Here is a 54,515-nt window from a genome sequence, read left to right on the forward strand (position 1 = left end):
TGGGCTTTGACCCCGAAAACCCGCCCAACGATCAGGCGGGCTTCTTTGCCAAGGCACGCAACACGGTGCCCTATGCCAGTATCGAAAGCGTCGACCTGGGCCATGCCCCCACCTATTGGCAGCGCGACCGGTTCCCCGACAGTTTCCATGATCGCATGTATGTCTGCCATGACGGCATCCGCACCGACCGCTTACAGCCCGACCCAGGCGCCTCGATCGCGCTTGGGCGGCTCGATCGCCCGCTGACGCGGGATGACGAGGTGATCACCTATATCGCCCGCAACATGGAGCGCGCCCGCGGATTTCATATCATGATGCGCGCCCTGCCCAAGATCCTGAAGGAGCGCCCCAAGGCCCGCATCCTGATGATCGGCGGCAATGAGACCTCCTATGGCGCCGAAAGCACCCACCCCGGCGGCCTGCGCGGCGAGATGGAAGCGGAACTGGGAGATCAGGTCGACTGGAGCCGGGTGCATTTCCTGGGCCGCATCCCCTATGACTCCCTCTGCGACATCATCCGCCTCAGCCGCTGCCACATCTATCTGACCATGCCCTTCGTGCTCAGCTGGTCCTTGCTGGAGGCGATGTCGATGCAGGCCACGGTGGTGGCTGCCGATGTGGCGCCGGTGCGCGAGGCGGTGACCCATGGGGAAACCGGCATGCTGGTGGATTTCTTCAACCCCGAGGCCCTGGCCGATCAGGTGGTGGATGTGCTGGCCAACCCGGACGCCTATGCCCATCTTGGCCCCAATGCCCGCGCCCATGTGGTGGAGACTTACGATTTCCTGACCCGCTGCCTGCCGGAACATATCGCGCAGATCAACGCGCTGGTGCCCGAGGAGAAGCGGATCACGCTCTGACCCCTGCCCCGCTTCGGATCCCCCAAATGTTTCGCGCGCGAAACATTTGGGCCCGGTGATGCCATAAGGCTGCAGCAGCAAGAGTGACTCGAAAATCGGTGATTTAGAACCTGTTTCAGGAGTCGCGGGCGCGTTTCTTGACCCAGCCCAAGAACGCTGCATCGGCCTGGCGCAGACGCGGGCTGCCCGAACGCGCCCACATGGCGCGCCAATCGGCCTCCAGCGCGTAGACATCGGCGCCGGGCATCAGATCGCGCGCCGCATCCAGGGTTTCCGGCTTCAGGCTGGGTGCCATGCCGCCCACACCGCTCACCACCGCGTGTTTCTGGGAAAACCGGATCAGATCGCCCGGCAGTTCCTCCATGGCGTAATCGGGCAAGGGCTGCGCCGCGATCATGTCGCGCACCATCTTGCGAAAGACCCGGCGCGGGCTGGCAGAGCCGGATTTCTTCAGCAAGGTCTCGACCGAGATCTGCCAACTGGCCTGGCGGCCGCAGTGTTTGCGCGCGAGTTCATAGATCCGCCGCTCCAGCGGTTTCCTCAGCCGGAAGTAATCGCGGGAGAGGGTCAGCACCGATTTCGACAGGACCGCCCGATAAAGCCAGTCGCTGAGGGTGACGGCGACGCTGACCATACGCCCGCCGCGCGCCTTCCTCACGATCTCCCAGCGTTCGATCAGACCAAAGCCCGAGGTGACCTCCTGGCCGCCGGTCATGATATTGGTGGTGATGCGGGTGCCCGCCAGCCGTTCAAAGGCCTCGCGCAGGCGGCGGTAGGCATCGCCCGAGGTCTCGCGGTTGGTGGCCACCAGAAGATCATGCGCCTTCAGATGCAGGGTACGGCTGACCTGGCGCCCGGCATTCAAGGCCGCCATCAACTGGCTGATGCAGAAGATCAGGATGTCCTTGTCGTGGATCGTCGCCAGCCCCTTGACGCTGGGGGTCACGGTGATCTCGGTGCCATTGTGTTCGTAAGACAGGATGCGCCGGTCGGGCCGGGTGCCGAGCGAGAACAGCGGATGTTCCATCGAGGCCAGATCGTTCTTGGGGATCGCATCGAAAATATCGCAAAGGAAAAAATCCCCCTGCCCTTCGGGCGGATATGTACCCGCTGTCAGACCGCCCCCGGTCAGCCCTGTCGCCATTGCTCTTCTGCCTGTCCCTGATCCCCCGGTATTGGAAAAGGCGTCTTTACCGCGCCTGTCCGGGGTGACTCGTTTTCGTGGTTTTGATTACGCCCACCCTAAAGTTATCCACAAGCGCAGGCAACGGGGTTCCGGAATCACTTCTTCGGGGGATTGGAGTCATTTCATCGGGGTTTCAGAGTCACTGTAGATCAAAAATCCACCTCGATCGCCCATGAAAAAAGGGCTTTGCGCCAAAGAGCAATTTCCCTTAACTATAATATAACTCATAAATAACAGGGCAGAAAAGTTTTCCCCGCTCCAATGCCCCCTGTTTTTGCAGTGGCAACTGCTGGATTTGCTTAGAAAAATCAAAAGAGATGCGCATATTTCTTCCATGTGCGCTGTTTTTTGATATCCTGTCAAAAAGGCAGCACATCACTCCGTGGTACCAAGAACGACGGTCGGGATCGCTGCCAAAGGACAGCAAAGCGGGCAGCCTCCCATGGCACGAGATATCCACAGAAAAGACGCAAGGGGCAAAGAGGCGGGACGAAGCGCCGATCTGCCCCCCTATTTCAACATCGATCCCGATGCGGCCCTGGCGGACCTTGATGCGCCCACCAGCACCCAAGGCTTTGCAAGCATCGCCGAAGGCTGCGCCCGGGGCCGGGCCGATCTGGCAAGCCGGGGATTGGATGAAGAGGGGCGCAAAAGCTTGCGCCTGTTTTCCACCTGGGAGATCACCCGCTACCTGATCCCCGTCGCCCAGGCCCATTTCCGCCGGGTGCTGAAGGCCAATCCGGATCTGCCCCAGGGGCGCTCGGAAACCGAAGGCGGCGCCAAGTGGTTCACGCTGGACGAGGTGCTGCGCCTGCGGGCTCATTTCGCGGCGCAAGGATCCAAGGCCAAGGATTATATCCCCTACCGCCCCAAGGGGCTGCCCGCCAAGATGGTTGCGGTGGCCAACTTCAAGGGCGGCGTGGGCAAGACCTCCACCGCGGCGCATCTGGCCATGTCGGCGGCGCTGGATGGCTACAAGGTGCTGGTCATTGACCTTGATAGCCAGGGGTCGATGACCTCGATCTTCGGGGGCCGGGTCGAGGATGAATGGCAGACCGCCTTTCCGCTCCTGGCGCGCCACTACGGTGAGCACCTGCGTCATGAGAACCAGCGTCGTCTGGATCGCGGCGATGCACCCCAGCCGCTGGACGACAGCCTGACGGCGGCGATGGAGATGACGGCAGCGGATGTGATCCAAAGCACCCACTGGCCCAATATCGATCTCATCGGCGCCCAGCTGAACCTCTACTGGGCCGAGTTCCAGATCCCGGTCTGGCGCATGGCGGCGCGGAGCTGGAAGCTCTGGGATGCGCTCACCGACCGGCTGGAAGCCGACGGCGTGCTGGACCAGTATGACGTGATCTTCATCGATACCCCGCCGGCGCTTGGCTACCTGACCATCAACGGGCTGTCGGCCGCCGATATCCTCTTGGTGCCCATGGGGGCGTCTTTTCTGGAGTTCGACTCGACCGGGCGCTTCTTCGACATGCTGCATTCCACATTCGCCAGCATCGAGGAGGGCGAGAACCTTGCCGCCCGCGCCCTGGGCCGGCCCGAGATGGGCTTTGAATGGGATGCGGTGCGCGCGGTGATCACCCGCTTTGACAGCGCCCAGCAGGGCGAGTTGGCGGCGCTGATGCAGGCCTATATGGGCCCGGTGCTCTCCCCGCATAAACAGGATTTCACCGCCCTGATCGGTCAGGCCGGTGAGCAGGTCTCGGGCATCTACGAGGCCGATTACCGCGACTTCAACCGCGAGACCTATGCGCGCGGGCGCGAGACCTTCGATGAAACCTATGCGGCCTTCAAACGGCTGCTGATCGGCTGCTGGCGCCGCGCCGAGGTGCAGATGCAGAGCGCGGCGGAATAAGCCGCGGTCAAGGATGATGGCGCAGGGTATGCGGCCAAAGGAGACAGGCAGAAGGAGATGGGCAGATGGCCAAACGCAAACGATTGATGCCGGCACAGACCACCTATCTGTCCGGCGCGCCGGAAGGCAAATCCGCCCTCGGCGGGCCGATGTCCGTGGGCGCCGCCCCCATTGCGCAGGTGGCGTCTGAGGCAGCCTCGACCGCCGCCCTGCGCGAGCTGTCCGATGTGCTGGAGAATGCCCGCGCCAAGGGGCTGATGATCGAAGAGGTGCCGCTCTCGGCCATCGACGAGACCCACCTGGTGCGCGACCGGATCGAACAGGATGCCGAGGAAATGGATGCCCTGGTCGAATCCCTGCGGGCCCGTGGCCAGCAGACCCCGATCGAACTGGTGCCATTGGAAACCCGCGCGGGCGGGCGCAGCCACGGGCTGATCTCGGGCTGGCGCCGCCTTGGCGCACTGAAGCGGCTCTATGCCGAAACATCAGACCCGAAGTTCGCCACGGTGAAGGCTCTGATCATCCGTCCCGACACGGCGCAGGATGCCTATATCGCCATGGTCGAAGAGAATGAGATCCGGGTGAACCTGTCCCATTACGAACGCGCGCGTATTGCGGTGCGGGCGATGAAGGAAGAGGTGTTTCCGACTCTGAAAAAGGCGCTTCAGAGTCTCTTTGCCAATGTACCGCGCGCCAAGCGCTCCAAGATCCGCAGCTTTGTCACCCTGGTGGAGGAGCTGGATGCGGTGCTGTTCTTCCCCACGGCCATCAGCGAAAAGCTGGGCCTCGCCCTGGTGCGGGCCATGGCCGAGGACGAAGGCTTTGCAGACCGCCTGCGCGCCGCCCTGCAAGCCGCAGCGCGCCCGACCCCGGCCGAGGAGATCGAGATCCTGAACCGGGCGCTGGCTGAAGAAAAAGATGCGTCTCTAACCCAACCTGTAGAGCCGCAAGATTCGGGTGCTCCTGCTCCGTCTCGCCCCAGTACTCCTCCCGGCATCCGCACCCCGGGTGCCGCGGCGGGAGAGCGGATTTCCGTGCAGGCGGCGGCCGGGGTACGGCTGGGGTTCTCGCCGGATCAGAACCGGATCGAATTGACCGGAGACGCGGTTGATGCGGAGCTGGTGGCAGCCCTGCGGGACTGGCTGAAGCACCGCTGACCGCTCTCTTCCTTTTCGAAGATTTCAGACCCTAAAGGTATCTTTAGGGTCTTTTTCTTTGCGGGGCTCAGACACTGAAATGTTTCGCGCGCGAAACATTTGCCCCCTCCACGCTTGGTCCAGAACAGATCAAAATGTTTCGCATGCGAAACATTTGAGGCGGCGTTCAGGCGCCGTAATAGTCCCGATACCATGCCACGAAACGGGCAACGCCAGTCTTCACATCCACCTGCGGCGCATATCCTGTGAGGGCCCTCAGCAGCGCGGTATCGGCCCAGGTGGCGGGCACATCACCGGCCTGCATTTCGCGCAGGATCTTCTGGGCCGGGCGGTCCAGCGCCGCTTCCAGGGCAGCGATATACTCCATCAGCGGCGTCGGCTGGCTGGCGCCGACATTGACCACACGGAAGGGGGCCACGGGGCTGAGGCTGTCGCAGTCCCCCACCGGGGTATCCCCCGGCACCGCATCGATCAGCCCGGTGATGCCGGTGACCAGATCGTCGATATAGGTGAAATCGCGGCTCATGCGGCCGTGGTTGTAAACCTCGATCGGTTCCTCCGCGAGCATCGCCTTGGTGAATTTGAACAGCGCCATGTCGGGGCGACCCCAGGGACCATAGACGGTGAAAAACCGGAACATGGTGACCGGCAGGCGGTAAAGATGCGCATAGGAATGGCCCATCGCCTCGCCCGCCTTCTTGGTGGCGGCATAGAAGGACATCGGCGTGTCGGTCTTCTGCCGCTCGTCAAAGGGCATCTCGGTATTGGCGCCATAGACCGAGGAGGTGGAGGCCATCAAGAGATGCGCGGGCGGATGGGCGCGGGCGGCCTCCAACAGCTCGAAGGTGCCGATCAGATTGGCCTCAAGGTAGTCGCGCGGCGCATCGATGGAATGGCGCACCCCGGCCTGGGCGGCCAGGTGAATGACCGCATCGGGGCGGTGGCGGGCAAAGAGATCCATCAGGCGGCCGGGATCCTCGAGCTTGCCGATCACCGGGGTGAATTGGGCGTGTTCCGCCAGCATGGCGTGGCGGCGCTCCTTCAGGGTGACATCGTAATAGGGCGAGAGGCAATCGAGCCCCACGACCCGCCAGCCGACCTTCAGCAGACGGTCCGCAAGGTGATAGCCGATGAAGCCGGCCGATCCGGTGACAAGAGCAGTGCGCATGATGCGCTTGGTGGCTGCTTCCGGCGGGACTGTCAAACCCTATCCGGTGTCGTTGCGTGGGCTCGGTGGAGGCAAAGCATTTGACATGAGGTCTCATTTGTGAGTTCTGCGGCCCGACACTCAAAGGACAGCCAGAGGCGGGGAGCAGATCTTCGTGAGCCCAAAGACCGATCCGATTCAGTCCCAGCGTCGCCTGGTGGCCGTGGTGGTGACCTATAATCGCCTGGACAAGCTGAAGGATACCATCGCCCGCCTGCTGGACAGCCCGGACGCGGAACTGTCGGCCGTGGTGGTCGTGGACAATGCCTCCACCGATGGCACCGGCGACTGGCTGGCCACGCAGGGTGATCCGCGCCTCGACATCCTGGCGAGCACCACCAACCGTGGCGGTGCCGGGGGCTTTGAGATGGGCATGCGCCGCGCGATGGAGGCGCATGCGCCCGACTGGCTGGTGGTGATGGATGATGATGGTCGCCCGGCCCCCGGTGCCCTGGCTGCGTTCCACGCCCTGCCCGCCCATGCAGACCCCACGCGCGCCTGGGACGGCGTGGCCGCGGCGGTCTATTTCCCCGGCGGTGGCATCTGCGAGATGAACCGCCCCTCGCGCAATCCCTTCTGGCACGGGCGCGAATTCCTGCGCACCCTGTTCGGCGGCGGGCGCTCGGGCTTTCACGTGCAGCCTTGCGATTACGAAGGCGAGGGGATGCAGATCGATGTGACCTCCTTCGTGGGGTTTTTCATCTCGGCCGATGCGGTGCGGCGCATCGGCTATCCCGACCCCGATCTCTTCATCTATGGGGATGACGGGCTTTATACCCTGGGGCTGAGCAAAGCGGGCGGGCGCATCGGCTTTGAACCCGGCGTGCGCTTTGAACATGACCTGAGCACCTTTCAGCCCAAGGCGGGCGAGGAGCAGGCGCAACGGGGCAGGTTCATCCCCCTGTGGAAGGTCTATTATTATCACCGCAACCTGTTGTTGCTGTACCGGATGGCGGCAGGCCCCTGGTTTTGGCCCGCGATGCTGGTGATCCTGCCCAAGTGGCTGTCAAAGGTGCGGGTGCACAAGGGGGAGCAGCGCGCCTTCTTGCGGCTGATGACACGGGCGATCCGCGACGGGCTGCGCCGCCAGACCCATGTGCCCCACGCGGATGTGCTGGCGCTTGCAGAAAAGGCACGCAGCACCGCGGATTAGGCACACCTTTGATCAGCGGTTCAGGATGTCGCGGTGATAGCGCCCCATCAGCACCAATCCCATCGCCAGAAGAGCAAGGCTGACAAGTATCACATAGGTGCCATTCACATAAGAGGCGGTATAGGTCGGATAAAATCCGGTGCGCATCAGCCCGGTAATATGCATCAAGGGGTTATACCAGAGAAGCTCCTGACCCAGCGGCGGCAGATCCTCATAAAGAAAGAAAATGCCCGAGGCCAGGAACAGCGGCCGGGTCAGAATTGACCAGGTTACGCTCCAAAGCGGGTATAGCCCCATCAGGGCGCAGTTCAGCGTGCCCACGCCCAGTCCTAGCAGCATCGCCTGCGCAACGGCTTCGATGACGGGTGGCATGTCCAGGACCGTGCGGCTGTCGATCACCACCAGCACGCCGGTCAGCAAAAGCATCATCACGAAGATGGTGGTCAGGCTGTTCAGGATAAAGCGGGCGATAATGGCATCCAGCCAGGTCACGGCAGGGTATTTCAGTAGCGGTTTGGAGAAGTTCAAGGCCCGGGCGCAGGCATTGGACACCAATTGATAAAGGTCAAAGGGCAGATAGCCGGTGGCGTAGAACAGCAGGAAGCTCGTTCCAAGAGAGGGGGTGCGGATGATCAGAGAAAATCCGAGGCTGAGGAACAGGATCGCAGCCATAGGCTCCAGCACGGCCCAGATATAGCCGCCGGGGGTGCGTCCGTATTGGGTTGACATCTCGCGTAGCATCAAGGCGACCACTGTGCGCAGGCTGGCAAGCCGCCGCCGAGTCTGGGCGGCTTTTGCCGGAGTTTGAGCCGCTGGCAGGGCGCCAGCAGCGCGAGACTGCGATGACCTTGACGGGGCTGCGGAAGGGGGACTGGCCATATGGGGCTGCTGTGAATGGGTGTTGTGATTGAGGGCTTTGCAAGCGATACTATGGCTCATAGAACAAGCAATTACAAATGGCTCTGGAGTCTCTTCTCGGGCTTTTCGATCGGGCACATATGACACAGGATCATCCGGCCATGGGTTTGAAATCTTCGGGCAAGAAAACGGGCGGAGCAGGCAGGAAATCGGCTGCACAGGGTGGAGCCGATACCGACAGCAATGTCAAAAAGCTTCCTCAGCAGCCCTCCCATGTGCAGGCGGCGGCCGATCAGGACGATGAACCGGCGGCTGCGCAGCAGAAAAACGGCGGCGGGGGAGGCCGTAAGAAACTCAAGAAACTGCGCCAGAAGGTCAAGGTCACCGAGGCGGCCCTGGAGGATGCGAAACGGCAGGCTGCGGAAGCCCCGGCCTATCCGGTTGCCCGGCCCGCGCAGATGCGACGGCGCCACTGGGGACTTGTCGTCAGTTTTCTTCTCCTGGTGCTGGCGCCGCTGGCGGCGGTGGTCTTCTATCTCTTCACCATCGCCGAGGACCAGTATATCTCCACCGCCGGTTTCACCGTGCGCAGCCAGGAAAGTTCGGGCGCCACGGATATCCTGGGCGGCCTGGCCAATTTCGCGGGCAGCACCACCGCCTCGGATGGCGACATCCTCTATGAATTCATCCAGAGCCAGGAAATGGTGGAGGCGGTGGATCGTGCCGTACCGTTGCGGCCTCATTACAGTCAGTCTTGGCCCCGGGACTGGGTGTTCTCGCTCTGGCCCGATGCCACCCTGGAAGAGATGATCTGGTACTGGCACCGCATTGTCGGCATTTCCTATGACAGCGGCTCGGGGCTGACCGAGGTGCAGGTGGTGGCTTTCGATGCCGATACCGCTCAGACGATTACCCGTGCCATCGTCGAAGAAAGCCAGACCCGCATCAATGCGCTCAATGAACAGGCGCGCGAGGATGCCATGCGTTATGCCCGCGAGGATCTGGACGAGGCGCTGGAGCGGCTGAAGGGCGCGCGCGAGGCGCTGACCCAGTTTCGCACCCGTACCCGCATCGTCGATCCCGAGGCCGATATCCAGGGCCGCATGGGGGTGATGAACAACCTCCAGCAGCAACTGGCCGAGGCGCTGATCGAATATGATCTGCTGCGCGGCACCGTGGGCGACAGCGATCCGCGTCTGAAAAAGGCGCAGCAGCATATCGACGTGATCCGCGAGCGTATCGACATCGAGCGGCAGACCTTTACCTCCAGCAATACCGATACCGGTGCGGTGGGCGAGGATTACCCCTCGCTGATCGCCGAATTCGAACGGCTCACGGTGGACCTGCAATATGCCGAGGAAACCTACCGCGCCGCATTGACCGCACTGGAGGCGGCGCGCGACGAGGCCACCCGGCAAAGCCGCTATCTGGCCACCTATATCAAACCCACCCGGGCCCAGGAATCCGAATATCCGGGCCGCTACATGTTGTCGGGATTGGCCGGGCTGTTCCTGCTCCTGACCTGGTCGATCCTGGCGCTGATCTACTATTCGATCCGGGACCGCAGCTAAGGCGGGCGAGGGGCTGATGTTATGATCCGGTTCGAGAATCTGACCAAGAGCTTCTGGCTGCGGGGCGAGCGCAAGATTGTCATCAACAATCTCAACCTCACCCTGCCGACGGGCAAGTCCCTGGCGCTTCTGGGGCGCAACGGGGCCGGAAAAACAACGTTGTTGGAGATTATCGCGGGCACCCTGCGCCCCGATCACGGGCGGGTCATCTCGGATGGGACCATCTCCTGGCCGGTGGGGCTGGGGGCCTCGTTTCACCGGGAGCTGACAGGGGCGGAGAATGTCCGTTTCATCGCCCGCATCTACGGCGTGGATACGGAGGATCTGGTGGCTTTCGTCGAAGATTTTGCCGAACTGGGGAAATTCTATCACATGCCGATGCGCAGCTATTCCTCGGGAATGAAATCACGGCTGACCTTCGGGGCCTCCATGGGCATTCGCTTTGACACCTATCTGGTGGATGAGGTCACGGCAGTGGGCGACAAGGCCTTCAAGCGCAAGAGCCGCGAGCTCTTTGCCGACCGAATGCAGCATTCCAGCGCCATCATGGTGAATCATTCGATGGGGCAGGTGCGCAAGTTCTGCAATGCGGGCATCGTTCTGGAGCGGGGGACGATGCAGTATTTCGACGATCTGGAGGAGGCGATCGCCGTGCATGAGGCGATGCTGGCCTGAGGCCGGAGGGCGAAGGGGGGGGCTTAATCTGTGCGATATGCGCCCACCTGCCGGTCTTTGCCTGTTTTCGTGCTGCAACAGGGGCATGTGATGCGGGAATCTGCACTGTCACAGGCAAGATGAATTGTACTTTTGAGCCGCGCTCCAGTAAGGAGCCTGAAGTGGGAAAAGGTGCAGGTCCGGAGGAGTTTCGACGATGGCTGAAAAGGCGCAAGCAGCAGGGTTTACCACCCTGCAGTCCCTGATGTGGCCGGAGTTTGGTATCTGTACCGAGCGGGAGCTTTATCTGCGCACACAGGGGCCGGTTGCGGTTTCCGACAGCCATCGCGAATTGCGTTTCGCCACCGGTGGAGAGGCGTGTTTCTCCACCTGGTTCAACCTTTTCAACCTTGAAAAATGGCAGCGCGAATGTGGCCTGTCTTCCCTGTCCCTGTGCCTTGAGGGCAGCGGAGAGTTCGAGCTTTCGGTATTCCAGGCCCCGGCCAGCCGATCCTGGGACCGGGTGTCGAGCGACATCGTGAATTTCCCCAAGACCGGCGCGGACAAGGGACATTTGCGGGTGGACCTGTCGCACCTGCTGGCGGAAGAGCATGCCGAAGGCGTGCTTTATTTCGAGCTGAAGGCGATGGGGGCGGGGGTCTTGACGGGGGCCAGCTGGCAGACGGCTGATGCCCCCAAACGCCAGCCAAAGCTGGCGCTGGCGGTGACCACCTTCCGCCGCGAAGCCGAAGTGGCCCGCACGGTGACCCGCTTTTCCGCCTTTCGGGCGAGGTCCTGGATGAAGGACCACGTGCAGATGATCGTCACGGATAATGGGCAAACGGTCGATCTGGAGCCGCCCGAGGGCGTCAGCATCATTCCCAATGAAAACCTGGGCGGGGCAGGGGGGTTCACCCGTGGCCTGCTGGAGGCGCGCGCGCAGGGCGCCTCTCACTGCCTGTTCATGGATGACGATGCTTCGATCCACATGGAAAGCCTGGAGCGGACCTGGATGCTCTTGGCCTATGCCACGGACCCCAAGACCGCCATTGCCGGGGCGATGATCAGCGAACAGCACCGCTGGGCGATCTGGGAAAACGGCGCCCTGTTCCATACCCGCTGCCAGCCCCTGCATATGGGCACCGATCTGCGCGATATGGGTGCGATGATCGGGATGGAGAACAAGGCCACCCGGCCCGTGCCCGACACCTTCTATGGTGGCTGGTGGTATTTTGCCTTCCCGGTGGAGGAGGCCAAGCACCTGGCCTTTCCCTTCTTTGTGCGCGGCGACGATGTCAGCTTCTCGCTGGCCAATGATTTCAATATCCTCACCCTCAACGGGGTGGTCTCCTTCCAGGAAAGCTTTACCGAGAAGGAAAGCCCGCAGACCTGGTACCTGGACCTGCGCAGCCATATGGCGCATCACATGAGCCTGCCCGCGCTGGACGTGGGCGCCAAGGGGGTGCTGAAGATCGCCATCTGGTTCTTCCTGCGCAACCTGCCACGGATGCATTACGACACCCTGGCCGCGATCAACCTGGCGATGGAAGACGTGATGCGGGGGCCGCAGTTCTTCGATCAACACGCCAATATGGCGACCCGCCGCGCCGATCTGAAGGCGCTGACCCGGGACGAGGCCTGGCAGGAGTTGACCCGGGCAGCCGAAGAGGCCCTGCCTCCGGTGCGGTATCACCCGCCGGGTCGCTGGACACGCCTGGCGATGAAACTGACGCTGAACGGGCTGTTGATCCCCGGTTTTGCCCGTCTGGGGCGCAAGATCACCTTGGAGGCGCCGAGCCGCGGTCATATCGGTTATGTCTGGGGGGCGTCGGAAATCACCGTGCTCAATGCGGATCGGGACAAGTTCTACACGGTGCGCCACTCCAAGGGGGCGGCCTGGCGCCAGACCCGCCGTCTGATCCGCAATGCGCGCGCCTTCCTCAAGGCCTATGATGCACTGGCGGCGGACTACCGCAACAGCTATGACGGGATCACCAGTGAGGACTATTGGCAGGCCAAGCTGGGCCTGAAGACCAACGCAGATATTCAGCAGGACGCCGCCGAGTGAAAGCGATCAAACGACTGTTACGCCGCCCCTCTCCCCAGGTGGAGCAGGAGCTCGAGAAGACCCCGGATCCAGTTCAGCAGGAGACCCCGCAGACAGGTGCGCAGATGGGCGCACATGCGGGCCGGGCACCGCTTAAGGTCATCCTGTTCATCGGCCATCACAAGGTGGGATCGACTTCGCTGCAGGACTACCTGTCGCGCAATGCAACGGCCCTGTCCCGTGTCGGCATCCTGTATCCTTATGTGGATTTCGAAGGCATGGCGCATTTTGCGGCCATGGCCAATGGCCAGCTGCAGCCCGAAGGGTCCCTGCCGATCAATGTGCGCGAGCCGCATAATGCACTGGCCTTCCGGATGTTGGCGGACCACCGGTCCGGGTCGGTTCCAGCCTATCACAAACGCCTGCCTGCCCTGGGGCAGATGGCCCATGCGATCAAGCAGCAGGTCCGGTTCTGCGACCCTCATACGGTGATCCTGGCGGCTGAAGTCTTTGCCAATTTCAATGCCGCCTCTCCGACATTGATCGAACGGCTGGCGGGATATTTCCCGGACGCCGAATTCACCGTGGTGGCCACCCTGCGCCGGATCGATGAATATCTGGCCTCCTGGCATGGTCAGCGGTTGAAATTCGGCCATCAGCTGGAGCCGCTGCGCACGACCGGGATCGATGGCTATCTCAAGGGCATTCACTTTGATTATCGCCTGATGGTTGAGGGCTGGATGAAGGTGCTGCCGCAGTCGCAGGTGATCCTGCGGGACTATGCCGATGTGCGCAAGAATGGCGGCTCGGTGAATGATTTCATCACCCAGACCGGGCTGCAGATGCCCGCTGGTCTGGCGCCGGAGCGGCGCGAGAACGATTCCATCCACCGCGGGATCTACGAGATCGCCCGCCGCGCCAATGCCGCGCTGCCAGCGCGTGAGGCAGGACAGCTGCGCAACAGCCTGCGCCAGATGAGCGCCCGTCTGGACCTGCCGTCCAGCCATGATATCGAACTGTTCGGAGCGGACAATCGGGCGCGCCTGCTGGAACAGTTTCAGCCGATCGACAGCTGGCTGGGCGAGGTGGTGGGCCGCTCCGGTTTCTTTGCGGACCTTGCACAGATCAGCGCGACCGACGCCCGCGCCGAGATGGAGATCTACCGGGAGGCTGTGGAGCGGATCTGCAGCATTGCCGGCTGGTGGGAAACCCCGGCCGAAATCGATTTTATGAAGACGTTGCAAGCGGATGCCGCGTCTGCCGAGACATAGAAAAAGGGTGCTTGATGATTAAGGAACTGATTGTTCATCTGGGGGACACCAAGACCGGGTCGACCTCCATCCAGCGGGCGCTGGTGCAAAAGGCCTATGATATTCCGGGCGCCTCAATCTGCTACCCGACCGGCAACCACCATATCGCCATGGCCAAGACCCTGACCCGCAAGCATCGTCTGCCTGAGCGCGGCAAGCGTTTTACACGGGTCTATACAGACTTGAAGCAGAGTAAAGCGGATTACGGGATCGTCTCGGCCGAGCATTTCCAATTCGTGGACCCGGAGGTCTTTGCCGGGGCGATTGCCGAATTCTGGCCCGGAATCGAGTCGCGGATGCGCCTGGTCGCCTATGTGCGCCCGCATCCCGACAAGCTGCTGTCCTCCTTTTCCGAGCGGGTGAAACTGGGCAATGCCATGGGGTCTTTTGAAACCTATCTGGACAAGATGTCAGAGAGCGGTGGGATCGATTACCTGCCCCGGTTCCAGAAATGGCGCGATGTCTTTGGCGACCGTTTCACCCTGCGCCCCTTCGTGCGCAAGGAGTTGCACAAGGAGGACGCGGTGGCTGATTTCTTCCGCTTCGTGCTGGGCCATGAGGATTTCACCGTCTCCGATGACATCTCGGCCAATACCTCTTTGACGGTGCCGCAGCTGGCGCTGCTGCGCGAGGTGCACAGCGTCTTCCGGGCGCGGCAGAAGCAGCGCGGACGCAAGATGACGCCGCGGCTGACCGAGGCGCGCAGCGCCCTGGGGCGCACCACCAGCGAGCGCATCCGCGAGGCCGGGTTGGACAAGAGCGGTCAGAAATTCAAGATCCCCGCCCGCTTCGCCGAGCGGATCCAGGAGCGCTATCGCGCCGATGCCGAGGCGCTGGATCGGGAGTTCTTCTCGGGCAGCCCGATGATCGAGGCGCTGGATGCGATCGACTCCAAGACCACCACAGAGCGGCAGAGCCTGAAGGCGGGGGATCATTTCTCTGCCGATGTGGTGAGCAGCGTTCAGATCTTCTCCAGCATCCTGTCGGATATGCTGCTGGAGAAACCCGAGACCTTCAAGAAACTGGCGGGCAAGACGCGCATCATGCTGGCGAGCAACCAGAAATAACGGTCCGGCAGGCCAGTACACAGGATTGAGGAACAGGTATTATGAAACTTCTTATGGTAGGCGCAGGTCTTTCGGGCGCGGTGATCGGGCGGCATCTGGCCGAGGCGGGCCATGACATCACCGTGGTGGATGCGCGCGATCACATCGGCGGCAACTGCCATACGGAGCGCGACGAAGACACCGGCGTCATGGTGCATGTCTACGGGCCGCATATCTTCCACACCGACGATGCCGAGGTCTGGGACTATGTGAATAATTTCGAGACCTTCCTGCCCTACAAGAACCGGGTGAAGACCACCTCACTCGACCCAAAAGGCCAGCGCGGCGTCTTCTCGCTGCCGGTGAACCTGCACACCATCAACCAGTTCTTTGGCAAGACCCTGCGCCCCGACGAGGCGCGCACCTTCATCACCGAGGAACAAGCCGATACCTCGATCGAGGATCCGCAGACCTTTGAAGAGCAGGCGATGCGGTTCGTCGGCAAGGATCTTTATGAGGCCTTCTTCAAGGGCTACACGATCAAGCAATGGGGGGTGCAGCCCTCTGAACTGCCTGCCTCGATCCTGAAACGCCTGCCGGTGCGCTTCAACTACGACGACAACTACTTCTTTCACCAGTTCCAGGGCATGCCGGAGAATGGCTACACGTCGATGATCGAGAAGATCCTGGATCATCCCGGCATCACCGTGAAACTGTCGACCACCTTCAGCCGCGAGATGGGGCATGCGTTCGACCACGTCTTCTATTCCGGCCCGCTGGATGGCTATTTCGATTTCGAGCTGGGCCGTCTGGGCTACCGTACCCTGGATTTCGAACGCTTTACCTATGAAGGCGATTACCAGGGCTGCGCGGTGATGAACTACGGCGAGGAAGAGGTGCCTTATACCCGCATCACCGAACACAAGCATTTCTCCCCCTGGGAAGAACACGAGGGCTCGGTGCTGTACCGCGAATTCTCGCGCAGCGCCGAGCCGGAAGACATCCCCTATTACCCGATCCGCCAGGTGAAGGAAAAAGCGCTGCTGGCCGATTACGTGAAACTGGCCGAACAGACATCGGGCGTCACCTTCGTGGGCCGTCTCGGCACCTATCGTTATCTCGACATGGATGTGACCATCCGCGAGGCGCTGGACACCGCGCGCGGCTTTGCGGCGACCGTGGACAAGGGTGAGGCGGCACCGGCGTTTTTCGTGGCGCCGCTGTAACTGTGTGCGCTTGAAGAGGGGCGTTGAAAGAAAGGCTTGTTGTGGGGGCGCCCTCCTGCAAGAGCAATAAAGAGAACAGAAGGCGCGATACGTATGTCCAAGAAAAACGTTGCTAGAAAGTCCCGTTATGCCGTTGTCGTTCTGGGGATGCACCGTTCCGGAACCTCTGCACTCACCGGGACGCTGGCGCGGCTGGGATGTGATCTGCCAAATGAGATCATGTCGCCCAATGAGTTCAACCCCAAGGGCTTTTATGAATCCATGAAGGCCTACCATCTGAACGATGCGATCCTGGCCTCGGGTGGCTCCAGTTGGGACGACTGGCGGGGTTTCAATCCCGACTGGTATGATTCTCCGCGCCTGGAGGAATTCCTGGAGCGGGGCGCCGAGATACTGCAGGAGGAATATGGCACATCGCGTTTCTTCGTGCTGAAGGATCCGCGGATCTGTCGACTGATGCCCTTCTGGACGCAGCTTTTCGCGGCTCAGAAGCTTAAGCCCGTCTATGTGCTGACCCACCGCAACCCGATCGAGGTGGCCCGTTCGCTGGAGGCCCGTGAGGGTTGGCCGCTGGCGGCGGGTCTGCTGCTGTGGCTGCGCCATGTGCTGGAGGCCGAGGCCGGATCGCGCGGCGCGCGGCGCTGTTTCACCAGCTATGACCGGTTGCTGGATAATTGGAGCGGAGTGGCGCAGGCAATCAGTGCGCGCACGAAGATCAGATTTCCACGCTTTTCCGACAGTTCCAGCGCTGAGATCGGAGCGTTTCTGAGCAGCAATCTGCGTCACAGGGTGGAGAAGGTCGAAGCGGTATCTGAGAATCCTGTGGTGTCGGACTGGGTGCGGGTCACATTCGGGATCATGGAACGCTGGGCTGAGGCAGGGGAAACCGAAGCCGATTATGCGCAGTTGGATGAGATCCGCGCTGCCTTCGACAGCGCTGCGCCAGTCTTCAGCCCGCTGTTTCACGCCCTGCGCAGCCATGGTGACCGCAATGCGGCGGCCTTGGAGACGATGGCGGCCGAGCGCGAGGTAGAGCTGCGCAATGCGGCGGAGAAATACGAGAAACTGCGCAGTGAGACCCTGCAGGCGCAGGCCGAAATGCAGGCCGAAATAGAGAACCGCGGGGCGCGGCTGGAGCAGGTTGAGCAGGAGACAGGACGGTTGCGCGGCGACTTGGCGGCGCGCCAGAAGGCTTTTGATGCCCTGCAGGGGCAAAAGGCCGAAACTGAGCGGGCCAATGCGCAGCTGACCGCTCAGCTTGAAGAAAGCGCGGCGCGCCTAGAGGCGCTGGAGCGGAAGCTGAAGGAGACCGAGGAGGAGCGCTGGCAAATTCGCAGCGCTCTGGAGCAGCGCGGCCAGGAGGTCGAGGACATGGCGCGCCAGAACGCCCAAGCCGAATTCCGCGCAAAGACGCTTGCAGACCAACTGGAGAGCCTGAGCCAGGAACAGGCCGGGTTGAAAGACGAACGGGACAGCCTGCTGAGCGAACAGGCTAGGTTGGTGGCCGAACGCGATCAGAGCCGGAAAAGCGCCCGTCTGATGCGAAGCAAGCTGCAGGAAGACTTCGAAACCCGGCTGAAGGAGACCCTGGTGACGCAGCGCCAGAAGGCCGACGAGCACAGTGCCGGTCTCAGCCGGGACATTCACGATCTTGAGACAGCTCTGGAGATGTCTCGCCGGGAGGCCGAGAACAGGGCGGAAGAGATGCGGCGCCTGAGTGCGGACCGGGACCTTGGCATCGCCGAGCGCGAGGCCCAGGCCGAGATCCTGTATCAGCAGCAGCAGCGGATCGCAGAGCTGGAACATCTGGCCGAGGCCTATGTGAACAGCACCTCCTGGAAGATCACGGCGCCGCTGCGGCGGATTGTCAAGACCCTGCGGGGCCACTCCTGAGTGTGTAACCCCGCTCAGTCGGGGCGATGGAAGGTTGCTGCGCATGTGGCAAATGGCCCGGGCGCATCGGGTTGCAGAAAGCACGGACATGAAAACGAAATCCTATATTGAAACGCTTTTTTCTGCAGACTGGTATCTTGCGCAAAACCCGGATGCAGAGGCGTTTCCTGGTGGGGCGCTGGCGCATTACACGCTCTTTGGCTGGCGTGAGGGGCGCAGCCCGCATCCGCTGTTCGATGTGGCCTGGTATCTTGCGCAGAACCCCGAGGTCGCTGCCGGGGACATGGAACCCTGCGATCACTATATGAATCATGGCTGGCGGGCCATGCGCAGCCCGCATCCGCTGTTCAACCCGGCCTGGTACCTCTTGCAAAATCCCTCTGTCATGGCCGAAGATGTTGACCCCTGGTGGCACTATCTGCAGACCGGTTGGCGCGAAGGTCGCAGCCCGCATCCCTTGTTTGATACGGAGTGGTATCTGGCGGTTAATGGGGATGTGGCTCAGGCCGGACTGGAACCGTTCGGGCATTACTTGCAGGCAGGCTGGCGCATGGGGCGCAGCCCACATCCGCTGTTCGATGCGGCATGGTACCGGGTGCAATACGATGTGCCGCAGGAGGTGGATTGCTGGCAGGACTACCTGCAGAGCGGCTGGCAGATGGGGCGCAGCCCGCATCCCCGTTTTGATGCGGAGTGGTATCAGAGCTGTTATCTGGATCCGGTGGCCCTGCCGATTGAACCGCTGGGCCATTATTTGCAGGCAGGCTGGCGCGAGGGGCTGCTGCCCCATGAAGGGTATATCCCGATGGGATCCGATACTGCGCAAGGCAATCGGTCGCCGCTTTATCAGGACGTGACCCGCGGTACGTTGTGGAAACGCGTTCATACGGCCTTGCGTGCGGACGGGCGGCGCGGGCGGATCCTGCTGGTCACTCATGATACCCAATTGGGCGGCGCCCAGACCGTGCTGCGGCTCTTCGCCGACTGGCTGATGTCTTCGACCCGCTTCTCGGTCGGGATCGTGGCGATCGACGGCGGCCATTTCCGTCCGGACTTCGAGCGGATCGCCCCGGTGTTTGTGTTGTCGGACCATGCCGAGGAAGACCGCGCCGCCGCCCTAGCCGACTGGGCGGGCGAGGACGTGCAGGCGGTCTTCGTCAATTCCATCGTCAGCGGCGCCTTTTACAAGTATTGGTCTGCCGAAACCCCCAGCGCCGCCTTCATCCACGAATTGCCGCAGATCCTGGAGCGCTACTCCGAAGAGGTCGATCTGGTGCGGGCGCACTCGGATCACGTGATCTGTGGCGGACCCGGCGTCTTTGCCGCGCTCAAGGGGGAATATGGGTTCGATGAAACCCGGCTGACCTCGGCCCACAGCTATGTCGAGGCGCTGCCCAGAAATGACAGCGAGGCGGACCGGCTGGCCCGCCGCCGCGCCGCCCGCGCCGCCCTTGGCGTACCGCAGGAGCGGATCCTGGTGATGGGCTGCGGCGTGCTGCACTGGCGTAAATCGCCCGACAAGTTCATCGAGACCGCCAAAGCGGTCCTGGAGGCCGGGCTCGATGCGGAATTCGTCTGGCTTGGCGGCGGCCCGGACGAAGAGGACTGTATCCGCCAGGCCGAGGCGGCCGGGCTCGCGGAGCGGGTGCGTTTTACCGGCTATGAGCCGGATGTGGCGGGCAAGCTGGCGGGCGCCGATATCTTCCTGCTCAGCTCGCAGGAGGATCCCTTCCCGCTGGTGGCGCTTTACGCGGCCCAGGCCGGCGTACCGCTGGTCTGTTTCCAGGAGGCCGGCGGGATTGCCGATTTCGTGCAGAGTGGCAGCGGCGTGGCGGTGCCCTTCATGGATATCCCCGCCATGGCCGAGGCGGTGCTGCGATATGGCCGCGATGAAGACCTGCGCGCCCGGGACGGGCAGGCGGGCCGCGACCAGGTGGCCCGCAAACACACGATCGAGGCGGTGGGGCCGCTCTTGCTGCATCACCTGCGCCAGGTCGCCGGGTTGAAACCCGAGGTCAGCGTGGTGCTGCCCAACTACAATTACGAAGACTACCTGCCGCAGCGGCTGGACAGCATTACCGCGCAGAGCTTCCAGGACTTCGAGTTGATCCTGCTGGACGATGCTTCTTCTGATGGCTCGCCGCAGCTGCTGAAGGCTTTTGCCGAGACCCGTGCCGGGACCAGGACCGCGCTCAGCACCGAAAACTCCGGCTCTCCTTTTGCGCAATGGCTGCGCGGCATGGAGATGGCCGAGGCTGAGATCGTCTGGCTGGCCGAGGCGGACGACTGGTGCGAAGACAATCTGCTGACCACCCTGCTGCCGATGTTCGACGACCGCAATCTGCGCCTGGCCTCCTGCATGTCGGTGCCGGTGCAATCGGATGGCACGGTGATCGGCGATTATCCCTCGCTTTATCTCGACCGGATCAACCCGGGCCGCTGGGATCGCGATTTTGTCGCCACCGACCACGAGGAGGCGAACGAGGGGCTGGGGATTGCCAATACCATCCCCAATGCCAGCGCGGTGCTGATGCGCAAGTTCGACCCCGACCCGGAGTTCGTCGAAGCGGTGACCGGCATGCGCCTGTGCGGCGACTGGTTCTTTTACATCCGCGCCATGAAGGGCGGTCTGGTCGGATTTTCCGCAGCACCGCTCAATTATCACCGTCGCCACGAGAATACGGTGACCCACAAGCTGGAAGGCTCGCTGCGTTATTTCAACGAACTGGCCGAGGTGCGGACTTATGTGGGGCGCACCTACCGGCAGTCGCCGCAGGCACAGGCGCAGATCCAGCAGTTTCTGGAGCAGGATATCGCCCGTTTCAATGTGCCCGATCCGCAGGCGTTGCCGCAGCTGCCTGCGCCGCAGAAAGCGCTGCCGACATTGGCGGTGATCGCGTCGGATCTCAGCCCCGGTGGCGGTCAGATGTTTGCCATCTCCCTGGCCAACGACTGGCATCGTCGCGGTGGGCGCGTGGTGTTGATCAATGCCCATTATCTGCCGACGCATCCTGCGGTGCTGTCGAAGCTGAATCCTGAGGTGGCGCTTTATAATGCCCGGGAAGAAGGGTTCGATCTGGCGCCAATCGTGATGCGCTATGGCGTGGATATAATCCATTCCAGCATGTGGTGGGCTGATGCGTTGGTGGACAATTATCGCAATGCTTTGCCCGCTGATATCCCTTGGGTGGTCTCCACGCATGGTTGCTATGAGACGCTGTTGCAGCGGCCTGGTATCGATCGGAGCTTTCCGGGCCGGATGCCGCGGATGATCGAGAGGGTCAGTGCCTGGGTCTATACGGCAGAGAAAAACCTGGCCGTATACGATGTCTATGGTCGGCCTGCGCGGCTGTCGCGCATCCCCAACGGCATGCCGCAGGAGCCGATACGCCAGCAGCTGGACCGCGCCGCCCTGGGGCTGCGTCCCGAGGCGCTGGTGATGTGTCTGGCCTCGCGTGCGATCCCCTCCAAGGGGTGGATGGAGGCGGTGGAGCTGACCCGGGTGCTGAACGCGGAGGGCCATGCTGTGGATTTGATGCTGATCGGAGAAGGACCAAGCGCCGACGAGATCCGCGAATTGGCGCCGGAGCATGTGCATCTCATGGGACAGGTCTCGAACCTGCAGGATTATCTGGCGATTGCCGATGTGGGGCTGTTGCCGAGTTATTTCGTTGGCGAAAGCCTGCCTTTGGTGCTGATCGAGATGCTGGCCAAGGGGCTGCCGCTGGTCGCCAGTACCATCGGAGAGATCGCCAGTATCGTCGGCAGTGGAGAGGACGCCGCTGGCGTTCTGGTGCCGCTGAAGGACGAGGGGCTCGACATGGAGGCGCTGGTCGCAGCGCTCAACCGGCTTCTGGACCCGGTCGAGCGTGCGCGCCTGTCACGGAATGCCCAGAAGCGGTTCGATGCGGAATTCCGCATCGAGCGCATGGTGGATAGATATGCTGAACTCTATCATTTGTTGCTGGCCAATCATGTGTCTGCAAGTACAGGTATCGATTAGGCGCATGAGCCATTCATTCCGTCAAACCAGTGGTGCAGGATGAATGGTTTCCGAGCCCTGGTAGAGAAACTATGCAAGCCCCAACCCGATATGAACATGGGCCAGCTTTTCCCCGGACTCCCATTGTCTGGGCAGGTGAATAGTGAAATACAGATCGGAAGTTCCCTCAGGTTCCGAGACCAATGAGAAAGGGCGGGCAAAATCAATCATGCTGATCTTGACAACCAATACTTTCGAGGCGGGGTCCATGCCCTTACCTTTGCCATCATGGCCGGGCTTGCATGTCCTAATCGTTCTGCCAGGATCAGATTGCGGGCGACATGATTTTGACAGTCTCGGCGGGGACTTGGTCATTGTAGAGTGGCTCCAGGAGCCTGAGAATGCGACGGCGTTGCTCTGTGACGTCGTGGGATGGCTGAAAGGGCGGCTGGATGAGGATGAAGGCCCTCTTCTTTATGTTGATCGGCCTCTCGGCAAAACCGGCGATCCGAACGATCCGGTTCAGGTGCCTTCCGGCGCTGTAGATGCAAAATTCGGTCCGGACGGGAGCCTCACCCAGCTTGCTTTAGGAGAGCTGATTGCGGCGAGCCCCCTCTTACCTGACGTCTTTCAAAAACTGAATGGTCGCGCTGTCAGCGATACGCAGTTGACCAAAGTATTAAAGGAAATATTTCGTTGGGAAGACGCATGACAGATCTCGACTTTATTTGGCAAAAATACGCATCCAAAATACCCGACTTGCTGAAAATCCGACCTGATTTTCGTTTCGATCCGCGCCACTACAAACATCAGACCAGCGCGCACATTGAAGATCCGGCGGAGTTGCGGCAACATTTCGATGCCCATGGCAGTGCTGAGGGGCATGTGCCTACGCTTTATGAACAGATTGTCTCACAATGTCACACGATTGATGATGTCTTGCTGGATCTGACGATCGATCCCGCGCTGGTTGGAGCGATGGAGGCGGGGCAGCCTGAGGTGCACCAACTGGTATTCGAATTGCTCCACCTGGGCGCACCGGTCGATTCAGCCGTTTCGGATTTCTCGGGTGATATTTATCTACGCATGAATGCGGATCTCTTGGATGCCGGAATCGATCCGCTGGTTCATTACCTGTGCCACGGGGCATCTGAAGGGCGGCGTATTCTGCGGGATCTCCGCAAAGGCCAGTATAGCGGTCAGATTCCCTACCGGCCTGAGCTGCCGACTTGTCTGATTGTCGTGCATGAATGTTCTCGCACCGGAGCGCCAATCGTTGGGCGTGACTTGGCGCGCGAGGCGGCGAAGACGCATAATGTCATCGTTGCGGCCCTGCGCGATGGGCCGCTGTTGGAGGAGTTCAGGGAGACAAGTTGTCAGGTGTTGGTCTCCGCCGCGCCCTTCCAGGAATTCGATTTCTTTTCTGGCGAGGTTCTGAAAAAGATAGACTTTGCCATTATTAACTCTGTTGAAACGTGGAGTTACGTCCCTTTTCTTATAAGCAGAGATATGCCTTTTGCAGCCTATATTCACGAGTATACTGAGTATACATTCCCGGCTTATAAATCGATATTCTCAGCCTTGTTGACCGATCTTGTCGTTTTCTCGTCGGATCATGTCCGCGAAAGTTGGCGAGGACGGCTGAAGGATATCTGTTTCGATGTCGAACGGGACAGTACCATTATTCCGCAGCGTCCTCTGGCTGTCGGTGGAGCGAGTGGCGATCAGATCCGTGAGGCGCGTAGTCGGCTGTCGGATCTGATCGGGCGCGATCTCTCAGCGGTGCGTCTTGTGTGTGGAGCAGGTCATCTGCAGTGGCGCAAAGGGACTGATATTTTTGCCATGGCGTCACAGATCTGCCGGCAACGCGACCCTGAAACCGTTTATATCTGGATTGGGGATGGCCTCAATCGAGAGGATACCCATTTCGGAACCTGGATGAATCTTCATCTGGAGCGAATCGGCGCGGGCCAGCCCGATAGTAACCTTTTCGTTTTACCTGCGGGACCGGCTTATCGGGATATACTCATGGCATCCGATGCGATGTTTGTCTCATCCCGGCTGGACCCTTTGCCGAACGTCGTGTTCGATGCTCTCGATCATGGGTGCAGAATTGTGTTCTTCGAAGGCGCATCCGGCTTCGGAGATGACAGGTATCTGGCGCGCGACGAAATCTCATGCGTTGAATATGGCAATCCCGCTGCCGCTGTCGAAGAACTCCTCAGCTTGCCCCGCAAGCAGCCGGGGAAGAAGGATGCAACGGTTCAGGACGCAACGCCGGAACTGTTTGCCAAGATCAAGTCCGCACTGGAAGAGCGGCTTGCGCAGCAACGCTATTTTGTGCGCGGGGCGTCGCAAATCGACGTTCCGGTGATGTTTGCTGGGGAAGCTGAGGGATCGCCGTTGCGCATTCGTGAGCGAGAGAAAATGTTGCGCTACGGGCGTCGGCTTGTCTGGCGCGATCTTGATGAGGTTGAGCGCGAGATCGCGGCCTCCGACAACTGGATGCACAGCCGGATGCGGCTTGCACCCTATGCTACTGCGAAACCCGCCGCACTGCCCTCCTTTGCCCTGCATGTCCATGCTTACTACACGGACGATCTGGCCGATGACCTGCGGGAGTTCGCGATCTACCAGCAGGCCAGCCGTATCGTGGTGACCACCGATACCGTGGCTAAGGGGGACGAGATCCGCAAAATCATGGCGGCTGAAGGGCTGCTCCCGGAGATCGTGCTGGTGTCCAATACCGGGCGCGACATCCTGCCCTTTATGAATCTGTTCCAGCCGGACGGGGGGGCGGGCCAGGAGGAGTTCTGGTGCCACCTGCATCAGAAAAAATCGGTCAATACCACTGATGCCGGGGATGTCTGGCGGCGGTTCTTGATGCGGATTTTGCTGGGCGATCCGCAGCGCATTTCCAGCGCAGTGACCACCCTAGCACAGGATGGTGTTGGTCTTGTGGCGCCGTTTGACCCTTATTTCATTCCTTGGAACGAGAGCCGTCACCTGTTGCCGAAATTCGCCGACCGGTTGCCGGGGCCGATGCCGGAAAATCCTCTCTTGTTCCCCGTGGGCAATATGTTCTGGGTGCGCCGTCAGGTGGTGGAAGCGATGAATGACATGTTCGGCCCTGACTATCCCTGGCCGAACGAGCCGATTGCGAACGACGGGACGGAGTTTCACCTGATCGAGCGTCTCTGGCCTGCGATGGCCACGCATTTGGGGCTGGATTCGGTCTTTGTGCATAAGCTGGATGAACAAAGAGTGTGACCCAGAAAATGGAAATCATATTTCATATCGGAATGGGTAAGACGGGAACGTCTTCGATCCAGACCGCTCTGAACGCGAATATCGACAGTTTGCGGGAGCAGGGTGTCGATTATCTGGGAATGTGGTTCGATTCGATCGATCCGGCGTTGCGTGACGATGATCTTCAGCGCAAATTCTTCTTATCTTCTATGGATCGTCTGGATGCCGTAGCCGACCGGTTTCTGACAGCTCTACAACAAAAGCAGGCCGATAGCGGCATATCGCGTTTCTTATTGTCAAACGAAGCTTTGCTGCAGCAGCATTCCGCCTTTGAGCCGTTCATTATGTACTTGAGACGCCGGGCCACTGTTCGGCTGATTGTATATGCTCGGGATCCGAGAGACTGGCTACCATCGGCATATAACCAATGGTTCGTTTATCATAAAACATCCGATGGTCCGATCCCTCCTTACGCTGAAGGAGGACGCAGCTTGCTGCAGATGTATGCGGATCTGAATGCGTGGCTCCGCGCGTGCAACGACATCACAACGGTTCGGCCGTTTTCAAAATCTATGGATGTGGTGGCGGATTTTGCATCGGTGCTCGGCGTCGAAATGGAAATTCCTCAAGCGCGCAGTCTGGAGCGGGTCGAAAGCAGCGAAAGCCTGCTGCGTGCAGTCTACAACGCTCGACTGTCGGGAGTGGCGCTGCCGGACAGGTTCAATCACGCCTTTCGGCACCTTGAGTTCGCGCGGTCTCCAAGTATTGCAGCGTTGGTGCGTGACAGTTTCACCTACACTCAAACCGATGAGATCGTGGCTGATCATGCCTCTTTGTTTGAAGAGATTAAGGCGCATATTGGCATCGATCTGCTCAGGGGGCCTGCGCCTAAACAGAAAACAGTTGACCAAGAAGAGATGCGCGAACGTGCTCTGGAGCATGTTCTGCATATCGTCATGCAGCAGGCGGATCGCATCACTCATCTGGAAGAGATTGTCGGACGGTTGCAGGCCGAGAGGGATCAGGAGTGAATGTGGTGACGAGGATAGCTTTTGCCTGGGAGCGGCAAACCGGGCCGCGCTGTAAATCGGGTTGCTGGCGGGGCTATATTGAGCTCCACGACCCCTATTCAGGCCTTTGAAGCAGGGACGACTGGAAGCAGAAAAATGGCAAAAAAGAAGAAATCGGTTACCTCTTCCCCGTCCCGTACCGCGCTTGTCGTGCTGGGGGCGCATTGTTCCGGCACCTCGGCGCTGGCGGGCGTGCTGACCCGGATGGGGGCCGATCTGCCGCAAGAGCCGATGCATGCCGCCGCGCTCAACGATGCGCTGCTCGCCTCTGCCGGATCCTCCTGGGATGATTGGCACGAGATCGATGAGGATTGGTACAACTCGCCGCTGGAACAGGAATATGCCCTTCAGGCGCAGAAGATGTTGACGCAGGACTTCGGAACCTCGCGCCTTTTCGTTCTCAGGGATTCCCGTATCTGTCGTCTGCTGCCCTTCTGGAACGCGGTTATGGCGCAAAGCGGCATTGAACCTCATTTCGTCTGGACCCATCGTAATCCTGTCAAGGTTGCAGCCGCGTTGACCCGTCGCAACGGGTGGCCCGAGAGCCATGGGCTGTTGCTTTGGTTGCGGCATGTTCTTGATGCCGAAGCAGGCAGCCGTGGGTGCAAGCGCTCCTTTGTGTCCTGTGACGGGCTGTTGGCGAATTGGCCGAAGGCGGTCGAGCGCATCGGCAGCGATCTGGAGCTTTTCTGGCCGATAAGACCCGGCACTGCCGCGCCCGGGATAGAAGAGTTCCTTTCGGAAACACGTCGGAATTTCCACGCAGCTGATATGGAAGAACTCTCGCAAGGCATTGTTTCGGGTTGGGTCGGTGAGACCCACGGAATTCTAGAGCGTTGGGTGTGTGAAGGAGAAACACAAAGCGATTATAAAAGGCTAGATATTATTCGAGCTACGCTTCGAGAAATGGATGCTCTACTGAGTTTGCTCATGCAAGAAACGCAGCGCGAGAGCGATCGGGTGCAACGGCTGACGTCTGAAGTCGAACAGTCGCAAGTAAAAATCGCCGAACTCGACGCCGCGGCGCGTACGGCACAGCAAGAAGCGGCATCGCATGCGTTCAATCATGCCACTGAACAGAAAATTCGGGCCAATGCGCAGGCTCAGGTCAATGAGCTGAACGAGGCCCTGGAGACTGTGCGGGAAGAGGCAAATTCGCTCCGGGCCGACAATGCTGCAGAGCGACAGGCCCGGGCAGCTGCGGAGGCGCAATACCGTGCCTTGGAAGACAGCCACTATGCGCTGGAAGACAGGCACGACGCGCTGAAAAAAACGCTGGAGCAGACGGACTTTGAACGCGATCAATTGCGCAGTCAGTTGGAACAAAGCCGCGCGGAGGCGGAAGAGGTTCATAGCCAGACCATTGCGGATGAACGGAAGATTTCTGAACTTGAGTGCCATTTGCAGAATCTTGAAGCCGAGCACAGAGCACTCAGGCGCAAGTCGGAACGCGATGCTCGGCAAGTTGTTGCAATGAAGCAGATGCTTTTTGCGCGTTTGGATGGTGAAATGGAACGTCTGTTAAGCGGCGAAACTTCTGACGGCCAGGATCAAGAGCCACAATCGCCGGTGTCAGAGGGGGCGGCCAAGCGCGACCGTATCGCACTGGCAGAGGAGACGGCGCAAAAGCGTACAGCCGAGTTGGATGTTGCCGTGAACATGGCACGAGAAGAAGCGCAGACACTGCAGGCCAGCACTGTGAGCGAACGGCAGGCCCGCGAAGCGGCGGAAGCGCGTATCGTTGAGCTTGACGCGGCTTGCAACGCCGCCCGAGAAGAAGTCGAGCGACTACTAAATAGCAAATCTTGGCGTGTCACCGCTCCGTTGAGGTATATCGTAACAAAAATGCGTGGCGGTGGATGAAGCCTGTCCTGATCTGCGGTAGGGTGGCTTGATCGCCCATCATTCTGTATCAAATTGCCTATGTTGACATTCTGATACAGAATGGCGGCGCTCTTTTTGCCGCGTTTCATCTATGAGGCGTTTTCAAGTTTCGCCAGCCGCCGATCAAGCGCCACCATCAGCCCAGCCATAATATTTATGACACTGGTAGCATCAAAGGTCACCTGCCGCAGGTCGATGAAATCCGCCTCGTCCCAGGTATTCCGATATATATTCTCGGACTGGGCGAAGTCTTGGAAGAAGGCTGCGTTCTCGGCCTGGAAAAAGGCGTTGACCTCGCGGGCGAATGCCGACGGCAGGATGGCATGCTGGCTGTGAATCTGTGCCCGCCCGGCCATATGGCTGCCTTCCACCAACATGTCGGAAAACTGCATGCGGGGGTGGTGCTTGTTGATTTCAATCATCAGCCGGATTTCCTGCGGGCTGGGGCTGAGATTGATACGGGTGTCTTTCGGCAGGGCTTCGGCGGGCACTTCGGCGCTGATCATTTCGATAAACAGCCCCATCAGCCCGGAGGGGTGCTGCTGCGACAGCTCGTAGGGTTTGGCGCTGATCTTCGCCTGCGGTGCGTGGTTTTTGAGCTGGGTGAAATAGCTGTGATACATCATCGGGATCTTGTAGCCATCCCATTTGGCGAAGAATTCGTCTGGGAACTGGCTGAGCAGATGCCGTTTGACCTGCTGGATGTAGTTGGAGGCCAGGGCATTGAGTTGTTCGCGCACGAAGAAGACCAGATGGACCTCGCCAAGATCGGACAATTCCATGGCCAGTTGCCCGAGCAGAGGCCGGGGCGTTGCTGAGAAGAATTCACTAGACAGGATCACATGATGGTCGCTGGCCGCGATCGCCTCGCGGAATTTTCGGGTGAGTTCGTCGCGGCGTGTCGCCTGACTGGCGGGATGTTCTGGGTTCAGATAGGCTCTGGCCAGTCCAACTCCGTTTCCCGAGGTAATCTGCCCTTGTCTGGCCGCTTTGAAAGCTCCCATCGGAAGATAATTATAGCCATGCTTAAGAAAGGTATCGCGGCTTTGGGCCAGTTGAGCTTGTAGGGCAGAGGATCCGGTTTTTGGCATGCCGCAATGCAGAATTATTTTCTTCATAGATCTCTGCGGCCTTTCATTTGATTGTCCCGCAGTTTGGCGAGCTATGCGCGCGGGATCCTTGCGAACAGATATTCTCCCTGCCGCTTGTTGCATCATTATCAATGTGTCTCAAGTCTCGGTTCTGCGAGGGTTGCGGTATGGGGTGGGCTTGTATGTTGGACTTAGTTTTCGGTGCGTTTCGGTTGCTTACGTGGCTGTTTATGACGGTAGTCAATAGACTTCACTTGCGGGCAGAGGTAGATGAGAGGAGGCGAAGCGTGGGCATCTTCGGAACATTGGCTGAATAAGGAATAGATTTTGAAAGTTCTTGTGATCGGCGGCTGTGGCTTTATCGGTTCGCATGTGGTGGATATGCTCCTGGCCAAAGGAGAAGTTGTCCGGGTGCTGGATCGCCGTGCAGAACAGTTCCGGGCGCCGCTGCCGGATGTCGAATACGTCATGTGCGACCTGGCCGATACGGCACAGATCTATGAGGCTTTGAACGGGGTGGATGCGGTGGTACATCTGGCCAGCACCACCGTGCCGGCCACCTCAAACCTGGATCCGGAGGCCGATATCACCGGAAATCTGATCGCTATGGTGCGCCTCTTGGAGGTGATGCGCCAGGCCGGGGTGCGCAAGATGGTCTACTTGTCGTCGGGCGGCACCGTCTATGGTGTACCACAAAGCGATCCGATGAACGAGGAGCACCCGCTGAACCCGATCAGCTCTTACGGGATCGTTAAGGTGGCGATTGAGAATTACCTCTTTATGGAGCACAAGCTACACGGGTTAGACTACGTGTCGCTCAGGGCCTCAAACCCCTATGGGCCGCGTCAGGGGCATACCGGGATCCAGGGGTTGATTGGCACCCATCTGTGGCGCCTTGCCCGTAAGGAACAGATCGAGGTTTGGGGGGATGGCAGCGTGGTGCGCGATTTCATTCACGTCCGTGATCTGGCTGAACTTTGTCACCGGGCGCTGACTTCCGGGGCCAGTGGTAATTTCAACGCCGGCAGCGGAGATGGCGCCTCGGTGGCCGATGTGGTGCAGAAAATATGCGATACTGTCGGTGGCGATGTGACCCCGGTCTACAAGCCTGGACGCAATTTTGACGTGCCACGGGTGGTTTTGGATGTCGGTAAAGCTGAGCGGGAGCTGGGCTGGCAGAAGACGATTGATCTGGAGCAGGGTATTGCTGAGACTTGGACCTGGGTACAAGAGCAGGTCAGGTGACAGCGGCAGAGATGTCAGGCATCGAAAAAGCCGCCGCATGGCGGCTGGCTTCCCATCTGGACGTGCCATTCTACCGGGAGCAGATCGAAGTCGCCCGTGCCTGCGGGGTGGATGCGGCCCTTGGCCACGAAGAGGATGCCTGCGTCCATTTCCTGACCACGGGTTGGCGCTTGGGCCTTTCGCCGAACCGCTGGTTCGACATGCTAGGCTACCTGGCTGCCAACCCCGAAGTGGCGGCGATGGGGATCAATCCATTCCTGCATTACCTTGAGGTGGGTCTTGAGGAAGATCGGCGCCCGATGCCCTTTTTCCAGGACCGCAGCTGGACACATCCCGATCTTGAGCGCTACGGGCGCTGCGAATACGGCCCGGTGCGCCATGTGCTGACCTTTGCGGATCAGGGACAGCCCCCGGCCGAGAGACTGCCGGAGCGGCTGGCGGTGCATCTGCACCTGTTCTACCCGGATATGCTGGCGCAGATGGCGGTGCTGCTGGCGCGGCTGCCCTGCGCATTCGATCTGCTGGTCTCGGTGCCGGAGGGGGCGGATCTGGCGGGGCTCGCGCAGCGCCTGCGGACCGCATTGCCCCAAGCGCGGCAGGTGATCCTGCAGGAGGGGCCGAACCGGGGGCGCGATGTGGCGCCCTGGCTGGTGAGCTTTCGCGAGGAGATCCGCCGCTCGGACCTGTTCCTGCATCTGCACACGAAGAAATCCCCTCATGGCAGCTATCATGCGGGCTGGGGCGATTTCCTGGGGCACAGTCTTCTGGGCTCGCCCGCGGTGGCGGCACAGATGCTGGATCTCTTTGCCGCTGATGCGGGCCTTGGCCTGGTGGCACCCGCCTATTGGCCGATGCTGCGGCGGGCGCCCAACTATGGCGACAGCCGCGATCTCTGCGCCCATCTGGCCGCGCGCATGGGGCTGGCGCCGCTGCCGGAACGCTGTCCGGATTTCCCGGCGGGCTCCTTCTTCTGCTGCCGCAGCAGCCTTCTGGCGCCGCTGCTGGATCTGGGTCTGTCTTTCTCCGATTTCCCGGCCGAGGCGGGGCAGATCTGCGGCACCCTGGCCCATGCGGTGGAGCGCCTTATGGGGATCCTGCCGCTGCAGGCGGGGCTGCGCTTCGACATGGTGGCGGTGGATCTGCCCTTTGAGCAGGCCGGTCAGCAGCCCCGGCGCCTGACGGTGACGCCGGAGCAGGGACCGGGACAGGGGGCAGGGGTCTCGGTGATCTGCACGGTGGCGGATCCCGGCACGGGGCCGCAGGTGATGGGTGCGCTGGAGGCGGTCTTTGCCCAGAGCGCGCCGCCGCAAGAGGTGCTGCTGGTGGAGGCCTCCGGCGAGGACGGGATACTGGCTGCGGCGCGGGCCCGGTTCCCGGAGCAGATGGCGCGCGGGCAGCTGCGGCTCCTGGCGCTGGCAGGGGCCAATCCGGCGGCGGCGCGCAATGCCGCCCTGGAAGAGGCGCAGGGCGATATCATCACCTATCTGGAGCCGGGCGCGCTCTGGCGGAAGGACCATCTGGCGCGGATCATCGCCGGGTTCAAAGCCGATCCCGCGGCGCAGAGCCTCTATTGCGGTCTGGTGCGCAGCGCGCGGCAGGCGGGGTTTGCGGCGCGCTCCGCCGTGGTGGCGCCGCAGTATGGCCGCGCCGATCTGCTGGCGGCCCCCCTGATCGACTTGGCGGCCTTTGCCCACCGCCGCGATCTGCTTGATGCGCAGCGGCTGCGGTTCGATGCCGAACTGGGGGAGGGGGCGGTCTGGGATTTCATTCTGCGTGCCTGTGCCCAGCGGGCGCCCGTGCAGCTGGATCATATCGGTCTCGCCCGCCGCGCCGGGGATATGCAGGGACCGGATCTGGCCCGCCCCACTCCCCTGCCTGCGCAGGCGCGGCAGGCGGTGCAGAGGCGGCACCGCAACGAGCGGCTCTACTGGCGCCAGGACAGGCCGCAGATCGCGCTGAAAGTGCCGGCCCCGAAGCCCGAGTTCAAGCATCGCTGGGGCGATCTGCACCTGGCCACCAGCCTGGCGCGGGCGCTGGAGCGGCTGGGCTGCCGCGCCCGCGTCGACATCCTGCCCGACTGGCAGGCGCATCACCCCGAGGATGACGCCACCCTGGTGTTCCGCGGGGTGACTCCTTACGAGCCGCACCCCGAACAGATCAACATGATGTGGCATATCAGCCATCCGACCCGGGTCTCGCTCGAGGAGATGCGCGGCTATGACCATGTCTTCGTCAGCGCCTATCCCCGCGCGGCCGAGGTGATCGCGCCGCTGGGGATGCAGGCCTCGGTGATGCTGCAATGCGCCGATCCCGAGGTGTTCCACCCGCAGGTGGATCTGACGGATGTGCCGCGCCATGATCTGCTGTTCATCGGCAATTCCCGCAAGACCACCCGCTGGATGCCGCAGGCCTGTATCGACCGGGATCTGCCGGTGGCGGTCTATGGCGCCGAATGGGAGGGGCTGATCCCGCCGCAATATGTCAAGGGCACCCATGTGCCCAATGCCCGGCTGGCCGCCTATTACCGTGCCGCCCGCATCGTCCTGAACGATCACTGGCCGGATATGGCGGCGCAGGGCTTCGTATCGAACCGGATCATGGATGCGGGGCTGGCGGGGGCGCTGGTGGTGTCGGATCGTTTTGCGGGCGAAGAGTTATTCATGGGCCATGTCGTCACCTGTGCCAGTCCGGCCGAGGTGGAAGAGGCGGCGCGCCACTATCTGGCCGATGAACAGGCCCGGCGCGACAAGGCCGAAGACTTGCGTCGCATGGTGTTGCTTCATCACACGGTCGATCTGCGTGCCGCTCAGGTGCTGCAGACCCTGGAGGGGCTGATGCGGGACCGGATGTTGCGCCTGCGTTGATCGGGGTCGCTCTTGAATTCGCGCGGAAAACTCGTCTAAACATCCGGGCGTCATCTGGTTTTAACCCGGCGGCGCAAAGACCTATTGGGCAACAGGCAGAGGCATGATGGAACATAATCTTGATTTTGGCGCCGAGGCGCAGGCGAACCACTCTCTTGCGATCTTGCGGGCCATGGAGTGTGACGACGCGGTGGAGCCGGGTGCACGGTTTGCACCGGGTGTTTTCCTGTCGGTGGATCCCGAAAGTGATACCACAGCACAGCTCGTCAGCCGTCCGGGCATGCTTGCGGATATCCGTTTCACCACCTCCCGCCCAGGGCGGTGGCTGTCGCTGAACATCGAGCTTGGCGCCTTTGACCTGAGCGCCCGCGATGTGATCGGCTTTATGTGCAAGAGCCGCGCCGAGGATACCATCACCTTCCGCGCCTGTCTGCGCAGCGGTACAGAAGGTGGGTTTCAGGATGCTTTCTTTGGCAAGCGGGTAATCTCCTATGATGCTCCCAGTACCCATGCGGATCTGATCAAGCTGGACGAGCGCGAGGATATTCCGGCCACCGCGCCCTGGCGTGAGTTGGTCGTGTTCTTCCCGTCCGACCTCCGCCAGCTGTCCCTCATCGACCTGTCGCTTTTCGGGGTATGAAACTTTCGCTCGTCATTCCGGTTCGGAATGATCCCGAGGGGCTGACGCGTCTTCTGGACCAGATTGCCGACCTGGCGCTATTCGATGCGGTGCTGGTCTGCGATGATGCCAGCACATTGCCCTGTCGCCCTGCTGATCTCGGCTTTGACGAGGCGACGCTTGGGATCACCTATCTGCGCGGTGACACCCATCGCGGCGCAGGTTATGCCCGCAACATGGGGCTGGACGCGGTTCAGACCGACCATGTGATGTTCTTTGATTCCGACGACCTTCTGGCACTGCCGCTGGTCACGCTCTGGCAGGATCTGAAACAGCAGGGGATGCCTTTCGATTTCTGCCTGTTCCGCCATGTGGATAGCCGCCAGCGCGCCCTTGGCCAGCCGGGACCGATGGAGGCCGATCAGCAGCGCTGGAAGGACTGCGGGCTCTTGGGGGAGACCCCGCAGGAGGTGGGGGCCGATCAGGCGGTGCAGATCGCCCAGATCGCGGCCTATCCCTGGAACAAGATCTACCGCACGGCCTTTTTGCGTGATGAGGCCATCCGCTGCACCGAGATCCCGGTACATAACGATATCGAACTGCACTGGAGCGGCTTTCTGAAGGCCCGCCGCATCCTGGCCTCGGGGGCGCTGTGCTGCGAGCATTTCGTGGCCGAACAGGGCAGTCGGCTGACCAACCGGCGCAGCGCCGACCGGCTGGAGGTTTTCCAGGCGCTGGCGCCCCTGCACCGGGTGCTGCGCGATAGCCGCCGCGAGCCGGAGTTCCTGCTGGCGATGACCGGCTTTTACACCCGCCTGTTCGATTGGATCCTTGGCACGCTGGAGGAGCAGTATCACGCAGAGTTTTTCCGGCGTGTCAGCGCCTTTCTACTGGCGCATCACGATGACGCCAGCATGGCGCTGATCGCGGCGCGCGATCCGGCGCTGGCGCATCGGATCAACGATCATATCCGGAGGGGCTGGGGATGAAATTTTCCTTCGTCGTGACTGCCTACAACATTGAGGATTACATCGGCCCCTGCCTGGACAGCCTGGCGCCCTGCCTGCGCCCGGGTGATCAGTTGATCGTGGTGGATGACGGCTCTGGCGATGGCACCTGCGACGAGATTTTGAACCGGCTGGCCTGCCTTGAAGGGCGCGGCATCGAGCTCTGCCCGATTTTCCTGGGCGCCAATACCCATGGCGGGGTCGGCATTCCGGCCAATGTTGCCCTGACCGAGGTCCGCGGCGAGGCGCTGTTCTTTGTCGATGGGGACGATTTGATGGAGGCGGCAGGGTTCCTAGCGGCGCGGCAGACCTATGAGGCGCGTCCCTCGGATCTGCTGATTGCCAATTACAGGGTCTATGACGCGGGATGTGACCGCTACATGCCCCCGGCGGATCAGCCGCTGTGGACCCGGGGCGCGGCGGTACGCGATCCCGAAGCGCGCCGCCATCTGGCCTTGCAGATGATTGGTGTGCCTTGGCGCAAGATCTACCGGACGGACTTCCTGCGCGCTGCGGGCTTGCGTTTTCCCGAAGGGGATTTCTTCTACGAGGACAACCCCTTTCACTGGCAGGCTTGTCTGGCCGCCGGAGATATCCGCTTCCTGGATCGCAGTGTCTGTGCCCATCGGGTGGGGCGCGTCGGTCAGACCATGGCAGCCCATGGGATCGAACTGACCGCCTTCTTCGATCACTACGAGACCATCCTGAGCCTGCTGCCCGATGGGGGCTACCGACCCGATGCCCTGCGCTGGCTCCTGGAGAATATGGCCTGGCATATCGAGCGGCTCGACCCCGGCGCGCATTGGATCTATGCGCTGCGCGCGCAAGAGACCCTGTCGGCGGTACCCGAGGCGGATTGGCAGGCGCTGCGGCACGACCCGGTGGCGCTGCGGGCCTGGGGCGTTGCGCGGGTGCTGGCGGCGGGGGATCTGGCAGCAGTGATTTCCGGCTGGCAGGGGCAGGCGGTTATGCGCCGCCTTGCGGATCTGGAGGGGCGCCTTCAGCACCTGTCGGACGAGATGCATCGACAGCAGCAGACTCTGGGCACAGTGAATCACTGGATGGACGGTCAGCGCGCGCTGCAGGAGTTCCGTGCCCTCAAGGCCATGGCTAGGTCGGGGCTGGGCGGACCGAAGGACGCGGAGTGATCTCGCTCAGGCGGCGCTCCCTGTGGGGTGCCATAGGGTGACTCGTCCAGCTGTGGCTTTTGTAAGCGCATCGATCCGTTCCAGATCCAGCGCATAGGCTAGGTCGAGATCGCGCTGGCGGTTGGCATCCCAGGGCCGGAACGGGGCGCTGTCGGGGCTGCGGGGATGGTTCTTAAGACAGCGGGTCACATCTTGGCGAATGACCGGACCCTTCCTGTGCAGGTCGTGTAGGGCGTCGATCGCATCTTGTGAGAATCCCTCTCGCGTCGGGCCGGGCGTGGTGGGAAAATCCTGCGGTGCCAGACCGGTGACCCAGGCCAGGAGATCACTTTCCCGCCCCTTCAGATCCTCGGCCCGGTAGACGCAGACCTGCGCCCGGGGAAAGGCCGCGGCGAGACGTTCGATTAGCTCGCACCACGAGAGGGCGATGAGCGGCGTACGGTTGAAATCGGAAAAGGGCAGGAAGGGCATGGACTTCAGCACCTCGCAATAGAGCGAGGGTAGGTAGCTGTCGAAACTACGGATACCCAGTACGATACGACCTGGATGGATCCCGGCCTGCCGCGCGAGATGCAGCGCCCGCTCTGCGCCTTCGGGGTATAGTGCGTGGCGGCTCAACACGTCCTGGACCAAGGCGGGGATGTTTTCGTCGAAGATCAAATAGCGTGGTGTGCCGCTCGTGCTTCGGGGCAGGGCGCGCGCGGCGGTGCTTGCTGTGCCGTTCAGAATCGGGTTGCTATAGAGGCCGCGAAAGGCTTCCAGCCCCACGTACAGGGTTCCGCTCCTCGCCAGGGCTGATCGGGCATGCGGCAGCAGGCTTTGCAGATAGGTGGTGCCGGTCTTGTGGGCGCCCAGCCAGAGGATGTCGCCGGAGAAAATTTGGTTGCTCATATGGGCTGTGGCATCTGTCATAGGTTCTGGTTGCGAGGGCCCCTGTCTTGATATGAAGAGACCGGAGCAGGGTCAATCTGTCTGCCCCGGCCTCAGGGTGAATGGGGCTTGGCACGTGGTGCCGGTCGGCACTGTGAAAAGACTAGGTGATCAATGGTATCCTCGGCAATCATGGCCTAATATGCGCCGAGTTTCCTTTAAGGGAAAATACAGGAAATATTGCAGGCAGTTCCTGTCCGCGTGGTTTTGTAAGGACAACATATGAAAAAGGCGCTGATCACCGGGGTGACGGGTCAGGACGGTTCCTATCTGGCGGAATTCCTGCTGGAGAAGGGCTATGAGGTGTATGGCATCAAGCGTCGGGCCTCGTCGTTCAACACCCAGCGGGTGGATCACATCTACCAGGATCCCCATGTGGATCACGCCAAGTTCAAGCTGCATTATGGCGATCTGACCGATACCTCGAATCTGACGCGGATCATCCAGGAGGTTGAGCCGGACGAGGTCTATAACCTGGGCGCCCAGTCCCATGTGGCGGTCTCCTTCGAAAGTCCGGAATATACCGCGGATGTGGATGCCATGGGCACCCTGCGCCTGCTCGAGGCGATCCGTTTCTTGGGGCTTGAGAAGAAGACCCGCTTCTACCAGGCTTCCACCTCGGAACTTTATGGCTTGGTGCAGGAGACCCCGCAGAAGGAGACGACGCCGTTTTACCCGCGCTCGCCTTACGCGGTGGCCAAGCTTTATTCCTACTGGATCACGGTCAATTACCGCGAGGCCTATGGCATGTATGCCTGCAACGGCATCCTGTTCAACCACGAGAGCCCGCGCCGCGGCGAGACCTTCGTCACCCGCAAGATCACCCGCGGCCTGGCCAATATCGCGCAAGGGCTGGAGCCCTGCCTTTACATGGGCAATATCGATGCGCTGCGCGACTGGGGCCATGCCAAGGATTACGTGCGCATGCAGTGGATGATGCTGCAGCAGGACACGGCGGAAGATTTCGTCATCGCCACCGGCGTGCAGTATTCGGTGCGTGAATTCATCACCTGGTCCGCCCGTGAGCTGGGCATTGAGCTGGAGTTCTCCGGGACCGGTGTGGATGAGATCGCCACCGTGGCCGCGATTGAGGGCGACAAGGCACCGGCGCTGAAGGTGGGCGATGTGATCCTGCGCATCGATCCGCGCTACTTCCGCCCCGCCGAGGTGGAGACCCTGCTGGGCGACCCCGCCAAGGCCAAGGAAAAGCTGGGCTGGGTGCCGGAGATCACCACCCAGGAGATGTGTGCCGAAATGGTGGCCGAAGATCTGAAGACCGCCCGCCGCCACGCATTGCTGAAAGAACACGGCATGGATCTGCCGGTCAGCGTGGAAGGGTAATCCCGTGGTGAAGATCTATGTTGCAGGACATCGCGGCATGGTCGGGGGCGCGATCCTGCGCCAGCTGCAGGCCCGCAAGGCCGCAGGCGAAGACCTGACCCTGATCACCCGCACCTCGTCCGAACTCGACCTGACCGACCAGGCGGCGGTGCGGGCGTTTTTTGCAGAGGAACAGCCCGATCAGGTGATCCTGGCGGCGGCCAAGGTGGGCGGCATCATTGCCAACAACAGCTACCCCGGCCAGTTCATCTATGAAAACCTGATGATCGAATGCAACGTGATCCATCAGGCCTATGCGGCGGGCGTCAGGAAGTTGTTGCAGCTGGGCTCCTCCTGCATCTACCCCAAGGAAGCGGCGCAGCCGATGCGCGAGGATGCGCTTTTGACCGGCACGCTGGAGCCGACCAACGAACCCTATGCCGTGGCCAAGATCGCGGGCATCAAGCTCTGCGAAAGCTACAACCGGCAATATGGTGTCGATTACCGCTCGGTGATGCCGACGAACCTTTACGGACCCGGTGACAATTTCCACCCCGAGAACTCCCATGTGCTGCCGGCGCTGATCCGTCGCTTCCACGAGGCGGCGCGGGACGGTCTGGAAGAGGTCACGATCTGGGGCTCGGGCAAGCCGATGCGGGAATTCCTGCATGTGGACGACATGGCGGCGGCCTCGCTTTTCGTGATGGATCTGGACGATGCGACCTACCAGCGCGAGACCGAGCCGATGCTGAGCCATATCAACGTGGGCTCGGGCACGGATGTGACCATCCTGGAGCTGGCGCAGATGGTGGCCGAGGTCACCGGGTTCGAGGGTAAGATCTCCACCGATCCCAGCAAGCCCGATGGTACGATGCGCAAGCTGATGGATGTCTCCCGCCTAGCCCGCCTGGGCTGGACAGCCAGCATCCCCCTCAAAGAGGGCATCGCGGAAACCTATGCCTGGTTCCTGGAGCAGGGGCTGGAAAACCTGCGGATGAAATGAACTCGGAAGGTGTTGCCATGATTACTCCCATTCTGCTCTGCGGCGGTTCCGGCACCCGTCTCTGGCCCTTGTCGCGCAAAAGCTACCCCAAGCAATTCGTGCCGTTGGTGGGAGAAAAGACTCTGTTTCAGGCCTCGGCGCAGCGGTTGTCAGGGACGGGTTTCGCCGCTCCTATGGTGTTGACCAACTCCGATTTCCGCTTCATCGTCACCGAGCAGCTGGCAGGCCTCGGCATCGATCCCGGTTCCATCCTGATCGAACCGGCCGGGCGCAATACCGCGCCGGCGGTGCTGGCGGCGGCGCTTTATCTTGAGAAGACCGACCCCGAGGCGCTGATGCTGGTGGCGCCTTCGGATCACGTGGTGCCCGATGCAGCCGCCTTCCGCGCGGCCGTCGAGGCCGGGCAGGCGGCAGCCCTTGCGGGCCAGATCGTCACCTTCGGCATCAAGCCCACCCATGCGGAAACCGGCTATGGCTATCTGGAACTGGACGGGGATCCGGGCGATTTCACCCCCCGCGTCATCGGCCTCAAGCGGTTCGTGGAAAAACCCGATGCGCAGACGGCCGAACAAATGCTGGCCTCGGGCCAGTTCCTGTGGAATGCGGGCATTTTCCTGTTTTCGGTGAAAACCATTCTGGCGGCCTTCCGCGCCCATGCGCCGGATCTTTTGGCGCCGGTCACGGCGTCGATCACCGATGGGGCGCCGGATCTCGGCTTTTTCCGGCTTGATCCTGTCGCCTGGGAGGGCTGCCCGGATATCTCGATCGACTATGCGGTGATGGAGAAGGCCGATAACCTGACCGTGGTGCCCTTTGCGGCCGGCTGGTCCGATCTTGGCGGCTGGGACGCGGTCTGGCGCGAGGCGGGACCGGATGAAAACGGCGTCGTCACCGCAGGTCATGCCACCGCGATCGACTGCGAGAACAGCCTCATTCGCTCCGAGGATACGGGGCTTGAGGTGGTCGGTATCGGCCTGAAAGACGTGATCACCGTGGCGATGCCCGATGCGGTGTTGGTGGCAGATGCCTCCCGCGCGCAGGATGTGAAGCAGGCGGTTGCGGCACTGAAGGCGAAATCGGCGAAACAGGCGACTGAGTTTCCGATGGATCACCGCCCCTGGGGCTGGTTCGAAAGCCTGGCGGTGGGGGATCGCTTCCAGGTGAAGCGCATCCATGTGCACCCCGGCGCGGCCCTATCGCTGCAATCACACCATCACCGTTCCGAACATTGGATTGTGGTCGAGGGCACCGCCAAGGTCACCGTCGATGACGAGGTGAAACTGGTGACCGAGAACCAGTCGGTCTATATCCCCCTGGGCGCGGTGCACCGGATGGAAAACCCCGGCAAGGTGCCGATGGTGCTGATCGAGGTGCAGACCGGCAGCTACCTGGGCGAGGATGACATCATCCGCTACGAGGATGTCTACGCGCGCGGTCAGGGCGCCAAGGGATAAGGCGTCACAGCAGCAGCCATTCCTCGACCTCGGAAGACACCTTCCGCATCTTGATCCAGCGGGTGGCCGTGGGCTGGCCCCGGCGCAGGCGCAACTTGCCCATCAGCCCGACTATGGCCCATTCCCCCCGCTGGGCGCGGGGGGTATAGGGCAGATCCGGATCATAGGCCGGGTTCAACTGGCGGCGCTGTTGCAGGTTTCCGTCGACCTCATGGTCTTCCCAGAGATAGGCATTGAAATCGTCGCGCATGTATTTGCCCTTCCAGCGGTCCAAGTCGCCATCCCCCACCAGGGCAGGTGTGGTGGAGATCACACCGATAGGGTCGTCACCGGTTCCGGCTGGGCGGATCTTGCTGCTGACCAGCACCACCGCAATACCGCGCCGGTCCTCGCCAGTGGGGCTGCCATCGGCCCATTCGAACCATTCGGCATAATCGGCGCCGCCGCCGCTCCAGGCGCCATCACAACTGCCATTGCCATTCCCCGTGAGCTTGAATTCGGCATCGCCGCTGCCGCCGCCGGAACGCGCAATCAGAAAGTTCCAATCGGAAGAGGCGGAGCGCGATGGGAACCAGAAATTCAGATCCTTTGAAAAGCCGGGGTTTGTATTGGCCAGCCTCAACACCGGCTGGTTGTCCCCTTCGACGCATTGCAGGGTGCCGACAGCGTTGATGCAATAGGCATTGGGGGTGATGCCAACACCCAGGGCGCCGTCGATCCGCGTGTCGCCGTCCACATCCAACCGATAGGCCGGAGAGGAGGCGCCCAGGCTCAGGTGACCTGTCTGGCGGTCGATGCGCAGCGCCTCGGCCCAGCTGCCGCCATCGCTGGAGACCTTGATGGTAAAGTCGTTTTTGCCAAGAAGGCCCATTTCGGCGCGCCCTCTCCAGTTCGACTGGAACAAAAGCGCGCCCGTGTCGCCGCTGCTGGCCTTGTTGATCTTCAGCTGATGGCCAGCCCCTTCATGAGTCAGAAGGGTGGCAGGGGATGCGACCGCGAGGCGGTTGCTGGCATCGGCGCTGGTGTTGACGCCCAGGTGCGGCGGCAGGATCCAGGCGCTGCCATCCCAGATGCGGCTTTCCTCCTCGGTGAGCCCCCAGGCGCGCCAGCCGGGGAGGGGCTCCAGGAACAGCCAGCCCTCGCCCTGCCAGATTGCCAGCCGCCCGGCCTGCCCGGCCCAGGAGCCGGTGGGCGTGCCTCCCAGCGCCCAGGCCGCACCGGGCGTGGGATCGGCGGGCGGGGTCTCGGCGTCAAAGGCGGTGACACGCAGCTGCACCACCGCATCCAGGATCTGCAGCGCCTCGTTATGGGTCACATGTTTCTGCGCCTGCGAGGGCATCAGATAGGGCAGGGACAGGATCGGAGAGGTCTCGGACATGGGGCGGCGCTTTCCTTCTGGCTGATCGCGGAACCCTGCGCCGGGCGCCTGTAAAACGGCGCTAACCGGGGGCGCGCCGCTGCGGCAACGGCAGTGCCCCTGTCCGTATCCCTGTCCCGGTCTGGCGGGATGCCCATGCATTGTCTTCAATATGTAAACAATATCCCCTGTTTTGCCCCATTCCGGTCCTCAGTGGGGACATGGCCCGGCAGGAGGTTACCCCTCGTGATGAGTGTTCTCACTTTGGGGGTCGAGACCGATGGGCATCGTATTCGCGCAGCGTTTCGAAATGGGAAATCCGCTGTTCGATCAGGATCTGCGCGATCTGGAGCTGTTTGAGGCGGGCGGGTCACGCTTTCTCTATGCGGTCAATGGCCGGGGCGGCGGCATCAGCCTGTTGCGCCTGGACGGGGCCGGGCGGCTGGCGTTTCTGGACAGCCAGATGCATGGCCGGGTGACGGCCCAGACCGGCGAGATGCACCTGGCCGAGATCGGCGGGCAGATGCGGCTCCTGCATGAGGGGACGGCCCAAAGCCAGCTGTTGTTTCACCGCATCGGCGCGGATGGCAGCCTCGGCGATCAGGCGGATCAGGATCTGCCGGGGGCCGAGCCGCGGGGCCTGGGCGCGCTGGCGGCGCTGCAGCTGGAGAGCGGCGCCAGCGTGATCTATGGCATCACCGGCGCCCGCGGGCAGCTGGAGGGCTGGCGGCTGGATGCTGCGGGGCAGATGCGGGGCGAGGTGGGCGCCGCCGGGGGCGATGCCGCCTACAGGCTGCCCGATACCGTGGCGCTGGCGGTGGGCGGTCCGGCCTCGGCGCCCTTCCTGTTCCTGGCCGAGGGCGGCAGCCACCAGGGGCTGCGCAGCTACCGGATCGACCCGCAGAGCGGATCGCTGACGGCGGCGGGCAGCCTTGGCATGGAGGATGGCCTGCCGGTGGGGCACCCCAGCGCCATCATGAGCGTCGAGGCCCATGGGCAGACCTGGGTGCTGCTGGGCGCGCAGGGCAGCGGCTCGATCAGCCTGATGGCGGTGGGCGCGGATGGATCCCTCTCTCTCTCGGATCATCTGAACGACAGTTCCACCACCCGGTTCGGCGGGCTTGTGGCGCTGGAGGTGGTGGTGCTTGCGGATGGCGCTGTGCTGGTGCTGGCGGCGGGCAGCGATGACGGGCTTGCCCTGATGCGGCTGCTGCCCGGCGGCAAGCTGGTGCATCTCGAAAGCCTCGCTCATGAGACGGGCCTGGGCCTTGAGAATGTGACGGCGATCGAGACCGCGCAGATCGGGGAGGAGCTGCAGATCTTCGTGACCTCCGGCGCGGCGGGCGGGATCAGCCGCTTTACCCTCGATCTGCGCGGGGTGGGACAGGTGATCGCGGCGACGGCGCAGGACAGGAACGCGACGGGTGGCCGCGGCGATGATGTGCTGCTGGCGCAGGCGGCGGGCAGCGTGCTGACGGGCGGGGCCGGGGCGGATGTCTTCCTGCCCGAGGCGGTGGCGGGCCGGATCACGATCCGCGACTTCACCCCCGGCGAGGATGTGCTGGATCTGTCCCTGTTGTCAGGGCTGCGCAGCATGGCACAGCTCGGTGTGGAGGCCCGCAGCGACGGGATCCGCCTGCGTTTCGGCGACAGCGTGATCGAGGTGCAAAGCGCCTCGGGCGGGGCATTGGATCTGCAGGATCTGTGGCCGGGCGGGCTGTTTCCTTTTCCCGACCGGCTTTCTCTGGGGGTGCGCCTGGAGGATGGCATTCAATATGGCGGCGGCGGCAGCGATGAGCTGGATGGCAGCAGCGCCAATGATACGGTGCAGGGGCTTGGCGGCGATGATCTGCTGCTGGGCCGGGGCGGCAATGACCGGCTGCTGGGCGGCGATGGCGATGATACGGTGCAGGGCCATGCCGGGGCCGATGTCCTGTCCGGGGAGCTGGGCGATGACCGGCTGGCGGGCGGCAAGGGGCATGATGAGCTTTATGGTGGCGGCGGCGGCGATGTGCTGCTGGGGCAGAAGGGCAATGACCGGCTGTTCGGCGGCGCCGGGGCGGATGTGCTGAAGGGGGGCGCGGGCCAGGACTCGCTGACCGGGGGCGAGGGGCAGGACCGGCTTTTGGGGCAGGCGGGCGATGATGAGATCCGGGGCGGCGCGGGCGGCGATCTCCTGTTCGGCGGCGGCGGCAAGGACACGCTGGAGGGCGGCGATGGCGCCGACCGGCTGCGCGGAGACAAGGGGCGCGACTGGCTTGAGGGCGGCACTGGGGCGGATGTCTTCGTCTTTGCCCGGGGGCATGGCGCCGACCGGATCCTGGATTTCACCCCCGGCGAGGACCTGATCGATCTGTCCGGGATCTTCGGGCCGGGCATGGGGTTTGCGGATCTGGAGATTTCCCGCAGCGCCGCGGGCACCCGCATCGATACCGGCGCGGGCCGGGTGCTGCTGGAGGATCTGCGCCCCGCAGAGCTTGATGCCGATGATTTCCTGTTCTGAGCCTGCTTTGCCTTGCGGTTGCCAAAAACAAAACCGCCCGGCCGGAGCCGGGCGGTGGTCATTGTGTCTGTGCTGCTCGGCAGGGATCAGAACAGGAAGTCGTCGGCGCTCAGGTCGCTGATGTCGCGGTTCAGCAGGGTCATGCTGTTGCCGTTGTCATCTTCGATGATCACGTTGCCCCGGGATTCGCGCATGTGGTTGTTGCTGAGGTCGCTGAAGCTGGTGATCCCCGCGGCATTGCCGAGCTGGATCACATCGGCGCCGCCAAAGCCCCTCACCCGGTCGTTGCCTTCCGAGAAAATGAAGGTATCGCCGCCGGCCTGACCGACCAGCAGGTCGTTGCCCGCGCCGCCATCCAGGGTGTCGCTGCCCTTGCCGCCGATCAGCTTGTCCCGGCCCTCGTCGCCCAGCAGCGTGTCATTGCCGCCGGCCCCCTTCAGGACGTCATTGCCGCCGCGCCCTTCCAGGCGGTTGTCGGCACCGTTGCCGGTCAGCTTGTCGTTTCCGTCGCGCGAGCCGCGCACGTATTCGATGCCGCGGATATCGTGGGTGAAGCTCTCGCCGCGCCAGGTGCCGCTGGCCTCGCCACGGCCAAGGTGCACCTCGACCGCATCGACGCCGGAGCGGTCATAGCGCAGACGGTCAAACCCGCCCTTGCCGTCCAGCGTGTCATCGCCGGCCATCAGGATGAAGCTTTCGTTCCGGCCCGAGCCGATCACCCTGTCGTCATGCATGCTGGTGCGCAATTCGGTGATCTGCCCGTTTCCGGAGATCCGGTCCGCGCCGCCCATCCCGTCATCGGTGATGCGGCCACGGCCGAGGTTGGCCACCACGCCGCTGCTGGAGCTGCTGTAATCCAGCCGCACCGCGCCGTCGCTGTCGCCGATGACGAAGCGGTCATTGCCACCGAGACCCTGCAGCTGCATCCAGCCGCCATCTGCGGAGGTGACGCGGAAGACATCGTTGTGAGTGGTGCCGACCACGCCCAGGCCACCGATATCGGCGCCCGCCAGGATCGGGTTGCGCACATCCACCAGCCGGGTGCTGCCATTGCTGCCCTTGTCGATCACCCCGGTGTTGGCATTGCCATTGATCGTGATGGTGACGCCGGCATCAAGATCCGAGTGATCCAGATGCACATAGCCGCGCTCCAGATCCGAGAAGATCACCCGGTCATTGCCGCTGCCGGGCTGGATGTAGTCGGAATCCCCATTATCCACCGGGTTGATGGTGTCGTTGCCGACCCCGCCGATCAGTTCGTCATTGCCACCCGTGCCGATGATCAGGTCGTTCTCGCTTGAGGAGGTGAAGAAGCTGCTGAGCGGGATGTCCTGCCCGGGGGCCAGCCCCCCCTGTGCCGGACCGACCGACACGATGCTGCCGTCAAAGGCCTCCCACTGGGCCGCGGTGGTGATATTGGGCAGGGGATCGCCATCGAGCACGAAGATCGCATCGGCATCCACATTTCTGTAGCCGTCGACCTCGGCATCGAAAAAAGTCAGGACAAGCACCGTGGTGGTGCGGATCGTGCCGCCATCCGTCCAGCGCACCCGCAGGATCGCGGCTTCGTCATCGTCCAGAGGATCGCCCTCGATATAGGCGAGACCGCCTTCGACCGTGACATCGGCAAGGGGTTGATCGGGTTCGTCGGGGTTGGAGGAATTCGTATAGCTGAGGGTGGTGGTGCCCTCGGGCACATAGGCTGAAAGCTCGATACCGGTTTCGACGCCCCTGATGACGTCTTCTTGTCCCTGGCGGTTGCTGCGCAAGACGGCAAAGCCGGTGATATTATAGGTGGTCATAGAAAGATCCCTCCACTGCTCATCAAGAGCGGCCGTTTCCGGCAGATGGTTAATGCGTCGGATCTTTACTGTTCACCATTTTTGGGAATGGGCAAGTCAGGTTTCTGTCCCCCCCGGGTGAAAACCGGGGAGGACAGCAAGGGTTTCAATCAGAACAAGAAATCATTGGCGGCCAGATCGCTCACAGTGAGATCTTCCAGCAGCATCGTATTGCCGCCGAGGTCGCTGATGCGCACACCGCCGCTGACATCGGTGGCGTGGTTGGCGATCAGGTCGCTGAAATCGGTGATCGAGGCGACATCGCTGAGATCCACCACCTCACCGCGCTGGCCGGTGTCGAAGTCGCGCACGGTGTCATTGCCGGTGCCGAAGATGAAGGTATCGGCACCACGACCGCCAAGCAGCCTGTCGTTGCCGGCACCACCGTCCAGGTCATCGTTGCCATTGCCGCCGGACAGGTTGTCGTTGCCGCCATCGCCGAACAGGACGTCGCCGCCGCTGCCGCCGTTGATCAGGTCCTTGCCGCTGCCGCCCTCGATGAGGTCGCCGCCGCCATTGCCATAGAGCTTGTCGTTGCCGCTCTCGCCCTCGATCATGTCGTCACCGCGGTTGCCACGGATCACATCGCGACCGCCACCGCCCAGGAGCTCGTTATCGGCATTGTTGCCGGTGATCCGGTCCTTGCCGCTGCCGCCCCAGGCGTTTTCGATATAGTTGATGACCTGGCCACCTTCGCGCACGGCGGCGGCAACGGCGATATTGTCCGTTTCCTCACCGATGGTGGAATAGTTGCCCGGGCGCAGATCGATGAAGCTTCTGGTGCTCAGGTCCGAGGCATCGATCAGGTCGGTGCCGCCGGCATCCCAGATGGTCAGATGGACATCGCGGTAATTGCCATCTTGGCCCCGCACCTGCATGCCAAGGTCATTGTCGGCATTGGTGGCATATTGATATTCCAGCGCACCGTTCTCGCCGCCGCCATCGCCGAAATAGACCGTGTCGGTGGTACGGGTGGTGGTGTTGGCGCCGTAAAGCTCCTGCAGCGCCTGGATGTCCCAGACCATCGGGGTCAGCGAGAAGGACTGGTCAATCAGGCTTTCGTCCGCTTCCGACGGATGTGCCGCATAGGACATCACCGTGTATTGGGCGTTGGTATCCGGGTCGTTGGGACGCTCATTGGGGTGACGCAGGCCCAGGGCATGGCCCAGTTCATGCAGATAGGTGTTCCAGCTGGTGTGACCGTAGACCGGTCCAACGCCGGGGATATACTGGTCGGTATTGGCGTTGTTGATCCACATGTCGCCCGCACGCGAGGGGCGGTCGCCCAGATGGTCGGGCTCGGGAAAATCGGCAACAAAGCCATAAAGCCCGGTATCTTCGAAGCCGGTGGAGCCGAAGGCGATATCGCCGACGATGGCACCGTTTCTGACCTCGAACACCCACAGCCCTTCGACACCGGTGTTGCCGGTGATGTTTTCCAGGTTGGTGATATCGCTTTCGATGCCCGATTGCGGCAGCTCGAAGAAGTCGGCGCCGTTACCGGCCGAATAGCCGGCCCGGGCCGGGGTGCCGCCAAGCCCGGTTTCGGGATCGCCACCCGAGGCGGTCCCGGCCGACCAGTTGATGTCCTCGTAGCGGAAGACGATGTCGAAATCGCCCTCGCCGCGGTCAAACAGCTGCATCTGGAACGAGTTGCTGGGCTCGGCGTGATGGCTATAGAAGCCGACGTTTTCCCAGGTGATGGTGACCACATCGGCCTCGGCGTCCACGTCCACGTAGATCGGCTCGCCGGCGCGGGTGTCCACATCGGCCCAGAAGGCGGCGATCAACGGGATGGTGCCGGCCGAGATCCCCGAGGGGGTATATTGCGACAGCCCGGTGCCGAAGGTGATGTTGCCATTGGTGTTCACGTAGATCTGGCTGGCATCGTAATCGACGCCGAAGAAGTTCAGCCCCTCTTCAAAGACCGCCGACATGTCCACCAGGGAATAGCCATCGTCATTGGTGGGCAGGGCGTCGCCGCCCGCTGCCACCAGGGTGCCGTCGCCGGTGACCGGGGTGCCGTGATCGCTGTCGGTGCCGCCGCGGGCGATGGTGCCGGGCTGCAGGTTGACATTGGCCACTTCGTTCCAGGCCTCGATGGCCAGGGAGGTCATGGCCCGCTGTTCCACGGTCATGGAGAAGTCATTGGTAAAGGGAACGATCTCCCCGCCGATGTTCCAGGAATCCTTGATGCCGTCGCCATCGGTGTCCAGGCGGCGGTAATATTTGGGCATGTCGGTGCCCAGGAACGAATAGGTGATGACGTCACTGCCGTCATGCCAGCCTTCGGTGTCGCTTACCAAGAGTGATCTGTAATCATCAAAAGCCATGGTCGGCATCCTTTCAGTCAAATGGAACAGGCGATGGCCACAGCGACACAAGGTCGTTGCCGATGCAGCATCGGAAGTAGCGCGGGGTTTTGAAGGCGCCTATGGCGTCTTCCACATCGTTGCGACGCACGGGCTCTCCGGCGGCGCAGCGGGTAAACAGGGGGCGAATGGCCTCGATTGCCGCGGTTGCATCGCGGCAGGAGACCTTTGCCTTGCAGATCACCGACGCCTGATCGTGCAGCAACTGACAGCCGTTGACCTGCGCCGAAAAGGCCTGCGCCGAAGACCCGACCACAGGCAACAGAACAGCCAGAGCCGTGCGGATCAGAATCGAATGGAAAGAGGCCGTGAACACGGTGCATTCCCTTTCTGTCTTTGCGTGCTGCATCCTGCGTGGAATCAATTGCGCCTTTCGGCACCCCCCAGGGTCAAAAATGGTTTGATTTGGATAAGTGGTCTTTGACTTTAATCAAAGTCTAAGCATCTGGGAGAGATTCCACCAAGGGGAAATTTTCTTTCCCGAGCCGCGCGGTAAACTCCCCGCAGAGCGCTTGCTTCCGCAGGACTGGATCCGGACCCCCGGCACTTTGCCCTGCTTGAAACGCCCCTGTTATTGGGGTAGCGGCGCGCAGAGTTTTCCGGCACGTGCCCAAGAGGGCTGGTCGGCACCTCACGGTCTCAATCTTCTTCAATCGGCTCCGAACAGATCTCTTGTGAAGACCTTGTCGGCGACATCGCGGATCTCGTCATTCATCCGGTTTGCGACGATCACATCCGCCTCGGCCTTGAAGGCAGCAAGGTCGCGCACAACCGGCGAATGGAAGAAATGCTCTTCTTCCAGCACCGGTTCGTAGACGATGACCTTGATCCCCTTGGCCTTGAGCCGCTTCATGATGCCCTGGATGGAGGATTGGCGGAAATTGTCGCTGCCTGCCTTCATCACCAGACGATGGATGCCGACCACCTTGGGCCCGCGCATCAGGATCTGGTCGGAGAGGAAATCCTTGCGCGTGCGGTTGGCATCCACGATGGCGCGGATCAGGTTCTGCGGCACCTGGCTGTAGTTGGCCAGCAGCTGCTTGGTGTCCTTTGGCAGGCAATAGCCGCCGTAGCCGAAGGAGGGGTTGTTGTAATGGTCCCCGATGCGCGGATCTAGGCTGATGCCTTCGATGATCTGGCGCGTGTCCATGCCACCGGCCATGGCATAGCTGTCCAGCTCGTTGAAGAAGGCCACCCGCATGGCAAGGTAGGTATTGGCAAAGAGCTTGATCGCCTCGGCCTCGCTTGGATCGGTGAAGAGGACCGTCACATCCTTGCTTTCCGCCCCTTCCAGCAGGAGATCGGCAAAGATGCGGGCGCGCTCGGAGTGCTCTCCGACGATGATCCGGCTGGGATGCAGGTTGTCATAGAGCGCGCGCCCTTCGCGCAGGAATTCGGGGCTGAAGATCACCTGCTCGCTGTCCAGGCGGCGGCGGATGTCCTCGGTGAAGCCGACCGGGATTGTGGACTTGATGACGATGGTGGCGTCGGGGTTCACGTCGATGACCTGGCGGATCACGGCCTCGACCGAGGAGGTGTCGAAGAAATTGTTCTGGGGGTCGTAGTCGGTCGGTGTTGCGACGATGACAAAATCGGCATCCCGATAGGCCGAGGCGGCATCGGTCGTTGCCGTGAGCTGCAGATCGCGCTTGCTCAGGAAGGCCTGCAGGTCCTCGTCAATAACCGGGCACTGACGGCGGTTGACCATGTCCACGCGGGACGCGGAGATATCCACGGCGGTGACCACGTGATTTTGCGCCAGCAATACGGCGTTGGACAAGCCGACATATCCAAGCCCGGCAACAGCAATATGCATCAATAGCTCCTTGCGGGCCGTGTTTCAGGGGCAGAGTGTAGAGGTCTCATGGGCCACGCAATAAAAGGTGGATATGTATGAATGGCAAGCCGTGCATGCCCAGAAACCTTTGCTGGTGCCATCTTTTATTCTGCTTGCTTTCGAGCAAGAGAGGGGATCTGGCGCAAGCCAGTTTAGAATGCGCCCAGCCACAAAGTTTTCAGAGATAATATATATTATGTAAAATCAATATGTCACAAAGGGGCGGTTGCCGTGCTCGCGCAAGTCCCGCCGCCATAAGGCCGTTAAGCCTTCGCGCCGCAAAGCAGGCCATCAGTGCGCTCTGAGCGTCTTTCTGGTTCATCTGATAGAGCTTGTCATCCTGGCGAGCCCGCTCAATATGCTCTTCAAACCAACTGCTGAATTCTGCCAATCTGCACAGTCCGCGCGGCCTAGGGCGCCGGGTGTGCTTTGAAGCGGAGGTTCTGCTAGGTGGTTGGCGGCTTTTTGGAGTTTCACCAACTCCGAAAATACTCGTCCTGATGGACCCGAGGCCGGTCATGCACTGATACTCAAACCGGACTATTCAGGCGGGCTGAGTAGTTGTTTGAGCTCAAGGTTAGACGCCAGATCCATAGTGTGCGCAGTCGGAGCTATGTGCGCTAAAGCACATCATAATCATATTCTTCGACGACCACCTGTGGCCTTGACTGTGACTATTGTCCCGCCACACATCCCCATCCTGGCCATCGCTATAACGAAGATATGCAGCACGCGCTGCGTCACATTTGAGAGGAAAACGATGTCCAAAAAACCACACGAAGATACACAGTTGGCGAAATACGTGGAACGCCGGGTGCTCGAACTGAAAGGACGGAAGAGCCAGGCAGAAATCGCCACCGAAGTCGGATATGTGAACCAGAACATGATCACGATGATCAAGCAGGGGAGCTCCAAGGTGGCTCTGGATCGTGTCCCGGCCCTGGCGCGCGCACTAGAGGCAGATCCGGCCTTCGTGATGCGGCTCGCCTTGGAGCAGGCGATTGGCCAGACGGCAGCTGAGGCAGTCTTGGAGGTGTTCGGTGAGCCGGTCACCGCGAACGAGGTTGGCTGGCTGCAGGCGATCCGCGAGGCTTCGAACAATACCGATCCCCGGCTGACCAGCAGATCGCAGGCGGCGATCAAGACGATCTTCGGGAGATAGGCACCATGTGCGGCCAGGAAGACGATCTGATGCCCAACGAACGCGTCTGACTGCGCTTCCTGCGCGACGTGAGCAATGACAGCGACCCCAAGCCGACCTTGCGCCGAGTGCAGCTCCTGCGGCGTCTCTGCGCGCCACGATATGGATGAGGTGGACTTATAGCTGGGACCACGGCGAGGAATGGCGCGATCGTTGCGCTTCGCCGGGTCCCGAAAACGTCCGCAACGACACGCGATAGGGTTGTCATGGGGTTTACATGGGTTGACATCCGACAACCTCAGCGCCGGTTCATGTAAACCCCAAACCCTCGAAAACACCCCAAAATCAGCCTTCAGGGTTTACCCAAAGTTTACATAAAGTTGACGGATTGAAGCCGAAAACGGCGTTTTTCGCGAGAAATGTAAACCTCTCTTGCTGACAAAGCCAAGGAAACAAGGGGCTTCGGTGTCAGTCCAGCACTGCAAAAGAGCGCGTAGAACGTCGGTAGCGTGCGTGCAGCATACGAAACGCATCAGAACATGGGTCGTGCTCAGCGACGCGCAGAGCACGCCTGAGAACACACTATGTCAGTGTCGCAGTTACCGCCGGGATCGAGCAGAGAGTGTCTAGTGTGATGGTGCCGCGTCAAAGACCGTCCGGCACGTCAAACATGGATTGGGAGCAACAAGGTGCGCCAGATCGTCCAGAGGAGCCTAAGGGCGCGCCAGCACAACCACATCCTGTCCGTTAGCCGTGAATAGAAAGCTCCCATGCCTGACAAGCCTACCTCGACTGCCTCAACACTCCGAGCGAATGGACCCGTGCCATGAAGCCACGGTTTCGCGGCATGATCCGCGGCTTTGGCACTGTATTGGCCAGCACGGGTTTCGGCTCTGGCGCCGCCGAAGACCTTCAACCCGATGCTCCTATGGCTTTGGGCGTGAGACAGTACCGTCATTGGGGAACAGCACCTCCCCAATGACTGAGCCAACAACAACTTGTGCCTAGAGGCGTGTTACCAGGGTCACGCGATCAGCAGCCCTTGTGACCGCCGTGTAGAGCCAATTCCTCGCATGCCTGTTAAAGATGTGGCTTTCGTCTTCAATGATCACATGGTCCCACCTTGAATGTCTCAAGTGCCGTGTCCCATTTTACCACATCATCGACGATCTTCGTCATTTCGGCGCGGTATGATTTGACCTCGGAGGCGAAATCGCCGCGGGCTTTTCCGGTAATCGTTTCAAATGGGATATTTCGTGCCGAGATGCGCGAGGACGCGGTTCATGGGTTTCCTCCCCTGTTCCAAGAATTTCGATGGCAGGAGTTAAGCCGCCCCGGCCCGCTGCCGCAAGACCCCGCGCTTCACAGCCGCGTGTTCATTTATGCAGGCGCGCTGAGGGACGTCAGAAGCCCGGCTTTTTCAAGGGCCGGTTCGAGGCGAGCCTTTGCCTCTCCGCTCAGGCTCTGGAACCGGTGGCGCAATTCGCTCAGACATTTCACCTGATAACGGAAGGTGCCCTGCTCATAAGGAAGGCCCAGCGCCTCGAAACGGAAGGTTTCCTCGCCTGCTTCATAGGCCTTCTTGTTGGCCTCGAGGAAAGGCAGATAGACCTCGCCTGCCATTTGAAGGAACCCTTCAAGCGCCGGAGACAGAGGCGCCGCCGGATCACGCCAGGCGCCTTCTTCAAGACCGCTTAGATCGTCCAGCTCCATCAGCCAGCGGAAGAGGAAAGGCGCTTCGGCCCGCATCTTGTCGCAGGGCGTCGGGTCGACGGCGAGCTGCGAAAACTGGCCCATGATGGAGAAATCAGCGAGTGAGGGGCGCGCGCCGAAAAGATAGCGCTCCTTGCCGGTGACATGCGCTTCCAGCAATTCGAAAAGCCGGGTGCAGGTTTGCTCAATCAGTTGCTGGTTATGCGCCGTGCAGCCGACCAGCGCCATGCGGCCCACCTGCCGGTCGCGGAAGGTTTTGGCGAAGCCTTCGATGGTCTCCAGCCCTTCGCCCGGCAGCGTGTCGAAGGCGAGCCAGAGGCTCATCTGCTTCTGGTCGCGCTCCAGGAACCAGCGGTAATGGAACATCATCTTGGTGAGCCACTCATCGGCCATGTCTTCGATGAGATAGGCGAGAAAAGCCTGGCCTTCTTCCTCAGGCACGATGGAGCGGCCAGTATGGCGCGCTTCCAGATCATAGATCATGGGCGTAGAGTCGTTGTGATAGGTGCCGTCCGGATATTGGATGATGGGAATGACGGGCGGGCGCACATGAGCGACCTCTTTGCGCGTTTCCATGTTCTGCTGCACCCAGAGATGGGGAATGCGCCGGTAACGGAAAATGGCGCGCATCTTCATGGAATAAGGCGAGCCGAGGCCGCCGATGATACGGTAATGCTCTTGTGTCATGTCCGCTCTCCCTCCCGTTTCTTTACGCCTATGGATCATGATCCTGGAGACCGGTTCAAGATGCAATATTATTGACATATATTCCGACATTCCCCAAGTGGCGTGCCAGGTGATGTCAAGATCGCCTGATTTTGCCAATTGAACAAGCTTTTTTCGCCCT

At 61.5% G+C, this 54,515-nt stretch carries 38 protein-coding genes (1 of these 38 only partly in view); 26 read left to right on the forward strand and 12 right to left on the reverse strand.

What is annotated here, in order from left to right; translation table 11 throughout:
• Positions 1-860, forward strand: the 3' portion of a protein-coding gene (locus PXK01_RS13790) for a glycosyltransferase family 4 protein (RefSeq protein WP_274860533.1). 388 nt of this gene lie to the left of the window's left edge; only the last 860 of its 1,248 coding nucleotides appear in the window; the start codon falls outside the window, past its left edge; its stop codon occupies positions 858-860.
• A 115-nt stretch (positions 861-975) separates the two neighbouring features.
• Here PXK01_RS13790 and PXK01_RS13795 read toward each other — a convergent pair whose 3' ends face one another.
• The gene (locus PXK01_RS13795) at positions 976-2,004 is read right to left on the reverse strand and encodes a replication initiator protein A (protein ID WP_274860534.1); all 1,029 of its coding nucleotides are present in this window, start codon (positions 2,002-2,004) and stop codon (positions 976-978) included.
• 484 nt (positions 2,005-2,488) lie between these two features.
• Here PXK01_RS13795 and PXK01_RS13800 point away from each other — a divergent pair, with 484 nt between their 5' ends.
• Both PXK01_RS13800 and PXK01_RS13805 read left to right on the forward strand, forming a co-directional pair.
• Positions 2,489-3,916, forward strand: a complete 1,428-nt coding sequence (locus PXK01_RS13800) for an AAA family ATPase (RefSeq protein WP_274860535.1) — start codon at positions 2,489-2,491, stop codon at positions 3,914-3,916.
• 65 nt (positions 3,917-3,981) lie between these two features.
• Complete coding sequence (locus PXK01_RS13805) at positions 3,982-5,073, forward strand: ParB/RepB/Spo0J family partition protein (RefSeq protein ID WP_274860536.1); 1,092 nt, start codon at positions 3,982-3,984, stop codon at positions 5,071-5,073.
• A 166-nt stretch (positions 5,074-5,239) separates the two neighbouring features.
• On the opposite strand, the gene PXK01_RS13810 is transcribed toward PXK01_RS13805, so the two are convergent.
• Complete coding sequence (locus tag PXK01_RS13810) at positions 5,240-6,241, reverse strand: NAD-dependent epimerase/dehydratase family protein (protein WP_274860537.1); 1,002 nt, start codon at positions 6,239-6,241, stop codon at positions 5,240-5,242.
• 154 nt (positions 6,242-6,395) lie between these two features.
• On the opposite strand from PXK01_RS13810, the gene PXK01_RS13815 reads away from it, so the two are divergent.
• Positions 6,396-7,433 (forward strand): glycosyltransferase family 2 protein, encoded by a 1,038-nt coding sequence (locus PXK01_RS13815; RefSeq protein ID WP_274860538.1) that lies wholly within the window; start codon positions 6,396-6,398, stop codon positions 7,431-7,433.
• A 12-nt stretch (positions 7,434-7,445) separates the two neighbouring features.
• Here PXK01_RS13815 and PXK01_RS13820 read toward each other — a convergent pair whose 3' ends face one another.
• A complete protein-coding gene (locus PXK01_RS13820) occupies positions 7,446-8,174 on the reverse strand; it encodes an ABC transporter permease (RefSeq protein WP_274860539.1) in 729 nt (242 codons plus the stop codon).
• A gap of 278 nt (positions 8,175-8,452) precedes the next feature.
• On the opposite strand from PXK01_RS13820, the gene PXK01_RS13825 reads away from it, so the two are divergent.
• The 12 genes from PXK01_RS13825 to PXK01_RS13880 all read left to right on the forward strand — a co-directional run bounded on the left by PXK01_RS13825 (position 8,453) and on the right by PXK01_RS13880 (position 28,202).
• Positions 8,453-9,862: a sugar transporter gene (locus tag PXK01_RS13825; RefSeq protein WP_274860540.1), complete on the forward strand. Its 1,410-nt coding sequence runs from the start codon at positions 8,453-8,455 to the stop codon at positions 9,860-9,862.
• Between the two features lie 21 nt (positions 9,863-9,883).
• Positions 9,884-10,537 (forward strand): ABC transporter ATP-binding protein, encoded by a 654-nt coding sequence (locus PXK01_RS13830; protein WP_274860541.1) that lies wholly within the window; start codon positions 9,884-9,886, stop codon positions 10,535-10,537.
• Positions 10,538-10,733: 196 nt separating this feature from the next.
• The gene (locus PXK01_RS13835) at positions 10,734-12,584 is read left to right on the forward strand and encodes a glycosyltransferase (RefSeq protein ID WP_274860542.1); all 1,851 of its coding nucleotides are present in this window, start codon (positions 10,734-10,736) and stop codon (positions 12,582-12,584) included.
• Positions 12,581-13,834 (forward strand): hypothetical protein, encoded by a 1,254-nt coding sequence (locus PXK01_RS13840; RefSeq protein ID WP_274860543.1) that lies wholly within the window; start codon positions 12,581-12,583, stop codon positions 13,832-13,834. Before PXK01_RS13835 ends, PXK01_RS13840 begins: the two co-directional genes overlap by 4 nt.
• 14 nt (positions 13,835-13,848) lie before the next feature.
• The gene (locus PXK01_RS13845) at positions 13,849-14,940 is read left to right on the forward strand and encodes a hypothetical protein (RefSeq protein ID WP_274860544.1); all 1,092 of its coding nucleotides are present in this window, start codon (positions 13,849-13,851) and stop codon (positions 14,938-14,940) included.
• 41 nt (positions 14,941-14,981) lie between these two features.
• Positions 14,982-16,145, forward strand: a complete 1,164-nt coding sequence (gene glf / locus PXK01_RS13850; RefSeq protein ID WP_274860545.1) for a UDP-galactopyranose mutase — start codon at positions 14,982-14,984, stop codon at positions 16,143-16,145.
• A gap of 93 nt (positions 16,146-16,238) precedes the next feature.
• On the forward strand, positions 16,239-18,038 hold the full coding sequence (locus PXK01_RS13855; protein WP_274860546.1) for a sulfotransferase family protein: 1,800 nt from the start codon (positions 16,239-16,241) through the stop codon (positions 18,036-18,038).
• A gap of 88 nt (positions 18,039-18,126) precedes the next feature.
• Positions 18,127-22,041, forward strand: a complete 3,915-nt coding sequence (locus tag PXK01_RS13860) for a glycosyltransferase (RefSeq protein WP_274860547.1) — start codon at positions 18,127-18,129, stop codon at positions 22,039-22,041.
• 208 nt (positions 22,042-22,249) lie between these two features.
• On the forward strand, positions 22,250-22,732 hold the full coding sequence (locus PXK01_RS13865; RefSeq protein ID WP_274860548.1) for a hypothetical protein: 483 nt from the start codon (positions 22,250-22,252) through the stop codon (positions 22,730-22,732).
• A complete protein-coding gene (locus PXK01_RS13870) occupies positions 22,729-25,290 on the forward strand; it encodes a rhamnan synthesis F family protein (protein ID WP_274860549.1) in 2,562 nt (853 codons plus the stop codon). Before PXK01_RS13865 ends, PXK01_RS13870 begins: the two co-directional genes overlap by 4 nt.
• Positions 25,287-26,300: a polysaccharide biosynthesis protein gene (locus tag PXK01_RS13875; protein WP_274860551.1), complete on the forward strand. Its 1,014-nt coding sequence runs from the start codon at positions 25,287-25,289 to the stop codon at positions 26,298-26,300. The genes PXK01_RS13870 and PXK01_RS13875 overlap by 4 nt, the downstream gene beginning before the upstream one ends.
• 135 nt (positions 26,301-26,435) lie before the next feature.
• Positions 26,436-28,202, forward strand: a complete 1,767-nt coding sequence (locus PXK01_RS13880) for a hypothetical protein (protein WP_274860552.1) — start codon at positions 26,436-26,438, stop codon at positions 28,200-28,202.
• Between the two features lie 110 nt (positions 28,203-28,312).
• On the opposite strand, the gene PXK01_RS13885 is transcribed toward PXK01_RS13880, so the two are convergent.
• Positions 28,313-29,341 (reverse strand): hypothetical protein, encoded by a 1,029-nt coding sequence (locus tag PXK01_RS13885; RefSeq protein WP_274860553.1) that lies wholly within the window; start codon positions 29,339-29,341, stop codon positions 28,313-28,315.
• 300 nt (positions 29,342-29,641) lie between these two features.
• Here PXK01_RS13885 and PXK01_RS13890 point away from each other — a divergent pair, with 300 nt between their 5' ends.
• From PXK01_RS13890 to PXK01_RS13910, 5 genes are all read left to right on the forward strand, one after another.
• On the forward strand, positions 29,642-30,559 hold the full coding sequence (locus tag PXK01_RS13890) for an NAD-dependent epimerase/dehydratase family protein (protein WP_274860554.1): 918 nt from the start codon (positions 29,642-29,644) through the stop codon (positions 30,557-30,559).
• The gene (locus tag PXK01_RS13895) at positions 30,556-33,423 is read left to right on the forward strand and encodes a rhamnan synthesis F family protein (protein ID WP_274860555.1); all 2,868 of its coding nucleotides are present in this window, start codon (positions 30,556-30,558) and stop codon (positions 33,421-33,423) included. Before PXK01_RS13890 ends, PXK01_RS13895 begins: the two co-directional genes overlap by 4 nt.
• A gap of 106 nt (positions 33,424-33,529) precedes the next feature.
• The gene (locus PXK01_RS13900; protein ID WP_274860556.1) at positions 33,530-34,063 is read left to right on the forward strand and encodes a hypothetical protein; all 534 of its coding nucleotides are present in this window, start codon (positions 33,530-33,532) and stop codon (positions 34,061-34,063) included.
• Positions 34,060-35,031, forward strand: coding sequence for a glycosyltransferase family 2 protein (locus tag PXK01_RS13905; protein ID WP_274860558.1), 972 nt, complete (start codon positions 34,060-34,062; stop codon positions 35,029-35,031). Before PXK01_RS13900 ends, PXK01_RS13905 begins: the two co-directional genes overlap by 4 nt.
• A complete protein-coding gene (locus PXK01_RS13910; RefSeq protein WP_274860559.1) occupies positions 35,028-36,197 on the forward strand; it encodes a glycosyltransferase family 2 protein in 1,170 nt (389 codons plus the stop codon). Before PXK01_RS13905 ends, PXK01_RS13910 begins: the two co-directional genes overlap by 4 nt.
• Positions 36,198-36,203: 6 nt before the next feature.
• On the opposite strand, the gene PXK01_RS13915 is transcribed toward PXK01_RS13910, so the two are convergent.
• The gene (locus tag PXK01_RS13915; protein WP_274860560.1) at positions 36,204-37,088 is read right to left on the reverse strand and encodes a hypothetical protein; all 885 of its coding nucleotides are present in this window, start codon (positions 37,086-37,088) and stop codon (positions 36,204-36,206) included.
• 261 nt (positions 37,089-37,349) lie between these two features.
• Here PXK01_RS13915 and gmd point away from each other — a divergent pair, with 261 nt between their 5' ends.
• The 3 genes from gmd to PXK01_RS13930 are packed head-to-tail and all read left to right on the forward strand — an operon-like array spanning position 37,350 to position 40,904.
• The gene (gmd, locus tag PXK01_RS13920) at positions 37,350-38,468 is read left to right on the forward strand and encodes a GDP-mannose 4,6-dehydratase (RefSeq protein ID WP_274860561.1); all 1,119 of its coding nucleotides are present in this window, start codon (positions 37,350-37,352) and stop codon (positions 38,466-38,468) included.
• A gap of 4 nt (positions 38,469-38,472) precedes the next feature.
• Positions 38,473-39,450 carry a GDP-L-fucose synthase gene (fcl, locus tag PXK01_RS13925; RefSeq protein ID WP_274860562.1) on the forward strand — a complete coding sequence of 326 codons (978 nt, stop codon included), beginning with the start codon at positions 38,473-38,475 and terminating at the stop codon, positions 39,448-39,450.
• A 17-nt stretch (positions 39,451-39,467) separates the two neighbouring features.
• The gene (locus PXK01_RS13930) at positions 39,468-40,904 is read left to right on the forward strand and encodes a mannose-1-phosphate guanylyltransferase/mannose-6-phosphate isomerase (RefSeq protein WP_274860563.1); all 1,437 of its coding nucleotides are present in this window, start codon (positions 39,468-39,470) and stop codon (positions 40,902-40,904) included.
• Between the two features lie 4 nt (positions 40,905-40,908).
• Here PXK01_RS13930 and PXK01_RS13935 read toward each other — a convergent pair whose 3' ends face one another.
• Positions 40,909-42,282 carry a peptidase G2 autoproteolytic cleavage domain-containing protein gene (locus tag PXK01_RS13935; protein WP_274860564.1) on the reverse strand — a complete coding sequence of 458 codons (1,374 nt, stop codon included), beginning with the start codon at positions 42,280-42,282 and terminating at the stop codon, positions 40,909-40,911.
• 259 nt (positions 42,283-42,541) lie between these two features.
• Here PXK01_RS13935 and PXK01_RS13940 point away from each other — a divergent pair, with 259 nt between their 5' ends.
• Positions 42,542-44,764, forward strand: coding sequence for a calcium-binding protein (locus tag PXK01_RS13940; RefSeq protein WP_274860565.1), 2,223 nt, complete (start codon positions 42,542-42,544; stop codon positions 44,762-44,764).
• Between the two features lie 86 nt (positions 44,765-44,850).
• Here the strand turns inward: PXK01_RS13940 and PXK01_RS13945 are convergent, their stop codons facing one another.
• The 4 genes from PXK01_RS13945 to PXK01_RS13960 all read right to left on the reverse strand — a co-directional run bounded on the left by PXK01_RS13945 (position 44,851) and on the right by PXK01_RS13960 (position 50,793).
• Positions 44,851-46,566 (reverse strand): calcium-binding protein, encoded by a 1,716-nt coding sequence (locus PXK01_RS13945; RefSeq protein ID WP_274860566.1) that lies wholly within the window; start codon positions 46,564-46,566, stop codon positions 44,851-44,853.
• Positions 46,567-46,715: 149 nt separating this feature from the next.
• Positions 46,716-48,938 carry a nidogen-like domain-containing protein gene (locus tag PXK01_RS13950; RefSeq protein ID WP_274860567.1) on the reverse strand — a complete coding sequence of 741 codons (2,223 nt, stop codon included), beginning with the start codon at positions 48,936-48,938 and terminating at the stop codon, positions 46,716-46,718.
• Positions 48,939-48,951: 13 nt separating this feature from the next.
• A complete protein-coding gene (locus PXK01_RS13955) occupies positions 48,952-49,293 on the reverse strand; it encodes a hypothetical protein (RefSeq protein ID WP_274860568.1) in 342 nt (113 codons plus the stop codon).
• A 333-nt stretch (positions 49,294-49,626) separates the two neighbouring features.
• Positions 49,627-50,793, reverse strand: coding sequence for a nucleotide sugar dehydrogenase (locus tag PXK01_RS13960; protein WP_274860569.1), 1,167 nt, complete (start codon positions 50,791-50,793; stop codon positions 49,627-49,629).
• Between the two features lie 781 nt (positions 50,794-51,574).
• Between PXK01_RS13960 and PXK01_RS13965 the strand changes: the two genes are divergently transcribed.
• The gene (locus tag PXK01_RS13965; protein WP_274860570.1) at positions 51,575-51,976 is read left to right on the forward strand and encodes a helix-turn-helix domain-containing protein; all 402 of its coding nucleotides are present in this window, start codon (positions 51,575-51,577) and stop codon (positions 51,974-51,976) included.
• Positions 51,977-52,959: 983 nt separating this feature from the next.
• Here PXK01_RS13965 and PXK01_RS22005 read toward each other — a convergent pair.
• On the reverse strand, positions 52,960-53,091 hold the full coding sequence (locus PXK01_RS22005) for an ATP-binding domain-containing protein (RefSeq protein ID WP_446728455.1): 132 nt from the start codon (positions 53,089-53,091) through the stop codon (positions 52,960-52,962).
• Between the two features lie 244 nt (positions 53,092-53,335).
• A partial coding sequence (locus PXK01_RS13970; RefSeq protein ID WP_274860572.1) for a glutathione S-transferase N-terminal domain-containing protein occupies positions 53,336-54,515 on the reverse strand: 1,180 nt, incomplete at its 5' end.

The sequence above is a fragment of the Phaeobacter sp. PT47_59 genome (assembly GCF_028890025.1).
Lineage (GTDB): Bacteria > Pseudomonadota > Alphaproteobacteria > Rhodobacterales > Rhodobacteraceae > Phycobacter.

Coding starts and splice junctions, on each gene's coding strand:
- PXK01_RS13795 (WP_274860534.1), bottom strand. CDS start 2,004: ATGGCGACAGGGCTGACCGGGGGCGGTCTGACAGCGGGTACATATCCG.
- PXK01_RS13800 (WP_274860535.1), top strand. CDS start 2,489: ATGGCACGAGATATCCACAGAAAAGACGCAAGGGGCAAAGAGGCGGGA.
- PXK01_RS13805 (WP_274860536.1), top strand. CDS start 3,982: ATGGCCAAACGCAAACGATTGATGCCGGCACAGACCACCTATCTGTCC.
- PXK01_RS13810 (WP_274860537.1), bottom strand. CDS start 6,241: ATGCGCACTGCTCTTGTCACCGGATCGGCCGGCTTCATCGGCTATCAC.
- PXK01_RS13820 (WP_274860539.1), bottom strand. CDS start 8,174: ATGCTACGCGAGATGTCAACCCAATACGGACGCACCCCCGGCGGCTAT.
- PXK01_RS13825 (WP_274860540.1), top strand. CDS start 8,453: ATGGGTTTGAAATCTTCGGGCAAGAAAACGGGCGGAGCAGGCAGGAAA.
- PXK01_RS13830 (WP_274860541.1), top strand. CDS start 9,884: ATGATCCGGTTCGAGAATCTGACCAAGAGCTTCTGGCTGCGGGGCGAG.
- PXK01_RS13835 (WP_274860542.1), top strand. CDS start 10,734: ATGGCTGAAAAGGCGCAAGCAGCAGGGTTTACCACCCTGCAGTCCCTG.
- PXK01_RS13845 (WP_274860544.1), top strand. CDS start 13,849: ATGATTAAGGAACTGATTGTTCATCTGGGGGACACCAAGACCGGGTCG.
- glf (WP_274860545.1), top strand. CDS start 14,982: ATGAAACTTCTTATGGTAGGCGCAGGTCTTTCGGGCGCGGTGATCGGG.
- PXK01_RS13855 (WP_274860546.1), top strand. CDS start 16,239: ATGTCCAAGAAAAACGTTGCTAGAAAGTCCCGTTATGCCGTTGTCGTT.
- PXK01_RS13860 (WP_274860547.1), top strand. CDS start 18,127: ATGAAAACGAAATCCTATATTGAAACGCTTTTTTCTGCAGACTGGTAT.
- PXK01_RS13865 (WP_274860548.1), top strand. CDS start 22,250: ATGCTGATCTTGACAACCAATACTTTCGAGGCGGGGTCCATGCCCTTA.
- PXK01_RS13870 (WP_274860549.1), top strand. CDS start 22,729: ATGACAGATCTCGACTTTATTTGGCAAAAATACGCATCCAAAATACCC.
- PXK01_RS13880 (WP_274860552.1), top strand. CDS start 26,436: ATGGCAAAAAAGAAGAAATCGGTTACCTCTTCCCCGTCCCGTACCGCG.
- PXK01_RS13885 (WP_274860553.1), bottom strand. CDS start 29,341: ATGAAGAAAATAATTCTGCATTGCGGCATGCCAAAAACCGGATCCTCT.
- PXK01_RS13900 (WP_274860556.1), top strand. CDS start 33,530: ATGGAACATAATCTTGATTTTGGCGCCGAGGCGCAGGCGAACCACTCT.
- PXK01_RS13905 (WP_274860558.1), top strand. CDS start 34,060: ATGAAACTTTCGCTCGTCATTCCGGTTCGGAATGATCCCGAGGGGCTG.
- PXK01_RS13910 (WP_274860559.1), top strand. CDS start 35,028: ATGAAATTTTCCTTCGTCGTGACTGCCTACAACATTGAGGATTACATC.
- PXK01_RS13915 (WP_274860560.1), bottom strand. CDS start 37,088: ATGAGCAACCAAATTTTCTCCGGCGACATCCTCTGGCTGGGCGCCCAC.
- gmd (WP_274860561.1), top strand. CDS start 37,350: ATGAAAAAGGCGCTGATCACCGGGGTGACGGGTCAGGACGGTTCCTAT.
- PXK01_RS13930 (WP_274860563.1), top strand. CDS start 39,468: ATGATTACTCCCATTCTGCTCTGCGGCGGTTCCGGCACCCGTCTCTGG.
- PXK01_RS13935 (WP_274860564.1), bottom strand. CDS start 42,282: ATGTCCGAGACCTCTCCGATCCTGTCCCTGCCCTATCTGATGCCCTCG.
- PXK01_RS13940 (WP_274860565.1), top strand. CDS start 42,542: ATGGGCATCGTATTCGCGCAGCGTTTCGAAATGGGAAATCCGCTGTTC.
- PXK01_RS13945 (WP_274860566.1), bottom strand. CDS start 46,566: ATGACCACCTATAATATCACCGGCTTTGCCGTCTTGCGCAGCAACCGC.
- PXK01_RS13950 (WP_274860567.1), bottom strand. CDS start 48,938: ATGGCTTTTGATGATTACAGATCACTCTTGGTAAGCGACACCGAAGGC.
- PXK01_RS13960 (WP_274860569.1), bottom strand. CDS start 50,793: ATGCATATTGCTGTTGCCGGGCTTGGATATGTCGGCTTGTCCAACGCC.
- PXK01_RS13965 (WP_274860570.1), top strand. CDS start 51,575: ATGTCCAAAAAACCACACGAAGATACACAGTTGGCGAAATACGTGGAA.